The organism is Colwellia sp. KS18-150, assembly GCF_057551365.1.
Genome location: NZ_BAAJMC010000006.1, coordinates 115,344 through 173,014 on the forward strand (window position 1 = coordinate 115,344; position 57,671 = coordinate 173,014).

General features: G+C 38.4%; 48 protein-coding genes and 1 pseudogene (1 of these 49 only partly in view). 18 read left to right on the forward strand and 31 right to left on the reverse strand.

Features of this window, described 5'->3' with window-relative positions; translation table 11 throughout:
* Nucleotides 1–73: 73 nt before the first annotated feature.
* From AC27IF_RS10365 to AC27IF_RS10410, 10 genes and pseudogenes are all read right to left on the reverse strand, one after another.
* Nucleotides 74–571 (reverse strand): P-loop nucleotide/nucleoside kinase family protein, encoded by a 498-nt coding sequence (locus tag AC27IF_RS10365; protein WP_487054198.1) that lies wholly within the window; start codon nucleotides 569–571, stop codon nucleotides 74–76.
* A 27-nt stretch (nucleotides 572–598) separates the two neighbouring features.
* Entirely contained in the window at nucleotides 599–1,108 is a 510-nt protein-coding gene (locus AC27IF_RS10370) for a DUF6653 family protein (protein ID WP_487054200.1), read from the reverse strand.
* A 17-nt stretch (nucleotides 1,109–1,125) separates the two neighbouring features.
* Nucleotides 1,126–1,638: a hypothetical protein gene (locus tag AC27IF_RS10375; RefSeq protein ID WP_487054201.1), complete on the reverse strand. Its 513-nt coding sequence runs from the start codon at nucleotides 1,636–1,638 to the stop codon at nucleotides 1,126–1,128.
* Between the two features lie 27 nt (nucleotides 1,639–1,665).
* Entirely contained in the window at nucleotides 1,666–1,941 is a 276-nt protein-coding gene (locus tag AC27IF_RS10380; RefSeq protein ID WP_487054202.1) for a hypothetical protein, read from the reverse strand.
* A 152-nt stretch (nucleotides 1,942–2,093) separates the two neighbouring features.
* Nucleotides 2,094–2,252 (reverse strand): annotated as a pseudogene (locus tag AC27IF_RS10385) (DUF1272 domain-containing protein); the annotation flags it as partial.
* A gap of 47 nt (nucleotides 2,253–2,299) precedes the next feature.
* A complete protein-coding gene (locus AC27IF_RS10390; RefSeq protein ID WP_487054204.1) occupies nucleotides 2,300–2,635 on the reverse strand; it encodes a zinc ribbon domain-containing protein YjdM in 336 nt (111 codons plus the stop codon).
* A gap of 34 nt (nucleotides 2,636–2,669) precedes the next feature.
* Entirely contained in the window at nucleotides 2,670–3,029 is a 360-nt protein-coding gene (locus AC27IF_RS10395) for a nuclear transport factor 2 family protein (RefSeq protein WP_487054206.1), read from the reverse strand.
* Entirely contained in the window at nucleotides 3,026–3,526 is a 501-nt protein-coding gene (locus AC27IF_RS10400; RefSeq protein ID WP_487054207.1) for a GNAT family N-acetyltransferase, read from the reverse strand. Before AC27IF_RS10400 ends, AC27IF_RS10395 begins: the two co-directional genes overlap by 4 nt.
* 37 nt (nucleotides 3,527–3,563) lie before the next feature.
* Nucleotides 3,564–4,043: a GNAT family N-acetyltransferase gene (locus AC27IF_RS10405; protein ID WP_487054208.1), complete on the reverse strand. Its 480-nt coding sequence runs from the start codon at nucleotides 4,041–4,043 to the stop codon at nucleotides 3,564–3,566.
* Nucleotides 4,044–4,064: 21 nt separating this feature from the next.
* Nucleotides 4,065–4,472, reverse strand: a complete 408-nt coding sequence (locus AC27IF_RS10410; protein WP_487054209.1) for a GFA family protein — start codon at nucleotides 4,470–4,472, stop codon at nucleotides 4,065–4,067.
* A 299-nt stretch (nucleotides 4,473–4,771) separates the two neighbouring features.
* Here AC27IF_RS10410 and AC27IF_RS10415 point away from each other — a divergent pair, with 299 nt between their 5' ends.
* Nucleotides 4,772–5,713 carry a 2OG-Fe(II) oxygenase family protein gene (locus AC27IF_RS10415; protein WP_487054211.1) on the forward strand — a complete coding sequence of 314 codons (942 nt, stop codon included), beginning with the start codon at nucleotides 4,772–4,774 and terminating at the stop codon, nucleotides 5,711–5,713.
* 31 nt (nucleotides 5,714–5,744) lie between these two features.
* On the opposite strand, the gene AC27IF_RS10420 is transcribed toward AC27IF_RS10415, so the two are convergent.
* From AC27IF_RS10420 to AC27IF_RS10435, 4 genes are all read right to left on the reverse strand, one after another.
* On the reverse strand, nucleotides 5,745–6,251 hold the full coding sequence (locus AC27IF_RS10420) for a GNAT family N-acetyltransferase (protein WP_487054212.1): 507 nt from the start codon (nucleotides 6,249–6,251) through the stop codon (nucleotides 5,745–5,747).
* Between the two features lie 53 nt (nucleotides 6,252–6,304).
* Nucleotides 6,305–7,024, reverse strand: coding sequence for a sulfite exporter TauE/SafE family protein (locus AC27IF_RS10425; RefSeq protein WP_487054213.1), 720 nt, complete (start codon nucleotides 7,022–7,024; stop codon nucleotides 6,305–6,307).
* A gap of 87 nt (nucleotides 7,025–7,111) precedes the next feature.
* The gene (locus tag AC27IF_RS10430; protein WP_487054214.1) at nucleotides 7,112–7,984 is read right to left on the reverse strand and encodes an alpha/beta hydrolase fold domain-containing protein; all 873 of its coding nucleotides are present in this window, start codon (nucleotides 7,982–7,984) and stop codon (nucleotides 7,112–7,114) included.
* A 108-nt stretch (nucleotides 7,985–8,092) separates the two neighbouring features.
* Nucleotides 8,093–8,575: a hypothetical protein gene (locus AC27IF_RS10435; protein WP_487054215.1), complete on the reverse strand. Its 483-nt coding sequence runs from the start codon at nucleotides 8,573–8,575 to the stop codon at nucleotides 8,093–8,095.
* Nucleotides 8,576–8,921: 346 nt separating this feature from the next.
* Between AC27IF_RS10435 and AC27IF_RS10440 the strand changes: the two genes are divergently transcribed.
* Together AC27IF_RS10440 and AC27IF_RS10445 are read left to right on the forward strand one after the other, a co-directional pair.
* Complete coding sequence (locus AC27IF_RS10440) at nucleotides 8,922–9,869, forward strand: alpha/beta fold hydrolase (protein WP_487054216.1); 948 nt, start codon at nucleotides 8,922–8,924, stop codon at nucleotides 9,867–9,869.
* 31 nt (nucleotides 9,870–9,900) lie between these two features.
* The gene (locus AC27IF_RS10445) at nucleotides 9,901–10,203 is read left to right on the forward strand and encodes a hypothetical protein (protein WP_487054217.1); all 303 of its coding nucleotides are present in this window, start codon (nucleotides 9,901–9,903) and stop codon (nucleotides 10,201–10,203) included.
* Between the two features lie 258 nt (nucleotides 10,204–10,461).
* On the opposite strand, the gene AC27IF_RS10450 is transcribed toward AC27IF_RS10445, so the two are convergent.
* The 3 genes from AC27IF_RS10450 to AC27IF_RS10460 form a co-directional block, all read right to left on the reverse strand.
* The gene (locus tag AC27IF_RS10450) at nucleotides 10,462–11,133 is read right to left on the reverse strand and encodes a response regulator (protein WP_487054219.1); all 672 of its coding nucleotides are present in this window, start codon (nucleotides 11,131–11,133) and stop codon (nucleotides 10,462–10,464) included.
* Nucleotides 11,134–11,229: 96 nt separating this feature from the next.
* Complete coding sequence (locus AC27IF_RS10455) at nucleotides 11,230–13,515, reverse strand: TonB-dependent receptor (protein WP_487054220.1); 2,286 nt, start codon at nucleotides 13,513–13,515, stop codon at nucleotides 11,230–11,232.
* A gap of 169 nt (nucleotides 13,516–13,684) precedes the next feature.
* The gene (locus AC27IF_RS10460) at nucleotides 13,685–14,617 is read right to left on the reverse strand and encodes an extracellular catalytic domain type 1 short-chain-length polyhydroxyalkanoate depolymerase (RefSeq protein ID WP_487054222.1); all 933 of its coding nucleotides are present in this window, start codon (nucleotides 14,615–14,617) and stop codon (nucleotides 13,685–13,687) included.
* 271 nt (nucleotides 14,618–14,888) lie between these two features.
* Between AC27IF_RS10460 and greB the strand changes: the two genes are divergently transcribed.
* Both greB and AC27IF_RS10470 read left to right on the forward strand, forming a co-directional pair.
* Nucleotides 14,889–15,365: a transcription elongation factor GreB gene (greB, locus tag AC27IF_RS10465; RefSeq protein ID WP_487054223.1), complete on the forward strand. Its 477-nt coding sequence runs from the start codon at nucleotides 14,889–14,891 to the stop codon at nucleotides 15,363–15,365.
* A 71-nt stretch (nucleotides 15,366–15,436) separates the two neighbouring features.
* Entirely contained in the window at nucleotides 15,437–16,663 is a 1,227-nt protein-coding gene (locus AC27IF_RS10470) for an immunoglobulin-like domain-containing protein (protein ID WP_487054224.1), read from the forward strand.
* A gap of 74 nt (nucleotides 16,664–16,737) precedes the next feature.
* Here AC27IF_RS10470 and traF read toward each other — a convergent pair whose 3' ends face one another.
* Together traF and AC27IF_RS10480 are read right to left on the reverse strand one after the other, a co-directional pair.
* Complete coding sequence (gene traF, locus AC27IF_RS10475; RefSeq protein ID WP_487054226.1) at nucleotides 16,738–18,201, reverse strand: conjugal transfer protein TraF; 1,464 nt, start codon at nucleotides 18,199–18,201, stop codon at nucleotides 16,738–16,740.
* A 127-nt stretch (nucleotides 18,202–18,328) separates the two neighbouring features.
* Complete coding sequence (locus AC27IF_RS10480) at nucleotides 18,329–19,198, reverse strand: peptidylprolyl isomerase (RefSeq protein ID WP_487054228.1); 870 nt, start codon at nucleotides 19,196–19,198, stop codon at nucleotides 18,329–18,331.
* A gap of 59 nt (nucleotides 19,199–19,257) precedes the next feature.
* Between AC27IF_RS10480 and AC27IF_RS10485 the strand changes: the two genes are divergently transcribed.
* The 8 genes from AC27IF_RS10485 (at nucleotide 19,258) to recG (ending at nucleotide 28,083) form a co-directional block, all read left to right on the forward strand.
* The gene (locus tag AC27IF_RS10485; protein WP_487054229.1) at nucleotides 19,258–19,968 is read left to right on the forward strand and encodes a DUF445 domain-containing protein; all 711 of its coding nucleotides are present in this window, start codon (nucleotides 19,258–19,260) and stop codon (nucleotides 19,966–19,968) included.
* A 182-nt stretch (nucleotides 19,969–20,150) separates the two neighbouring features.
* On the forward strand, nucleotides 20,151–21,341 hold the full coding sequence (locus AC27IF_RS10490) for an amino acid aminotransferase (protein ID WP_487054230.1): 1,191 nt from the start codon (nucleotides 20,151–20,153) through the stop codon (nucleotides 21,339–21,341).
* 127 nt (nucleotides 21,342–21,468) lie between these two features.
* On the forward strand, nucleotides 21,469–22,101 hold the full coding sequence (gene gmk, locus AC27IF_RS10495) for a guanylate kinase (protein WP_487054232.1): 633 nt from the start codon (nucleotides 21,469–21,471) through the stop codon (nucleotides 22,099–22,101).
* A 108-nt stretch (nucleotides 22,102–22,209) separates the two neighbouring features.
* Nucleotides 22,210–22,497, forward strand: a complete 288-nt coding sequence (rpoZ, locus tag AC27IF_RS10500; RefSeq protein WP_487054233.1) for a DNA-directed RNA polymerase subunit omega — start codon at nucleotides 22,210–22,212, stop codon at nucleotides 22,495–22,497.
* Between the two features lie 221 nt (nucleotides 22,498–22,718).
* Nucleotides 22,719–24,827, forward strand: a complete 2,109-nt coding sequence (gene spoT / locus AC27IF_RS10505; RefSeq protein ID WP_487054235.1) for a bifunctional GTP diphosphokinase/guanosine-3',5'-bis pyrophosphate 3'-pyrophosphohydrolase — start codon at nucleotides 22,719–22,721, stop codon at nucleotides 24,825–24,827.
* 15 nt (nucleotides 24,828–24,842) lie between these two features.
* Nucleotides 24,843–25,232, forward strand: a complete 390-nt coding sequence (locus tag AC27IF_RS10510) for a RidA family protein (protein ID WP_487054236.1) — start codon at nucleotides 24,843–24,845, stop codon at nucleotides 25,230–25,232.
* 21 nt (nucleotides 25,233–25,253) lie between these two features.
* Nucleotides 25,254–25,961: a tRNA (guanosine(18)-2'-O)-methyltransferase TrmH gene (gene trmH / locus AC27IF_RS10515; protein ID WP_487054238.1), complete on the forward strand. Its 708-nt coding sequence runs from the start codon at nucleotides 25,254–25,256 to the stop codon at nucleotides 25,959–25,961.
* A gap of 34 nt (nucleotides 25,962–25,995) precedes the next feature.
* Nucleotides 25,996–28,083, forward strand: coding sequence for an ATP-dependent DNA helicase RecG (recG, locus tag AC27IF_RS10520; RefSeq protein ID WP_487054239.1), 2,088 nt, complete (start codon nucleotides 25,996–25,998; stop codon nucleotides 28,081–28,083).
* Nucleotides 28,084–28,245: 162 nt separating this feature from the next.
* Here the strand turns inward: recG and polA are convergent, their stop codons facing one another.
* Nucleotides 28,246–31,023, reverse strand: coding sequence for a DNA polymerase I (gene polA / locus AC27IF_RS10525; RefSeq protein ID WP_487054241.1), 2,778 nt, complete (start codon nucleotides 31,021–31,023; stop codon nucleotides 28,246–28,248).
* Nucleotides 31,024–31,642: 619 nt separating this feature from the next.
* Between polA and AC27IF_RS10530 the strand changes: the two genes are divergently transcribed.
* Entirely contained in the window at nucleotides 31,643–33,805 is a 2,163-nt protein-coding gene (locus tag AC27IF_RS10530) for a cation:dicarboxylate symporter family transporter (RefSeq protein WP_487054242.1), read from the forward strand.
* Between the two features lie 83 nt (nucleotides 33,806–33,888).
* On the opposite strand, the gene ggt is transcribed toward AC27IF_RS10530, so the two are convergent.
* The 7 genes from ggt to AC27IF_RS10565 all read right to left on the reverse strand — a co-directional run bounded on the left by ggt (nucleotide 33,889) and on the right by AC27IF_RS10565 (nucleotide 47,914).
* Entirely contained in the window at nucleotides 33,889–35,670 is a 1,782-nt protein-coding gene (gene ggt, locus AC27IF_RS10535; protein ID WP_487054244.1) for a gamma-glutamyltransferase, read from the reverse strand.
* Nucleotides 35,671–35,676: 6 nt separating this feature from the next.
* Nucleotides 35,677–36,525 (reverse strand): N-formylglutamate amidohydrolase, encoded by an 849-nt coding sequence (locus AC27IF_RS10540; RefSeq protein ID WP_487054245.1) that lies wholly within the window; start codon nucleotides 36,523–36,525, stop codon nucleotides 35,677–35,679.
* Between the two features lie 79 nt (nucleotides 36,526–36,604).
* Complete coding sequence (locus AC27IF_RS10545; protein ID WP_487054247.1) at nucleotides 36,605–39,763, reverse strand: efflux RND transporter permease subunit; 3,159 nt, start codon at nucleotides 39,761–39,763, stop codon at nucleotides 36,605–36,607.
* A gap of 15 nt (nucleotides 39,764–39,778) precedes the next feature.
* Nucleotides 39,779–40,999 (reverse strand): efflux RND transporter periplasmic adaptor subunit, encoded by a 1,221-nt coding sequence (locus AC27IF_RS10550; protein ID WP_487054249.1) that lies wholly within the window; start codon nucleotides 40,997–40,999, stop codon nucleotides 39,779–39,781.
* 225 nt (nucleotides 41,000–41,224) lie between these two features.
* Nucleotides 41,225–41,596 carry a hypothetical protein gene (locus tag AC27IF_RS10555; RefSeq protein WP_487054251.1) on the reverse strand — a complete coding sequence of 124 codons (372 nt, stop codon included), beginning with the start codon at nucleotides 41,594–41,596 and terminating at the stop codon, nucleotides 41,225–41,227.
* Nucleotides 41,597–41,839: 243 nt separating this feature from the next.
* Complete coding sequence (gorA, locus tag AC27IF_RS10560; protein WP_487054253.1) at nucleotides 41,840–43,195, reverse strand: glutathione-disulfide reductase; 1,356 nt, start codon at nucleotides 43,193–43,195, stop codon at nucleotides 41,840–41,842.
* Nucleotides 43,196–43,342: 147 nt separating this feature from the next.
* On the reverse strand, nucleotides 43,343–47,914 hold the full coding sequence (locus AC27IF_RS10565; protein ID WP_487054297.1) for an EAL domain-containing protein: 4,572 nt from the start codon (nucleotides 47,912–47,914) through the stop codon (nucleotides 43,343–43,345).
* Nucleotides 47,915–48,097: 183 nt separating this feature from the next.
* On the opposite strand from AC27IF_RS10565, the gene prlC reads away from it, so the two are divergent.
* The 3 genes from prlC to AC27IF_RS10580 are packed head-to-tail and all read left to right on the forward strand — an operon-like array spanning nucleotide 48,098 to nucleotide 51,661.
* Nucleotides 48,098–50,143, forward strand: coding sequence for an oligopeptidase A (prlC, locus tag AC27IF_RS10570; RefSeq protein WP_487054255.1), 2,046 nt, complete (start codon nucleotides 48,098–48,100; stop codon nucleotides 50,141–50,143).
* A gap of 7 nt (nucleotides 50,144–50,150) precedes the next feature.
* Entirely contained in the window at nucleotides 50,151–50,861 is a 711-nt protein-coding gene (locus AC27IF_RS10575) for a DNA-3-methyladenine glycosylase I (protein WP_487054257.1), read from the forward strand.
* A 5-nt stretch (nucleotides 50,862–50,866) separates the two neighbouring features.
* Nucleotides 50,867–51,661, forward strand: a complete 795-nt coding sequence (locus tag AC27IF_RS10580) for a class I SAM-dependent methyltransferase (protein ID WP_487054258.1) — start codon at nucleotides 50,867–50,869, stop codon at nucleotides 51,659–51,661.
* 248 nt (nucleotides 51,662–51,909) lie between these two features.
* On the opposite strand, the gene AC27IF_RS10585 is transcribed toward AC27IF_RS10580, so the two are convergent.
* Entirely contained in the window at nucleotides 51,910–53,499 is a 1,590-nt protein-coding gene (locus AC27IF_RS10585) for an ATP-binding protein (RefSeq protein ID WP_487054259.1), read from the reverse strand.
* Between the two features lie 21 nt (nucleotides 53,500–53,520).
* Complete coding sequence (locus tag AC27IF_RS10590; RefSeq protein ID WP_487054261.1) at nucleotides 53,521–53,880, reverse strand: group I truncated hemoglobin; 360 nt, start codon at nucleotides 53,878–53,880, stop codon at nucleotides 53,521–53,523.
* Nucleotides 53,881–54,259: 379 nt separating this feature from the next.
* Here AC27IF_RS10590 and ftnA point away from each other — a divergent pair, with 379 nt between their 5' ends.
* Nucleotides 54,260–54,793 (forward strand): non-heme ferritin, encoded by a 534-nt coding sequence (ftnA, locus tag AC27IF_RS10595; protein ID WP_487054263.1) that lies wholly within the window; start codon nucleotides 54,260–54,262, stop codon nucleotides 54,791–54,793.
* A 53-nt stretch (nucleotides 54,794–54,846) separates the two neighbouring features.
* Here the strand turns inward: ftnA and AC27IF_RS10600 are convergent, their stop codons facing one another.
* Together AC27IF_RS10600 and AC27IF_RS10605 are read right to left on the reverse strand one after the other, a co-directional pair.
* Nucleotides 54,847–55,572 carry a PEP-CTERM sorting domain-containing protein gene (locus tag AC27IF_RS10600; RefSeq protein ID WP_487054264.1) on the reverse strand — a complete coding sequence of 242 codons (726 nt, stop codon included), beginning with the start codon at nucleotides 55,570–55,572 and terminating at the stop codon, nucleotides 54,847–54,849.
* 137 nt (nucleotides 55,573–55,709) lie between these two features.
* Nucleotides 55,710–57,671, reverse strand: partial view of a winged helix-turn-helix domain-containing protein gene (locus AC27IF_RS10605; protein WP_487054266.1) — the 3' portion only. The gene runs 561 nt beyond the window's last position; only the last 1,962 of its 2,523 coding nucleotides appear in the window; the start codon falls outside the window, past its right edge; its stop codon occupies nucleotides 55,710–55,712.

The following is a 57,671-nucleotide window of genomic DNA, read 5'->3' on the forward strand; positions in this document are numbered from 1 at the left end:
TGTACTTATACCAAACGGATTCAACCTTAAGCTTTAATCTCTGTTAATTTCAAAGTAAATATTTACGAAAGGCTTATAACTTTTTAACTTCTATCAGTGTTGATACTTCACTTTCACAAGGCTCTTCAAAGAAACTCACGACTTGATTAAATATTATTTCCGTATCAAACTTTTTCCTAGCCGGTTGCTCAATGCGCCTTTTGGCTAATCGTTTTAGACATAAATCATTACTTATTTTTAAGTAGATAAGTTCACTGCTTGCACCAATCTCCTGAACTAGTTTACTGAACCATGCCCGCTGTTTGTTCGTATTCGCAGGAAAGTCCATCACAACATTGGTCTTGGTTTTTAGTATGTTTTGTACATGGCTTTTTATTAACGGTTTTAACAAGCCAGAATAATGAATGTAATCCTCAAAAGAGTTTATTTTATTTGGATAAAGCGCTGCTAACCATTCGTCTTCTGCAATCAGTACACCATTGCATCTTTCGGCGACAATATGCGCTTCTGTTGATTTTCCTGCCGCCATTTTACCGCAAAAATATATCAATCGACCGACACTATTATCCATTTAACCTCCTTGCTATACGCTTAGCTTTTATATTTTTAACCATGATTGATAGGTAGGATTGCTATCTTTCATATCCATATATAACCAAACCATACGATCAACAAACCATGCTTTAAAGGTCATAATCCAGAGGTTACCTAGTATAACAATCCAAACATCTAGAGAGTAAAGACCATAAATAAAAAACGGTAAGCCCATCGCAGATAACACTTGCAGGAGTTGGCAAGTGTTAAGGTGGTGATCGGGTATCGTTTCATTTTTACGATTTAAATATATTCGCTCACCAAACGTGCCCATTGAAGCCCAGTTATTTGTACCTTTTGGCACCTTAAATAAACGAGGATTAAGCCAAACCCAAAGCAAGGACAAAGCTATAAATATCAAATAAAAACTGTCAAACCATGTTCTCGACCAAAAAGCGAGGGTGATTAAGGGAAGTGTTGTAAAGCGAGTATAAACACTCCAAGGGTTAGCGTGTCTTTGCCATGTTTCTTCGTCCATCGACATGGTTTTTTCAGCCCACTTAAGAACATCCATTAAACCTCCTTAAGACATTAACCTTGTTGTTTATTCGCTTGTGCTAATTGTTGTTTCAATTTATTCATCATTACTTTAACTTGCCGAGTAGAAGCGAATAATACTTCTGAAGGCTCGTTTCGAATAGCTGCATTCGCTTGCAAGAAAATGGTGCCATAACCGACTTCCATCGTTGGCTCACCGTGAAGTGCTTTAAAATTTGTAATAAAGGTTTGTTTTTCTTCTTTGGGGAATAATATCCAAACAATATCGAGTTGATCATCTTGAAAAACCAATTCAACCTGTCTTTCCTTACCACCATACATGAATCCAGAGCAATTAATTTGCTGCTGAGATTGCTTTGCTAAAGGTGCAGTTATTGGCGTTATATTAATCACATTAATGGCTGAACACATAAGCGACAAGTTCAGTTTTATTTGTTCTACATTTTGACCAAAAGCAAATTGCGAAGGCATTTCAAATGCCACCTCATTCGCCTGCGACTTCCCTATAGTCAATAATAAAAATACAACGATTACTTTTATATACATAGACTTCAGCTCCTTGTGAATTTTAAATTAAGTTTCTCTATCAGATTTCTGCAATATTTTATTAATTAATTTTGAAACTAACAAAGTAACAATAAAGCCCACAACTATATATACCACCACAAGTGGCACTTCTAATCCAGTCTTAAAAACGTCCCCATTTTCAAGTAAACAAACACCTTTCTGGTAATCAAAATTACCGTTTTTCGCTATACAGGGGTCTATTAGCAAAACATCATTTATCAACCAAATAATGCAAAGACTGACAAAAACACCGATAAACTTTGGGATTATACTTTTATTCATAACTACCTATTTTCTGGTAAAACATCTTTAATTTTTGCAGTAAATTCGACAATTTCTTCCGTGTTGAGTTTAGTGTTCACGCGAGTATTCGATGCCGGTTGATGTTCTAAGCTCACACCTTTTCTATGCTCTTTCGAGGGCCTGATGGGACGGGATGAAAAACCGCCACCGCAATTTGGACAAACATTACTCAGCACTGTATCTACGCATTCTTGGCAAAACGTGCATTCGTAGCTGCATATACATGCTTCTGTCGAAGTTGGAGGAAGCTCTTTATCACACCCTTCACAATTAGGTTTTAGTACTAACATTTCCCCTCCTCTTTTTAGTAAACATCCTGATATGGTTGTATCTCAACTTAAGCTTTCTTGACAAATTTAGCCGTAACCATCATTTCGCCAACACCATCAACTTTACAATCAAGTTCGTGATCTTTTCTATCTTTAATACGCCTAATAAGTGCTTTGGTGCCAATTTTAATCACTTGCGAGCTGGCTTTAATTTTTAAATCTTTAATGACAGTGACCTTATCGCCTTCAAAAAGCAATGTGCCATTAGCATCTTTTACTTCAATAAGGTCTTCTGCTTCAACTTCTGCTGGCAGCCATTCATAGCTGCACTCAGGACATATTAAATGATCTTGATCTGGATAAACGAATTCAGATTTACACTTTGGACAAGGGGGACAAGACATACATTATCACTTCTAAAAATTAATCATTGAGACGCTATTGTAGTGGGATAGGTAAACTATGTGCACGTAAAAAACTTAATTTATCCCAATAGCCACGCTGAAGAATAATCAAGCCATCTATTATTTTAAAAAAACCGCAGCCTCTAAGGTTAAGGGGATCACGCCATTCTAAAATAACCCACTCACCATCTTCAAAGATATTCTCGATAAGACAAACCATGTCCGCATCAGCAAACTCTTTCGCAAACATGGCATGAATGGCAGCTTTTCCTTCTACAGGCTCATTTGCTACTTGATGGTTTATTGCTGAATCGGCATAAAAGCTTGCAATTTTATCGGCATCACCTTCATTAAAGGCTTGCACCCATAGTTCAATTAACTCTTTTGGTTTCATGCTAACTCTACTAATTGATATTTTGTACAACCGAGAGGTTGGTTATTTAAGGTTAGGAAACATGGCTCATAACTGAACGATTTAAAGCCTTGTTTTTCCAATACATGTTTAGATGCAGGATTATTATCGAGCACATTAGCCTCTAACGTACGGATACCTAGCGCTTGGGCCTTAGTAATTATTTCAGATAAGCAAAGGCTTGCAAAGCCTTGTGAGGTAAACTGCTGTGCCACTCTGTAGCCAACACTAGCCTTATGTGCGGTAATATCCCTTAAATTTGCTCTCGCGACTATGAGGTCATCTTTGACTAAAACACCACAAATAGATACTCCTGAAGCCATTGCTTTAATTTGCGCTTCTATGTGGCTATAAATACCATTTTTGGAATAAAAGGCCTGCCCTCTTGGTGCAATCATAGATTCAAACCAAGCTTTATTGTCGAGTTCAAAGTCAAACAATAGTTGTGCATGTTGTTGGGATAATATTTCAAATTTCATCTAAATTAACTTAATTGCTAAGTTCATGTAACAGGGGTTAGTTGGCTAAATTTATTTTCATTTCAACGAGGGATTGCTCGAACCCTACTTTTTCATAAGCCCGGATTGCCGCTTTATTTTCAGCATAAACATCTAAGTATAAATCAGAAACTCCTTGAGATTTACTCCACTCAATTAGGCTTTCCATGATCAGTTTATTTATACCTAATCCTCTGTATTCTGGTGCAACATACATAAAGCCAAGATAAGCATGCTTGTTATGTTTTAGTGATTGCTTTGAATCTCTAATTTGAGCATAGCCAGTCGCTATAATTTGCTTATTACTTTCAGCAACAATTAAGTGAGAATCACTTTGGGTAATTAAATGCTGGAGATCATAATAAACAGCATCATGTGCCTTTAATGTTAAATTAAAAGGCCGCTCAGCTTCCACAACAGCTTGCTCTAGAGTTAGTAAAGATGCTTGGTCGCTGACCAAAGCTTTTCGAATAGTTATATTTTCCAATGGCTCACTCACTTTAAATAATGTACCTAAACGTTACTTACGGTTAGGTTCAAAAGAGTCATACCTTGGTAAGTTAGCATCAAGCTCTTCCCAGTTGGCTTTTGACGAAACAAAATTATGAGATATCGGCCTTTCACTGATATCTGAATCTAAAATCCCCAGTCTTATCCTAAAACGTGCAGGGTCTTGTTCATTAGCACTGTACACGGGTGAGCCACAACCAGTACAAAAATATCGATACCGACCCGGTTTAAAAGAAAACTGACTTAACTTGTCTTTACCTGAAGTAATTTCAAAATCACTCGCATTGATGAAGCCATTCGTTGCGTAAGCTGTACCGCTGTTTTTCCGACATAGAGAACAATGACAATGGATAATATCATTAATTTCACCGGTAATTGTTACCTCTATTTGGCCACATAAGCATTTTCCAGTATACATGGTTTACTATTTCCCCTGCTCTTATGATAAATAACGACTAAATCCTTTGAGGTATTTTTTATGCTTTAATCCCCAGACAATGTAGCTTTGTTTCACAAGTTCGACAACTCTAACTTAATAATTGTATAGCGCGACATTATGTATAAATTAGCGAAAACTGAGTATTCCTCCTCATATTATATAGAAAATCTTAATACTGATTCATCATACGCCTTATTTATCTGCAAAATAATACATAATAAAATTAATTTATCGTCAAAGTTAACACCATGATTAAGTTAGTATCAGGAGAAAGTTAGATGAAAAATACACTTAAAGTAAATGAGAGTTCACTAAGCAGTCAATTACAACATGCACGAGCCTTAAAATTACCTTCAAGAGAAGACATGCTTATGCGAGCCCCATCAGTGCAAAACTTTTGGCAGAATAACAAACAATTATTAAGTGCAGCATGGCAGGAGTGGGAAAAAAACAACAAAGAACACATATTCATTCCTGATACTTCACTGCTCGATGCCAAGCTACGCAATGCTATTTTGCAAGCATGGGAGAACCCAACAACAGAGCATGCTGTTCGAGATTTATGGCAAGAGGTTTCTCCTGGTGTTTATCATTGTCAGTTTTTTGATCCTCAGCGCCTAACTGAATTTCGTGGTTACCTTGAAGAGGTAGCAAACGCTGATATTCCTCTGCGCCCGCCTTATGGTATTGCACTAAATCGTCAAGGCGCCATGCTTGATCCTCGCTCTGAAGGTTTTCTTGCGGCACCTAGCTTCCAAAAGTTCTATCGGGAAATACTGGATTTATACATGCGCCCGATAGCACGACTGTTATTCCCAGAAGTCATGGGCTACGACACACAAACGTTTGGCTTTTCAATTCAATATCAGACAGGTATGGACACTTCTCTACGTCTCCACACCGATGCATCTGCGGCGACTTTGAATATTAATTTGAATGTTCCAGGAGAAGAGTTTACCGGATCTGAAGTTGATTTTTACGACCCAAATACAGGTAAAGTAAACAGACTAAATTTCACTCCTGGCAGTGCGATGATTCACCGAGGTAGTGTTGCACATGCGGCTCAACCGATAACAAGTGGTGAACGTACTAATATAGTATTATGGCTGTATGGAGATCGCCTGCAAATACCGAGAAAGGGTGAGAAAAATATGGATATTGATGCTCATAAACGTTGGACAGTACCCTCTTCTGAACCAGACAAGATTGCCCCATTTTAACACGAGCCATATCTTGTTGTTGCTGAATTGTTTATTGAATTTTTAACAATGTATATTCATAAAATACCGTTTCACTACCCTCATAAGGTCGCTCAATAAAGCCAAGTTTATTGAGCAATTTTGTTGACGCTACATTGTCGACGCCCACGCCCGCAATAAGTTTTTTTAAGTTATTCTCACTGTTAATAAAACCAATTAAGCCTTGCAGAAGTTCAGTACCATAGCCTTTACCCCAATATAATTCGCCCAGTAGGTAACCAATATGAGCCTCACCATCATTTTCAACATAAACAAAAACAAAGCCTAATGTTGCCTTGGTCTCCGCATGTTTAACAACAAATAAACGGCTTTCAGACACCATTTTTAGATACCACTGCTGGGCTTTAGCTATCGAATTTATATTGGCAAAGTAAGACGGTAGGTTTGCTACTACTGGTGGTGTAAATAACTCAGTTATTTCACTAGAAAGTTTTGTCGTTAATGTCTCACTGGATACTTCAACTACGGACAATCTTTTGGTTTGATAGGTTAAATCCACTATTGATACTCCCGGTAAAAGACAAACAAATGCACCGTTAATTACTACGACTGTTATAACATAATTGTTGATATAATCATGTTGACAGCTAAAGCACTCAACAGAATTTTCACTAACCAAACGAGCTGTTCATTTTGTGCTGCCAGCCTTAGTTTTGTGCCAATAAAAGAGCCGAATATTGCGCCAGCTACCATTGATACAAGTAAGGTTAAATTTTCAAAAAGTGATACCCCTAACACGAGAAATACCGGGATTTTGGCAACATGGCTAATGGTCATGAACATAGAGCTGGTAGCGATTATTTCGTCTTTTGAATTTAGCTCTTTAGTGAGTACGGTAAGAGACAAAGGCCCCGTTGCACCAACAATTAAACCTAAGCCGGTTTGAAGTAAACCAATAAGATAATAGCTCTCATATTTCTTTATAAATTTAGCAAAACGTTGACTCCAGAGATTGAGAAGAATATAGCCACCAATCGCAAACGGTACATACTCAGTAGATATATTTGATAGCAAAAAGCCAAACAACATTATCCCCACTAGCGAGCCAACCAAAAACTTAGGCAACAATGACCAACGCACAAACTCTAGTGAGAACAGCATTCTGGAGGAATTACTGGCTAGTTGAGTTATACCATGAATTGGAATAATCAAATTAGGGCTTAGAAAAATAGGCAGTACTGCAATTAATAACATACCACCGCCAAAACCAATAACGCCTGCGATTACAGAAGTAAAAAATGAAATAAGCCCAAGTATATATTCTATTTGCATATTTTATCCCTTACGCTAAAACGTACTGATAAACCTGCCCACCCTATGATATTAAACATTCTTTCTCTGTATTTAGATTGGCGGCAACTATTGTGAATAAGCATGTTTTTCAAAGAAGCGCATAGAGGCACTGGAAACCTCTGATGCTTTTTCAGGGCGCGATGCATTTAAACTGTGTTTACCACCCTCCACCTCGATATATTCAAACTCATGCCCTCTCGCTTTTAATTCAACGACAAACTCTCGCGACATATCCACCGGCACTTTTTCATCAGCTGAGCCATGTGCTAAAAAGAAAGGAGGATCACTCTTATCCAAATAAGTTATTGGCGACAACGCAGCCAACGCTTTTTGCTTATCTTGAATGTCAGTACTCTTAAATCGTTCTACAATTGCAAAGTTGTGATACTTAGCAAGCGTGTAATCCGCTATAGCGGGAGATTGTGAGATCACGGCTCGAACAGAGGAATCGAAGTCAGGATAAAGACCATTATCAGAAAACCTATCATCATTACCTGTAACTCCCACCATCACTGCCAAATACGCGCCAGCTGAAGCACCGTTAACGATAATACGTTCTGGATCAAGATTAAATGTTTCAGCATTTGCTTTTAAAAAACGAACGGCAGCTTTAACATCTTCAATGGCTGCTGGGTAACGATTTTTTGGTGCTAGTCGATACATGACACTCGCGGCAACAATACCTCGCTTCGCTAACGCCGAAATATGTTTATTGAAGCGGCTCTTATCACCTTTGATTAACCCTCCGCCGTGAATATATACCATCGCAGGTTGAGGTTGAGCACCCTTTTGTTCAGGTAACGCGATATTAATACTTAAGGTAGTTCCATCAACATCACCGATGGGAATATCAGTCTTTAAACCGGAAAAAGATTGGATCGGACTTGCCGCCAAAGAGCCTGTAGCAACAAATATGAAGAATAAAATGATAAAACGCATAGATTTCCTTAAGAGATAACGCGAAGTTGGTATCTATAAAATAATAAAAAGGAGTTTGTTTAACGCGGAGCAACAAAATTATAAACCTCCGCTATTGTAAGTAATAGCTTACTTGACGATATTATTACTCACGAGTTGGTCTTGCGTGATGATCACTTTAATTTCACCTTTTACGATTCCATAAGTCGTTTTATTAATTGAGACATCTTCCATTTTCATACCCATCATTTCAACAATCGCAGTAGTTTTTTCTTCGATTGTCGCTTGATTATTTTCTTTATCTATTGAAATTGACAATAACTCATCATGAATAACGGCATCCTTCATCATCTCAAGGCTCATCTTTAATATTTTCATATAGTCATCATATGGAATTTCTTTTTCTCCGCTATTATTGGCAGGATCCATGTCTATGATTATTTTACTACCTGGATATAAGTATTTTTCGAATACAGATACATCTTGGTTTTTAACCGCTTCCCTAAACTCTTCTCCAATAGCCATGACTTTAGCTTCATCTAATACAGGCTCAGAGAATACGCTTATTGAAGTAAAAATTAACGTAAGTAATACAAGTTTTAGTTTTTTCATTTTGATTTCCATATTGTGGTGAATAAAAACATAGCGGTTCATTAATGAGATAACATCGTGGCCTAATGGCTAAACGGAGTAATAATTAAACCGTAACCGTTAAATGACATAAAAGTCTAATTTTTACTCCACAGGCAAACATTAATCTATACCAGTTTGCCATTGAGTTAAATTTATATCAAAGTGGTGTTGCTCTCTATCAGTTTCACCTTATGAAACTATTACTCCAATCCAGCCATTAATCTAAAAATGTATAATTGGCTGTTAATATAAGCGCTAGCCTTATATATTAAACTTTGATGCTGTTAACCTGACTCAAAAATAAAATGATAAAAGAGATAAATACATGATTAAAAAGGTAGGTTTTATTTTTATTAGCATCATTTTACTTTGTTCAATTCTGTATGCGATCACACCAACCTCAACATTATTTCAATACATAATTAGCGCAGAAAGAAGTATCTCAGGGCTAAAAGTACAGAGCCTTAAGACGGGTGATCTGGAAATTGAATATCTTCGGGGAGGAAGTGGAACGCCACTAGTTTTACTGCATGGTTTTGGCGCGGATAAAGATAATTGGAATAGGGTTTCTAAATACCTCACAGAGCACTTTGATGTCATCGCAATCGACTTACCCGGCTTCGGGAACAGTACCGATAATATAGAGCTTGAATATGATGTCCTTTCGCAAGTTGCTAGGTTGAAACAAATAGTAGATGCTCTCAACATTAGAGAATTCAATCTAGCGGGAAGCTCAATGGGAGGCTACATTGCTGGAAACTTTTCTTCTCAATACCCTGAGCAAGTCAAAAGCCTTTGGTTAATAAGTCCATTTGGCGTGATCGGCGCACAAAAAAGTGAAATGTTCACGGCAATACAAAATGGTCATAACCCAATGGTTTTACCAAGAACAGAGTTAGAGTTCACGCAATTACTCGATTTTTTATTTGTTGACCCTCCGTACATCCCTGCACCAATTATCAAGCATTTAGCAATGAAAGCTGAGCAAAGGGTAACTTTAAAAACAAAAATCTTTGAAGAAATTCATAGAATGAAAGACAGACAAGCATACCCAGATTCTCCACTTGATGATGTTTTAATCAAGTACAATGGGCCTGTTTTAGTTTCATGGGGCGAAAAAGATCGAGTGTTACATGTCTCTGGAGCAAGTATTCTCAAGAAAGTTATGCCACAAGCCCAAGTTAACATCATAAAAAATGTTGGACATTTACCCATGATGGAAAAGCCAAAAGTAACGGCTGATGCATTTTTAACTTTCACAACAAAACCATAACACGCTTAATTAACAACTCAAATGGACGGCTATGAAATCAATAATTGATGTAAAATATTTGCTGGTATCACTCATACTTCTTACTGGATGTAGCTCTTATAGTGAAAAAGATTATGGTGATGCAAATTCCGGTGAAAAGGAATCGCTATGTGTCAATATGGAGCCAGCTCAAGAGCTTTTGTGCAAAGAAAGAGAAGAAAGTTTAATCATCAGTTTGGGGGCTGACAAAAATTGTAACCACCCCTATGAATATGAAAAAAACAAATGTAAGAATGCCCAAATAAAACAACAAAAATTACTTGATGAGTCACTTAAAAAGCATACCAATAAATAGTACTTATCACGCAGCTTTCAAGACGAGCAAATAACTGATACCTCTTTGTCTATGCATTAGCTAACCTGAGCTCGGCTTAACACATGTTTCTCTAACGTCTATTTTTACTGACTTCTGCGTTAAATTATCTTGCAATAGGCCAGCTATTGACGCGAAATTTGCCTTGAATTAAGTCAAACTATCACGTTAGAGATTGATTGAAATATTTATCATTTTATTTCAAGGAGTTAAAAATCTCTTAAACCGAGTTCAGGTTAGCTAAGAGCTGATATCGACATTTTCTTGTGGCGCTAACATTAATTGCTGATACACCAAGCCAGCTTGGGTACGATTATAAACCCCTAATTGTAATAGAATCGCTGAAACGTGTTTTTTCACGGTATTTTCTTTGATATCTAGTATACCGGCTATTTGTTTATTCAATTGACCATCGGCGACTAAAGATAACACCGTATATTGCTGAGGGGTCAGTTGCGCCAGCTGTTGCGCTAGCTGCTTGTGCTCTTGTGCTAATTTAGCGTCACTATTCATCGGCATATTTTCAGGTAACCAGGTATCACCACCAATAACGGTGTTAATGGCTTGCCCTATAGTTGCCAAATCAACAGATTTAGGAATGAATGCCGCTGCGCCAAAGTTAATTGCCTTTTGCATAATGTCAGGGTTTTCATCTGACGACACCATAATGACAATTAAGTCCGGATGATTATTTTGTAATTGAGTCAAACCTGTAAAGCCGTCATTACCGGGCATATGCAAATCTAAAAAGATAATTTCTAATTCTGGTGATTGTGAAATAACGTTAAGTAAATCACTAAAACTGGATGCTTCTTTAATGCCTGCATCAGGCATGCATACAATGACCGCTTGCTTTAATGCCGTACGAAATAAAGGATGATCATCAGCAATAACTACTTTCGCTTGGTTCATTACAGTACCTAAACTGGTTAAGTGAAGTAAAACAATGTTTTCATTATCAAAAAAAGAGCCGGTAAAAACCAGCTCTTTTTATATTTTGTCTATCTTTTAGAAAGTATAGCCAATAGTAAATGATACGGTAGATGGGTCACCATAGTAACCAATCAAGGTTGTATCGCCCCCTAATCCAGGAGCATAACTACCATCATCACCTTGTTCACCAACGAAGGCATAATTCCCTACTAGGTATTCTTCATCGGTAATATTTTTCCAATGTAGTGATGCTGTCCAATCACCATCATTGCTATACCAATTCACGCCAAAGTTGAGTAAACCATAACCGTCTTGTGTTAATAGGTTATCTGTAGGTGTTAAGTCATAATCACTACGATAGTAATAATTACTATTGATAACAAAGCCACCTATTGATGTTTCAATGTCATAGGTAAAGCCAACATTAGCGGTAGTATCTGGTGTGTTAGTAATGGTGAAAGTATCACTGATATCAATAGGATTACCTTCAGAGTCGAATGACTTTACTTCTTCAAATGAAGCATCAATCAAACCAACACTGGCAAAAAGATTTAAGCTATCTGTTGCGGCGTATTCAATTTCAAGCTCTAAACCAGATGCTGTTGATTGACCAATGTTACCTAAACGCTGACTTAACTCGCTACCATCACCGCCTTCAATAGGTAATACGGTAACAAATTGTCTATCGGTATGATCTAAATAAAATACTGTCGCATTTACACGTAAGTTATCGTTCCACTCACTTTTTACACCCACTTCAAATGAGTCAACTACTTCAGGATCAACCGCCGGCTCTGGACCACTTGCTCTAGGGTTAAACGTACCTGATTTAAAACCTTGTGAATAACTAGCAAAAAACATCATGTCATCTGAATATTGATACTCAACACCGACACGTGGTGTAAAGCGAGACCAATCTTCACTATCGTTTAACACTTCAGGGAAGCTGACATCACCTCGTTCATAGCCCGGCACCCAGCCATCTTCTGGATAAACCGTTTCAAATGCTAAGCCGTTATTTACATTCGCGACTTTTTCCTCTTCGGTATATCTAGCACCTAAAGTTAATGAAAGCTTTTCGGTAATATTATATGAGCCTTGAGCATAAACAGCATAGCTTTCACTATTATTACAGCCGGTAACTTCACGTGTTAAACCTGGTAAACCTAATGTTGTACCTAAGTGCTCTAAAATAGCGTCAAAATGGCCACATGACTCGCCATCAAAGTAATATAAACCAGACACGAAGCTTAAATTATCTGAGTCATAGTTTAGTTGAAACTCTTGAGTGAACTGTTCGTCATCATAAATGGCCGGTACGTCAAAAATTCGCTCTGCGGTATTATCAAAATCTATATTAGTTTTAGAGTAATTCTCACGGCTTGACGTAATCGATTTAACCGACCAAGTATCGTTAATATAATACTCAGCAGTTAAACTAAAGCCTTCTGATTCAACGCTATTCCACGTTGGCATACTTGTATAAGAATCATAAACACTGTCAGGAACTGGCGCTTCAGTTACTATACTCGGCAGTAAGCGGTAACCACCTTTGGCATTAGAGTCATCTTGTGTATTGTCATAGTTAAAACGGAAAAACCAATCATCTGTTGGAGTAAACTCAATCGTAACTCGTCCAGCAAAAACGTCTTTATTGTAATTTTCAAGATCTTGATTTTCTAAATCAGACTCTAAAAACTCACCATAACCATCTCGGGTTAAACTAGCTAAAGCAAAGCCAACATATAGTTTATCGTCAACTACAGGTATTTTACCTGCTACTTTATAGTCTTGACGTGCATAGTTTCCAAAAGTTGCTTCAAGGTCAAACTCCATATCACCCGACATTTTTTTGGTTACATACTTAATGGCGCCACCAATGGTATTTTTTCCATATAAACTACCTTGTGGCCCTCTCAATACTTCAACGCGTTCAACATCTAAAATATCTAATACCGCACCTTGTGGACGAGCGATGTAAACATCATCAACATAAATACCAACACCGGGTTCATAGCCCCAAAGCGGATCATCTTGGCCGACACCACGAATAAATGCCGTTAACGTCGAGTTAGTACCTCGACTAGCCTGTAATGTTGTATTCGGTGAAAACTGCTGCACCTCGGTTAAAACACTGACACCATTTTGTGCAAGTTGCTCCGCCCCTATGGAAGTTAAAGAAACAGGGACACTTTGTAAGCTTTCTAATGTTTTACGTGCGGTAACTTCAATACGCTCTAAACCTTTATCTTCTGCTGCTGGTGATGTATCAGCAGTTTCTTCTGCAAAAGCAATGCTACTTGTCAAAGCCGTAGCTATCGCTAAAGCTAGGTAACTTTTATTTATGTTGTAATGTTTCATAGGGGAACCCTTGTTTATAATTCTTTTAATTGAAGCTTGTTTTATCTTTATTATTTAGTTGTTTCGCCAACTAATAACACTCTATCTGATAAAAACGAAAAAATATTTAGCACTATGGTGCTATGCGTATCACTTTGTTTTTTATAATTAATATCGTGAATCACTATTTTTATCGGTTTAATTTCCAAAAACTGACAACATGCTTTGCTGTACTAATGGGAGCGGCTAATAAATAATCACCCTCTTCACCACCATGTTCAATTTCAGGGTTGACCATAATGCCGTGGCCCAGTTGTGTTATTTCAACCAATTCAACTTGTGTTTGCTGCTGCGTATCTTGCCAATGTGTCACGGTATAATCCGCATTGTTTTCAATAACAGGTGTTGATTTAAGTTGGAACAAGTCTCGCCATTGTTGAGCAAAAACAATGGAATTTACTGGGTTGACTATATTGTCTTTCATACCAGTCCATATAGATAATCTTGGCCATACGGTTTGATTAGGGTTTAGTTGTTTAACTTGTGCTACTAACTCACTCACTTTTTGTGAAGGGCCATTTTTCATACAGGAAATGCCAGTAATTAAACCGTCTGCACAAGGGAAAGGAATGCCGGCAACAACTGCACCTGCAGTGAATAATTCAGGATAATTCACTAGCATGATACTAGCCATGGCGCCGCCACCAGATAATCCGATGATATATACATGCTCACTGGAAAATTTGTTCTTCGCTGCCAGAATCATATTCTTAAGGGTTAAGCTTTCACCTTTATCCTTACCAAAGTCCTCAGCTGAATACCAATTAAAGCAACCTTTAATATTATTTTTTTCACTTTGCTGAGGTACGAGCAAGGAAAAATTATGCTTTTTCGCTAACCCCAACAAGCCGCTTTGCTTAGCTAATTGCTCTCCATTTTGCACACAACCATGCAATAAAATAACAAGTGCCGATGATTGCGCTTTAGGCTGGTAATAACTGGTTGTAAGTGAGCCTGGATTTTCACCAAATGTTGTCAGCAAGGTAAAATCTTCAGAAGCGATTGCCGAAAGGCTCAATGAAAAGCCGAGAAGTGAAATGAAGACGTGTTTCAATATTCGCATAAACTATTTATCCAATTATAATTTTATCTGCATAATGACTGACTTTGCTTATTTTTAACAATGGCACTTTAGTGTAAGCACCAATAAACCTATAAAATCATTTACTATATTTTTACTCAGTTGATTTAGAGAGGTTAAACCTAACATTGCCTTGTCATTGAACATGACTCTGAGTTAGGAAGAACTTAATCAATTTGCTATTACTTCTCTACTCTCGCAAATAATGAATAAAGCCTATAAACTTCAACTTTTAATTGAATTGGGAGTCTTTGTGAAAACAAAACTTATCACCAGAGAAGGGTATGAAAAACTCCAGCAAGAGCATAACCATTTATGGAAAGAAAAGCGCCCAGAAATAACTAAAATAGTCTCGTGGGCTGCAAGTTTGGGCGACCGTTCAGAAAATGCCGATTATCATTTTAACAAACGTGTATTGCGTCAAATCGATAGCAGAGTCAGGTTTTTAAGAAAGTTATTACCTGAACTAAAAATAGTCGACTACTCACCACAACAAGAAGGCAAAGTTTTTTTTGGTGCTTGGGTAGAAATTGAAAATGATGCAGGGGAAATAAAAAAATTTAGAATTGTTGGTCCTGAAGAAATATATGGTATAAATAAGAGTTATATATCCATTGATTCACCAATGGCACGTGCACTGATCAAAAAAGAAGTTGATGATGATTTTTTTGTACCCACACCCGATGGAGACAAAGAATGGTGGATAAAATCGATTAGCTATGAAAGCTAAAGATGTTATCCCTAATAGCTTTTAGTTGGCAGTCTACATAAAATAAATAATAAAAAGCATAAGGGATTCATATGACATTTCACCCTCGATATATTTTCGCTCCATCACTAAAAATATTCGCCTTACTTTTCTCCATTGTATTACTAAGTGGCTGTAACGGCTCGAGCGACGTACCTCCTTGCAGTCGCTCTGAAGATGCCTGTGTCGTTAATATAGCACCGCCTGAAATATGGTGGGATGTACCAAGTGCAGACTTTTCGGAAAATGCAGATAGACCAACAATCAGCTTACTCGGTAACAAAACAGAGTTACTTTCAGTAGGTGATGATTACCTTGAGTCTGGCGCAACCGCGCTAGATGAACAAGACGGAGATATATCTGCGCAAATTACTATTAGCGGTCAAGTTAATACAAGTGTTATCGGTGATTATGCCATCAGATATTCAGTCACCGACAGTAACAACCTCACCGCGCTGGAAAAAACCCGTATTGTGAGAGTCACCGGCAGCTCTGCTGAAAATTTTTCTAGGCGCCCATTAGGGACTAGCATTGCTAATTTCGGTTATTTAGAGCATTTACCGACAAATTACGGACAGAGCCTAACTGAAAAGCCACCGCTACTCATTTATTTACACGGCTCAGGCGGGAACGCACAATTTTCTAATTCAACCGATCCCACCTTGGCACTAGACTCAATTATTAGAAATCATGGCTTACCTAAACTTATTGAAGAAGATGAGTGGGATAACTCATTGCCTTTTGTTGTCTTAGCACCACATTTAGGCATAGTGGATAGTGCGGGTTATATGGAAAGAATTGATGCGTTCGTTGAATATGCCAAACTGACATACGAGATTGATACCTCAAGAATTTATCTGGTTGGTTGGAGCAACGGCGGTTTTCTTAGTTTTGAGTATGCTGTTAATTTCCCCGACAAAATAGCCGCTGTAGCGCCGATGTCATCGGGTTTACCCTACGAAAACATCGCAATACCGAGCTTTTTTTGTAATATTGAGAAAGTACCAATGTGGCTATTTCATGGCACTAAAGATGAAGTGATCAAGTTCTCAAACACCATTGCAGGATACGATAAAATTATTGATAGGTGCCAACCAAGCATTTTGCCAAGGGTCACCCTTATTGTTGATTCTGTACACTCAGCGCATAATGAAATTTTTGATCTGAGCGCCATGGTTGGCGGTAGCAGAGGCGCTACCTACGACACTAGGTTTGAACCTTATGACATCAGTATTTATCAGTGGTTACTTACTCATAGCTTAGAAGATAGGCAACAATAACAACTATTAATTAGCCTTTAACCAAGCTCTTTAAGACATTGAGCTTGGTGCTATTTCATTAACTTATTTCAATATTAATAAGCAAACTGAACACCAAGACGGATATTAACACCGCGCATAAAATCATCACCATCTAATTGGACAGTATCTAACGTTGAAGCTACATCAAGGTTGACGAACTTCATCATGGTAATACCTGCATTTAAATAGGCTAATTTTGAACCGGCTAAGTTACGGCTAAAACCGACACGAACACTGGGTAACCACCAACTATCTGCGGCATAATCGGCAGTGACAGATAACCACTGATATCTATCTCGCATTGGATCAACAACAGGATTGGCATCTAACTCCATGTGTAAACTCCACTGGCTATCCTGTGTATAAATGCCTGCGCCCAATTTAAGTTGACGTTGCATAGTAAATTCTTCGTGATAATCGAGTTCTTTATTAATTTGCTCGGAGGTATAACGTCGTCTATCTATTTCAGGAAACTCATATGTATGCTCAAAAAGGCTAGTCAGCGACATACCTATCTGATAGTTTTTTGCTGCCCATACCAAGCCTAAATCAAGATCAAAACCATTCTCATAGATAAAGTCAGCATTTTTGATATCATCAAATAATGCTTCAGAATCAGTAATATCTCCAATTCTTGCTGTTACATTTGTCATACCAACACGATAATAGCTAGGTTTTATCCCCCAGTATAACTTACCACTTTCATGAGCAAGTAACTCTCGGCTATAAGCAATGGAGGTTTGACTAATTTTAGTAGCCTTCACTAATAGTAAACTATCGTTATCTATAGTTAGCTTGATTTGATTATCTGCAGGGTTATAAAAAAGAGTAATTCCGCCACTTAAATCTAGCTCTTGGATAGGATCTGACTCATTAAAATCAGGGATTGTTTCTAATTGTGCTCTTGCCTGATCACTGTCAAAATTAATCGCTTCCATTATTCCCACAGCTTTAGCATTCCCTTTAAATGAACTACCAAAAATCAATGTACCGCCATATAAATCTTCGTTTAACACAAAAGTTGCGTTAGCATTCGCTTCTGCTTTGGCATAACCTTCAACTCTGATCAAGGCAAATAATGCTGCTGTTTCCACTACTTGATCTGTTATTTCATCAACCCTATCTTCTAATTCGGGATACATGTCAAATAAATCATCCCATGTATAGTCACGGATGGGGTGCTCTGGTGAAGGAGGCAAGTCTGATGGATTATCATCTGAAGGGGGAGTAAAATCTTCCCTTAACCGATCAATTGTTTCAAACAATTCATCTAAATCTCCATATTCAATGCCACCTCCTAGCTCGATTAAGCCTCCTCTCATTACGTGTGAATCATTTCGTTCAACGATCAAAGCCGCTGCAGCAGGATTTCCTGCATTAGATAATGCTTTTTGTGAATAATTTAAACTAGTGCCAAGTGGCTGAATATCAGCTAAAGCGAAAGTTGTTGGTAAAATAAGCAGTGTTACTAAAGCAACTCTGAATCTTTTTGATGTGAATATATTGGCTAATGACATTTGAGTTATATGCGTTTAATAAATATAAAAATAATACGTTTAATACTGTAATTTTATGTGAATATTCTAACACGACTGTTTATTGTCAGTACAAAAAAACATCGCTTCATTACAAAGCTATAACACTTTATGTTTTTTCATTTTTTACAAGCCTACTTCGAATTGGCACTTGGCAAACATCTAATACTGGTGGTGGTTTTTGATAAAAGAACTCATTTTCACGAGCACGACGTTTGTCTAATCGTTGTGAAAATTGTGCCGATTCAGTGTTTTCAACTTCAATAATAATGCGCTCTTTCTCCGGCACATCGCTCATTAATCGCATGCTAACAATCGCAGTGAATTCACGGCTATCAATTGCATGTTCACCTTCGATTACACTTGTACGCTGTATGGCTTGAATATGCTCCATACCATAAACAACTCGACCAAAAATGGTCATGATTTTATCTAGGTAACGCGGTGCTTGACCAATTACAAAATAAAAATGACTCGAAGCAGAGTCGGCTTCATTGCCACGTGCCATTGCTAAAGTGCCTGGACAGTGAGTTAACCATGCGCTTTCTTGATTATCACTTGCTAGTGCAAATCCATGCTTGAAACCAGTATTTTTAGCGAACAAGTCATTATGTTGCACGGAGGTGAATGCCCATTGTGCGTCAGTTTTAAATTCCCCTTCTATCGACAACAAAGAGACAGACTTATCTTGTTTACTACCATCTTTTGGACCCGCTTGAGCGACAAAACCATCAATAACACGATAAAATTTATTACCATCGTAAAAACTTTGCTTTACTAGCGTTGAAAATTGTTCAACATGTTTCGGTGAGAATTGCGGCGCTAATTCAATCACCACTTTTCCATGTGGCAAAGTTAACATTACCGTTTTATCTAAATCCAAAACTCGCCAAGGTGGGTCCATAACATTGTCGGCACCGCAAGCCGCGACAAACCAAAAGGCACAAATGACTATGGTCACTTTTAAAGATTTTTTCATGCTGATTACTTAGGTATAATAAATAAAAATTAACTATATCATTATTCTGGAGTTTTTCAGTGAACAAAAGTCTAGTCACTAATTTCCTTGCTTTAGCCTTTACTTTATCTGGCTTTGTTTTAGAAAATCACATTTTATACACCTTGGGCTTATTTGCTTTATCAGGTGCTGTGACTAACTGGCTAGCAGTCCATATGTTATTTGAAAAAGTTCCTCTTCTTTATGGCTCAGGAGTCATTCCTGCTCGCTTTGAAGAGTTTAAATTAGCTATTCGCCAACTTATGATGGAGCAATTTTTCACTAAAGAGAATATCGACCGTTTTTTATCTACCGGCTCAGGCGCTGCTAGCAGCATTGATTTAACTCCAGTGATTGAAAAAGTCGATTTAACCCTTGCCTTTAATAATTTAGTTACTGTCATTGAGAACTCTTCTTTTGGGCCTATGCTCGCGATGGTAGGCGGTAGCGAAGCTATACAGCCGATGAAAGAACCCTTTATTGAAAAAATGAAAGTATCAATAAAGGAAATTAGCCAAAGTGATCAGTTCAATAACTTGTTACGAGAAGAATTAGAGCAACCGGATATGATTGCCAACATGCAAGAAAAAGTCAGTGACATAATCGAAAAGCGCTTAAATGAATTAACACCACAACTAGTGAAGGAAATCATTCAAGCGATGATTAAAAAACACTTAGGTTGGTTAGTCGTTTGGGGTGGCGTTTTTGGTGGCGTTATCGGCTTAATTGCCGCCTTAACTAATAATTTTTAAAGTGAAAATACACTTTAGCCAGCTGTGCAAATAAATAGTTTAAAATTGCCATCAATTATCCTTAATTTTGCTGAACTTTTAAGCTATGCTTGCCACTCACTCTTTTGATTAATCCTATTGGTATAAATTAAGAGTGTTTAATTCATTTAATTTAACACTTACACATAAGGTACATTCCAGTCATGTTTGCTAGCTTAAAAGCTTTGCCTTCCGATCCTATTTTAGGACTATTAGCTAAATACCGAGAAGATTCTAACCCTAACAAAATCGATTTAGGTGTTGGCGTTTATAAAAATGAAGCCGGTGATACCACAGTACTTAATTGTGTTAAAAAAGCTGAGCAGCACCGTACCGATACCGAAAATAGTAAAGTGTATATTGGCCCAACAGGCTCAAGTCTTTTCAATGATGAAATGACCAAGCTTATTTTTGGCGCACAGCATAAAGTATTAATTGAGAACCGCACTCGCACAGTTTCTACCCCAGGTGGTACAGGAGCGTTACGAGTAGCGGCTGAATTTATAAAGTCATGCAAAGCCGGTGCTACCATTTGGGTAAGTAACCCTACTTGGGCAAATCATACCGGTTTATTTGAAGCGGCAGGTTTAACGGTAAAAACTTACCCGTATTATGACTACGAAAATAAAAACCTAGACTTTGACGGCATGCTAGCAGCATTGAAACAAGTCGCTAGTGATGATGCTGTACTTTTACATGCTTGTTGTCATAACCCAAGCGGTATGGATTTAAATCAAGAGCAGTGGCAACAAGTCGCTGAAGTCGCAAAATCGGTTGGTTTTACGCCAATTATCGATATGGCTTACCAAGGTTTTGGTCAAGGCTTAGACGAAGATGCATATGGTTTACGTTTAATGGCAGAATCTGTAAACGAAATGGTTGTTTGTAGTTCATGTTCAAAGAATTTTGGTTTATATCGAGAGCGCATTGGTGCTTGCACTATTATTGGTGAGAGCAGCTTACAAGTGGATATCGCCAACTCAGTATTGTTATCTGTTGTTCGTGTTATTTATTCTATGCCACCAGCCCACGGTGCAGCATTAGTTGAAACAATTCTTTCTTCTGATGAGTTACGTAATGAGTGGTACCAAGAGTTAGCTGAAATGCGTAACCGCATCAATGGCAACCGCCAATTAATTGTTGATAAATTGATTGAAAATGGTGTAACCCGTGACTTTAGTTTTATCACTCAACAAGCAGGTATGTTCTCTTTCTTAGGTATTACCCCTGAGCAAGTACAACAGCTGCAAGATGAATATAGTATCTACATGGTAGGTTCAAGTCGTATGAGTATTGCCGGAATCGCTAATAGTAATGTTGATTACTTAGCCAAATCAATTGCCAAGGTGCTTTAAATTAGCAGCGACTTGTAACAAGCTTTGTTACTTATTTCATATCAGGGCTAGGCATTTTTTATCTTAATAAGGTAAAATATTGCTTAGCCTTTTTTTATTAATTTTTAAACCTTTCAAGGAAAATCACGTGACTGTTCCTGGTAATCTTTTTATTCTTTCTGCGCCAAGTGGTGCCGGTAAATCCAGTTTAATCAAAGCATTGCTTGAGCAAAGTGTCGAAGCATCTTCAAGGCCTATGCAGGTTTCAGTTTCCCATACCACTCGTGATCCTCGTCCCGGTGAAAATAATGGCGAGCACTATCATTTTGTCTCTGTAGAAAGCTTCAAAAAACAAATTAAAAATAATGCTTTTTACGAATATGCTGAAGTATTTGGCAATTATTACGGTACTTCAGAAGCAGCCATTGACGCGCAGCTTGCACAAGGCATTGACGTATTTCTTGATATTGACTGGCAAGGCGCCCAGCAAGTACGCATGAAAAAACCGACGGTAACCACCATTTTTATTACACCTCCTTCACGAGAAGAATTGGAAAAGCGTCTACGAGGTCGAGGTCAGGACAGTGAGGAAGTAATTGCTCAGCGCATGGCGCAAGCACAAGGCGAATGTTCTCACTATCAAGAATTTGATTACATTGTTATTAACGATAACTTTGAACAAGCATTAGCGGATTTAACTACTATAGTGAATAATCAACGTTTAAAACGTAATCAACAAATTGCTCAACATCAAGCATTGCTAAACGAACTGATTAACTAAAATCATTCGAATAAAACTATTTAACCTCAATAACGCCTTTTACTTGCTAAATGCCTTAGCTGTCAGTAAAATGCACCGCTATTTTATAATTTAAGTTGGAGTGCCCAAATGGCTCGCGTAACTGTTGAAGATGCCGTAGAAAAAATCGGTAATCGTTTTGATTTGGTGCTAGTTGCATCACGTCGTGCTCGTCAAATTGCCACGGGCGGTAAAGATCCTTTGGTTGAAGTTGAAAATGACAAGCCAACCGTATTAGCTTTACGTGAAATTGAAGCTGACTTAATCAGTACAGCATCAATGGATACCTCAGATCGTCAAGAGCAAATTCAGCAAGATACTGCTGAATTAGATGCTGTTGCAGCTATCGTTGGTGACCAACCACAAGAACTAGGTTAATTAGCGGCAATAACTGCCCCAATTACCCTAAAGGCGCGTAACTTTTCTCTATTATTATAGAAAATAAGTTACGCGTTTTTTATTGCGCTTTGTATGGCATAGCCATCAAAGACAATTTCCTTTGCATTTAACGCAAAGCCACGTATTCTAAGTATATATCCTCAAGCCACCTTGAAGATGTTCAGATTTCTATTTCTTTTTTCGTCAATTTGGAGTGATAGGTGTATCTATTCGAACCATTAAAAGAATTAAGCGCAACTTACCTTTCAAAAGTACAGCTTGATCTACTTAAACATGCCTATATTGTTGCCCGTGATGCCCATGACGGTCAAATGCGCTCTAGTGGTGATCCCTACATAACCCACCCGGTTGCAGTAGCACTTAATCTGGCTAAAATGCATCTTGATCATGAAACCTTAATGGCTGCTTTACTTCATGATGTCATCGAAGATACCGAAGTCACCAAAGATGAACTTGCCGAGCTATTCGGACACACTGTCGCTGAGTTGGTTGAGGGCGTCAGTAAACTTGATAAACTAAAGTTTGATAACAAAGAAGAAATGCAAGCGGAAAACTTCCGTAAAATGGTTTTGGCCATGGTGCAAGATATACGCGTTATCTTAATCAAACTTGCCGACAGAACCCACAATATGCGCACCTTAGGTTCATTGCGCCCCGATAAACGCCGACGTATTGCCCGAGAAACTCTAGAAATTTATGCCCCAATAGCTAACCGCTTAGGTATACATGATATAAAGAATGAATTGGAACTATTAGGATTTCAAGCACTTTACCCTATGCGCTCTAGAGCGTTAAAGTCTGCGGTAAAAAGTGCTCGTGGTAATCGTAAAGCCATTGTAGATAACATCCAAGAAGAAGTCTTAGCCCGCTTAGCTGAAAGTAATATTGATGCTCAGGTGATAGGCCGAGAAAAACACCTATATTCTATATATCGTAAAATGTTGAACAAAGAATTAATGTTCAACGAAGTTATGGATATTTACGCTTTTCGCGTTATTGTTGGCGATAAAATGGATGATTGTTACCGCGCCTTAGGTGCCATGCATAATTTATTTAAGCCGATTGAAGGCCGTTTTAAAGACTATATTGCTATCCCTAAAACCAATGGCTACCGCTCTTTGCATACCTCGCTAATTGGCCCTCATGGTATTCCGGTTGAAATTCAAATCCGAACCCAAGACATGGACCAAATGGCTGATAAAGGCGTTGCCGCCCATTGGCTTTATAAAGAAGGTGGCGGTAATACCGACACTACAGCGCAAATGAAAGCGCGTCGCTGGATGCAAAGCTTACTCGAGTTACAGCAAAGTGCGGGTAGCTCTTTTGAATTTATCGAAAATGTTAAATCAGATTTATTCCCTGAAGAAATTTACGTTTTCACCCCAGAAGGTCGCATCATCGAATTACCTATGGGCGCTACGGCAGTTGATTTTGCTTACGCAGTACATACCGATGTCGGTAACTCTTGTGTCGGCGTTAAAGTTGACAGAAAACCCTACCCAATGAGTCAAGCTCTGGATTCGGGTCAAACAATTGAAGTAGTGACTTCTGCAGCAGCAAGACCTAATGCGACTTGGTTAAATTTTGTTGTGACCGCTAAAGCACGTTTACAAATTAGAACTTATCTAAGAAGCCGTGAACAAGCTGAGTCTAAACAACTTGGCCAACGATTATTAAGTCACGCTTTAGGTAAAGTGAAACTCGAAGATATTAGCGAAGAGAAAGTTGCCGAAGTCGTTGAACAAAGTGGCAACGAATCATTTGATGAGCTACTCACAAATATTGGTTTAGGTAATGCCTTAAGTATAGGTATTGCACGACGCTTAACCGATGAATTTACTGAAGATAGCGACTTAACGCCTAGTAATAGTAAAACCAAAATGCCCATTAAAGGCACTGAAGGTATGCTAGTCAGTTATGGTAAATGCTGTCGCCCTATCCCAGGAGATACAATTTTAGCTTATCTCAGCCCAGGTAAAGGGTTAATGGTGCACCAACAGGGCTGTCGTAATATTAAAGGCCATGAGCAAGGCGGTTTATTCCCAGTAAAATGGGATAAAGATATCGACAGAGAATTTATTGCTAAACTAAGAGTAGAAATCATCAATCACCAAGGTGCGCTCGCTTTACTTACCAATGTCGTTGCCAAATGTGGCTCTAATGTCCATAGTTTAAATTCAGGCGAGAAAGATGCTGGCCTTTACGTAATTGACATGGAAATAACTTGTCTAGATCGAATACATTTAGCCGATATAATCCGTAAAATTAAAGTAATGGTTGATGTACAACGCGTTATTCGAAATAAGTAACAATTAGGAACTAATATGAAAAGTATCATTAATACTGACCAAGCACCTAGTGCAATCGGTACATATAGCCAAGCTGTAAAAGTAAATAATACCGTTTATTTATCAGGACAAATTCCACTAGTACCAAGCACTATGGAAGTAGTCGAAGGCGGTTTTGCCGAACAAACTGAGCAAGTGTTTAAGAACTTATCAGCAGTATGTGAAGCAGCAGGTGGTACCATCAATGATATGGTGAAAGTTAACATCTTTATGACCGATCTTAATAATTTCGCCACAGTAAATGAAATTATGGCTAAATACTTTCAACAGCCTTACCCTGCTCGTGCTGCGATTCAAATTTCAAAATTGCCTAAAGCAGTAGATATTGAAATTGATGGCGTCATGGAACTGCCAAACTTAAGTTAATAAATAACAAAGATACTAAAAATGACACCAGAAAGACTACAGCGTATTAACACCATGCTGGATAAACGCCAACCTGACCTCACAGTGTGTATGGAAGGGGTTCATAAAACCCATAATTTAGCTGCCGTAGTACGAACCTGTGATGCCATTGGTGTCAGTGATGTACATGCCGTATGGAAGAGTGAAGAAGCTGAAGTGCGTGGCGGTAGTGCTGCGGGCAGCCAAAACTGGATTGACGTTCATAATTATCACAGTACCGAAGACGCTATTAACACCTTAAAAGCTCAAGGAATGCAGGTGTTAGTTACTAACCTTTCTGATACTGCGGTAGATTTTCGTGAAGTAGACTACACCAAACCAACTGCAATTATTTTAGGGCAAGAAAAATTTGGCGCTTCAAAAGCCGCTCTAGCATTAGCAGATCAAGATATCGTTATTCCTATGGTTGGCATGGTGCAATCATTAAACGTTTCCGTCGCTTGTTCCGTGGTGTTATATGAAGCGCAGCGTCAACGTCAGCTGGCAGGCATGTATAATAAAGCAAGCCTTAGCCATGAGCGCAGACAACGCACTTTATTTGAAGGTGGCCACCCTATCTTCGCCGAAGCTTGTCAGCGCAAAGGATTACCATACCCTGCTATTGATGAAGAAGGTCAAATTGTCGCTGATGAGTTATGGTGGCAAAAAATGCAGATGGATAAAAGTGCCTGGCAACATATTGATGATTAACTGGCTTAGCCAACTATAACCAGGTAATTACTTTATGGAAGCCTTAACCAAGTTATCACAAGTTGCCCTAACTACTTTTAAAGGTGTAGGGCCGAGTATGGCGGCAAGGCTTGAAAAATTAGGCCTTATATCAGCTCAGGATTTATTATTTCACTTACCGCTTCGCTACGAAGATAGAACCCGTGTAACTTGCGTTCGAGATTGTCTGGCTGGCACTCATACCAATATTATTGGCGAAATCACCAACAATCAAATTACCCACGGTAAACGACGCATGTTGGTGGTTGATTTACATGATGGTACCGGCAGTGTTCAACTGTGCTTTTTTAGTTTTTCCGCTAGTCAAAAAAATAGCTTACGTGTCGGTCAAACTATTCGCTGCTATGGTGAAATAAAACGAGGGCCACGCGGTTTCCAAATCGTCCACCCAGAATACAAAGCGCTTGATGATGACCGGGAACTAACTCCCGTTGAAGAAACACTTACTCCTGTTTACCCAACCACGGATGGTTTAAAACAGCTTTCTCTACGTAATTTAACCGAGCAAGCGTTAACTCGTCTGCAACGGGGGCAAGTTGAAGAATTACTGCCAGCGAGTCTTTTTGATGAAAGCTACTCTCTCGCCCAAGCGTTAGCTGTTATTCATAGACCGCCACCAGAAACTTCTACTAGCGACCTTGAAACCGGAAAGCATCCCGCGCAGCAACGGCTCATTAAAGAAGAATTACTTGCCCATAACCTCAGCATGTTAAACGTTAGGCAAAGTAGCGATATTCATCCTGCCATTTCACTGAGCATTGATAATGCCGTTGAAAATGACTTTTTAGCGACACTACCTTTCTCCCCCACCAATGCGCAAGCACGTGTTGTTAAAGAAATTAAAGCGGACTTAATTAAAGATCATCCCATGATGCGCCTGGTTCAAGGAGATGTTGGCTCAGGTAAAACCTTAGTCGCAGCGCTTGCGGCGCTAACAGCGATTAGTCAAGGCTATCAAGTAGCGTTAATGGCGCCAACAGAAATTTTAGCTGAGCAGCATGCGATAAACTTTCAGCAATGGTTCGAACCTTTAAATATTCAAGTGGGTTGGCTCGCCGGAAAAACCAAAGCTAAAGCGCGTCGTGAAGCATTAGCTAATATTGCCAGTGGTGAGATGCAAATGGTGATTGGCACGCACGCTTTATTTCAAGCGGACGTCGCTTTTAAAAACTTAGTATTGATCATTATTGATGAGCAGCATAAGTTTGGCGTACAGCAGCGACTTTCCTTGCGAGAAAAAGGCGAGTTTAACGGTAACTATCCACACCAGTTAATTATGACCGCGACGCCAATTCCTCGAACACTTGCCATGACGGCTTATGCCGACTTAGATACTTCAGTAATTGATGAGTTGCCACCTGGGCGCACGCCGATAAATACGATTGCTTTACCTGACTCTCGACGCGATGATGTCATTGAACGTATTCGTCAGGGGTGCACTCGTGATAATCGCCAAGCGTATTGGGTATGTACTCTGATTGAAGAATCAGAAGTATTACAATGCCAAGCTGCTGAAGATACCGCGGTGATGCTAAAAGAGCAATTACCTGAGCTCAATGTTGGCTTGGTGCACGGACGAATGAAAGCCGATGAAAAGCAAGAAATTATGGATGCTTTTAAAGCGGGTGATCTTCATTTACTTATTGCCACCACAGTGATTGAAGTAGGTGTTGATGTGCCTAACTCCAGTTTAATGGTTATTGAAAATCCAGAGCGTTTGGGTTTAGCTCAGCTACATCAATTGCGTGGCCGGGTTGGTCGTGGCTCTGTCGCCTCACATTGTGTACTTATGTATAAAGCACCACTTTCAAAAACCGCCACTAAGCGCATGGCAGTGTTGAGAGAAAGTAATGATGGTTTTGTTATTGCCGAAAAAGATCTCGAAATCCGAGGGCCAGGTGAGCTGTTAGGTACCAGACAAACGGGACTAGCCATGCTAAAAATTGCTGACTTAGTGCGTGATGGTTATTTAATTCCTGAAATACAACAAAAGGCCTACTTGTTATCTCGTCAACACCCAGAATGCGCACAAGCACTTATTCAGCGTTGGTTAGGTAATAAGGAGCGCTTTTCTAAAGCTTAACGTTTTTCTTATCACCAAAAAAAACTGCCAAACTGTAATCAGCTTGGCAGTTAAAAAGCATGAAACACACAATGAATTAGGGTACGAGCATTGTGTAATTAATATGAACAGCTATTTAGCTAAAAAATTTCAATTAATCGCTTATCTGCTCATTAATTAAATTTAATGGGCTTCATCCCAGTTATCACCTACACCAAATTCTGCAATTAATGGCACGCTGAGTTCTACAGCATTATTCATCAACTCAACCAACTTGGCTGTGGTTTCTTCAAGGATATCTTGATGAATTTCAAAAATTAATTCATCGTGTACTTGCATAGTCATTTTGATGCGATCATCATTCTTCTCTGTTAACCACTGTGACACGGCTAACATAGCTTTTTTGATAATATCGGCTGCTGTGCCTTGCATAGGTGCGTTGATCGCAGCACGTTCAGCAGCTTTTTTACGCATACCGTTTTTAGCGTTAATATCAGGCAAAAATAAACGGCGACCATATAAAGTTTCCACATAACCTTGCTCGCTCGCTGTTTGACGTGTGTCTTCCATATAGGTTAATACGCCAGGGTAGCGCTGAAAGTACTTATCTTGATATTCCTGTGCTTGATGGCGGCCAATATTTAATTGCTTTGCTAAACCAAATGCTGACATACCATATATCAAACCAAAATTAATGGCTTTAGCACTACGTCGTTGATCACTAGTTACCTCATCTAATTCAACAGCAAAAATTTCAGCGGCAGTAGCGCGATGGATATCTTTGCCTTCACTAAAGGCTGTAACTAGACCTTTATCGTTCGATAAGTGCGCCATAATACGTAATTCAATTTGAGAGTAATCGATGGCAACAATTTTATGATCTTTCGGGGCAATAAAAGCTTGGCGTATTTTTCGCCCTTGCTCGCTACGAATTGGAATATTTTGTAAATTTGGATCCGTTGATGATAAACGCCCTGTCGCTGTGACGGCTTGGTGATATGAAGTATGTACTCGACCGCTTTTATTACTCACCATTAGTGGCAGCTTGTCTGTATAGGTTGATTTTAATTTGCTCAGACCACGATTTTCTAAGATGATTTTCGGCAAAGGATAGTCTAACGCTAACTCTTGCAGTACTTCTTCTGCAGTAGATGGCGCACCTTTAGGTGTTTTTTTGATGACCGGGATTTTCAGCTCTTCAAATAAAATCTGCTGTAATTGCTTTGGTGAACCAAGATTAAAGCTTTTACCGGCTAAATTATGCGCTTCAATTTCTAGTTCATCTAATCGTTGGCCAATTGTTTGGCTTTGCTGATCGAGTATATGACTATCGATTAATACCCCTGTTTGCTCCATCTTAGCCAGCACAGGCATTAACGGCATCTCGATATCCCTATACACACTTAATTGCTCTGGGAGTTGCTCAAGTGCTGGAAAAATTGCTTGGTGCAAACGTAAAGTAATGTCCGCATCTTCGGCAGCATAATGGCCAGCTTTGTCGATATCAATTTGATTAAAAGTTAATTGTTTCGCACCTTTACCGGCAATATCTTCAAAATGTACGGTTTTATAATCAAGGTATTTTAACGCTAACGCATCCATATTATGACGAGTAGCAACGCTGTTATAACAATAGGATTCAATCATGGTATCAAAGTCTACACCTTGTAATTGGATATCGTAATGACTAAGCACATTGGCATCATACTTGAGGTTTTGACCTATCTTTTTAATGCTGTCACTTTCTAATAATGGTTTTAATTGCGCTAATACCCAATCTAGATCTAATTGCTCTGGCGCGCCTTCATAATCATGCGCCAATGGCACATAAGCCGCTTTTCCTGCTTCAACAGCAAAAGACAAGCCAACCAATTCAGCTTTCATATAGTCAATACTGGTGGTTTCAGTATCAAAGGCAAATGCTTTACTATTATTTAATGTTGCTAACCAGTTTTCAAAACTGCTTTTATCGAGAATGATATCGTAGTCGCTGTTTTCCACATCCACAGTGGTAACCTCAACCGCAGCAGAATTACTCGAGGCCGTTTTACTTGCCGATTGTTGACTGTTAGTGTCACCTTCACCTTTGGTAATGTCAGCGAGTAAACGTTTTAACTCCAAATCTTTATAAAGGTCAGTTAAAGTTGCAACATCAGCTTCAACAGGCGCTAATTGTTCAGCTGTTTGTTCAAGCTCAACATCACATTTAATGGTGGCTAACTGATAAGATAGCGGTAATTGCTCAAGCGCATCACGTAAGTTCTCCCCAATCTTACCTTTAACTTTATCGGCATTGGCTATCACTTCATCTAGTGTGCCGTGTTCAGTCAACCATTTAACCGCAGTTTTAGGACCACACTTAACTACACCCGGAATATTGTCGACTTTATCTCCCATTAACGCTAAATAATCGATAATTTGATCGGGACGCACACCAAATTTCTCAACAACGCCCGCTTCATCCATTTCAACATCAGTCATGGTATTAATCAGTCGAACATGCGGTGTTACCAACTGCGCCATATCTTTATCGCCAGTAGAGATAACGGTTTCTATACCTTGTTCACTTGCTTGTTTTGCCAGTGTACCGATAACATCATCGGCCTCAACGCCTGGGATCACTAATAAAGGTAAACCCATGGCCGCAATTATTTCATGCAATGGAGCAATTTGACTGCGCAAATCATCCGGCATAGGTGGACGGTTTGCTTTATATTCAGGATACATATCATTGCGGAATGTTTTGCCTTTGGCATCGAATATCACCACCACATTACCATTGGGGTAATCTTTTTTCAGGCTGCGGATCATATTTAATACCCCAGTGATCGCCCCTGTCGGACGACCATCGGCAGTCGATAATGCTTGTAGATAAGGAACATGATATGCACGGAATAAGTAAGATGAACCGTCGACTAAAATAAGTGGGGATAATGCAGAATTTGCAGCTAAAGTTGTCATAAAAAAGCACACTAAGATTGAGTATGCGCTAAGCATGCCACAAAGCAGCCATTTGCTCTACTGTCGAGTGACTATTATCACCTTACTTTTGTGGATAACTTTGTTGACAAGCGCAGAAAAACGCCAGAACAGGAAACATCGCTATTCTGGTGATTTCATTTATTTGTATGATTTTATTGAAAAAAGGTAAGAACAAAATCCTTCTAGCACACAATATTTTTTATTTTTGTTTTTGTGGATAAATATATTTATCTCCGTTACTTTTTCTTTTTATATTTTTGTACAAAAATACAAGCAGTAAAAATAACGTGCTAAGAGATTATCAGATTTTCAACGCATTACTAGTCAAATATTAAACTTTTTTTAAAGACTTTTGACGCCTGCAAAGAACAAAAAAACATAAGCCATAATTGGCGCGACCTAACAACTGTTCAACCAGTCAGTTTGACTAAAAGTTATTTTTAAAATTTCATATTTCTGTAATCTGTTTCAGTTTAGGGTGGTTATAAAATGGTAAACATTTTACACTGTAATAAATTAGTTATGCTCATGTTAATAACATGGGTATTCTTATTCAAACTACTGCTAAAAATATCTTATCTAATTAATGGAGTGTTAGATGCCGGTAATAAAAATATACAAAAAACTAAGCGCCTTTCAACGCGTCATCATTGCTCTGATATTAGGAATTAGTACAGGTATTTTTGTTGGTGAGCCAGCAGGTGATCTTGAAGTGATTGGTAATGTCTATATTAGATTATTACAAATGACGGTTTTACCTTATGTTTTAGTCTCAATTATTGGCGGCTTAGGGCGATTAGACAGTGACATGGCTGGCCGAATTGGTATGCGTGCTGTGAAAGTCATATTAATTATGTGGCTGTCAGTGATGCTGACACTCTTACTCCTGCCATTGGCTTATCCTAATTGGCAAACAAGTGGGTTCTTTAGTACTAGCATGGTAGCCGAGCCTGCCACCTTTAACTTTATTAAACTTTATATTCCTAGCAATATATTTGCTTCACTGTCTGAAACAGTTGTTCCCGCAGTCGTGCTTTTCTCCCTCTTGATGGGGGTAGCATTAATTCAAGTTAAAAATAAAGAGACCTTATTAAATCTAACCACTAATGTTGGTGATAGTTTAATGAAGGTTGCTTCTTATGTGGCTAAATTAGCCCCACTAGGGATTTTTGCTATTTCCGCTTCAGCCGCCGGCACCTTAGAAGTTGAAGAGTTAGGAAGGTTACAGGTATTTTTATGGGTGTATATCACTGCTGCAGCGCTGTTAGCTTTTGTTTTTTTACCGTTATTAATTCATTGGGCAACACCATTTTCTTACCGTGAAATTTTATCCACAGCGGGTGAAGCAGCTATTACCGCGTTAGCTACTGGAACCGTATTGGTAGTACTGCCGATGATAATCGAGCGCAGTAAAGAGCTATTAGCGAAACATAATATGGAGTGTGAAGAAACCGACTCCACTGTCGATGTCATGGTGCCAACCGCATACAGTTTTCCTAGCACAGGAACTTTATTAGGCCTTGGTTTTATTTTATTTTCAGCCTGGTATGTTGGTACTCCGCTTGGTCTAGATCAATACATTTCCTTTGTTATTATGGGAGCACTCACCGCCTTTGGTAGTATGGCGGTCGCCATCCCATTTTTACTTAATTACTTTGATTTACCCGCCGACCAATTCCAACTATATCTTTTAGGCAGTGTCGTAACCGCTAGATTTGCAACAGGTTTAGCAGCATTACATGGCTTTGTAGCAACCTTATTAGTTGCCTCTGCAGTTTTAAAAAAGATGAAATGGCATAAATTAATGCAAGCCATTGGCGTGCATTTGGGTATTACCTTTGCTGTTATGATTGGAGCTGGCTTTACTTTGAAAGCGTTAATTCCTTATAAATATGAAGGTGTACAAACGTTTGAGTCAATGCAGGCAATGAATACCCCTGTTAAGGTCGATTCGTATAAAGAACTCACACCGCTCTCTATTGATGAGCAGCAACAACCCAGATTAGATATAATTACTGCCAGAAAAAGTATTCGTGTTGGTTATTATAAGGCCAGTCTACCATTCGCATTTCGTAATAATAATAATAGTCTCGTGGGCTATGACATTGAACTATTGAATGAACTAGCGAAAGACCTTAATTTAAAAATTGCCTTTATTTATTTAAAAGACTACGGAAAAGAGGCTGAGCTACTCGCGAATGGTAGTGTTGATGTAACTATTGGTGGTCGTCCTATTACCCCGAGAAAAGCCTTATCAGTCTCCTTTTCAGAGCCTTATACCTACCATACAGCAGGTTTATTATTAAGCGATTCAAAACGTGATGCTTTTGCTAATTTATATGATATTCGCGCCATGAAAGAAGTAACGATAGGCGTTGGTAGGAGTACTTACTATCAGCACTGGGCAAAAGAACATTTTCCTAATGCGACTATTGTTGAAATTGATGATATTAGATCGTTTTTAAAAGGAAGAACTCCTAATGTAGACGCGGTTTTATTTTCCACTGAAGTAGGCTCAGCGTGGTCAATGCTTTACCCTGAGTTTTCTGCCATTATTCCTAAAGGTCTAAAACTCAGAGCTCCTGTTGGCTTAGTTTTACCAAAAGGACAAGCTGACTATGTGCAATTTATTGATACCTGGTTGCAGCTCAAAGAAGATAATGGCTTCCAACAAAAAGTCTATGATTATTGGATTCTAGGGCAGAACCCTAAAGCGAAAAAACCTCGATGGTCAGTTATGCATGATGTGCTTGGTTGGTAATCTTTTACTTAATTTCAGTTATAAACTAGATGTCAGCCTCAAAGCGTTCACTCTTTGAGGCTGACAATTGCTTAAAGAAAAAGCTAATCTACTGCCACAGCCTTGGCGTTAGGTCGACGAGGATCTGCAGCGCCAAAATAAAGCCCCTCTTTAATCAAAATACTTTGCAAGCTGCCTAACGAAGTAGATATTTGAACGTCATAGCCTTTTTGTTGTAACAAGGCTATCGAATCTGCCGAAATACCTTGCTCTACATACAAAATATCTGGTTGCCATTGGTGGTGAATACGTGGCGCATTTGTGGCCTGAGATATTGACATATCAAACCATAATACATTCACTATTTGTTGGAAAACTGAAGTAATTATTTTACTACCTCCCGGTGTCCCTGTGGCTAAATAAGGTTGGCCATCTTTTAGCACGATCGTTGGTGTCATAGAGCTTAATGGCCTTTTTTGCGCTTCAATAGCATTAGCTTGCCCGCCAACTAAACCATAACTATTAGGGCTACCGGGCTTAGCCGAAAAATCATCCATGGTATTATTCATTAATAACCCAGTCCCAGGAATAGTAACGCCACTACCATAATAGTGATTAAGGGTGTAAGTATTACTCACGACATTCCCATCTTTATCAACGACAGAAAAATGTGTGGTATCTGGACTTTCATACTGGCTAGGCTTGCCTGAATGTACCTGCGTGGAAGGAGTCACTTTACTTAGGCTTATTTTCTGGCTTAGCGCTTTAGCATAAGCCTTGCTAGTAATCCCCTTATCCGGTACTTCAACAAAGTCTGGATCACCTAAGTGTTGGCTTCGATCGGCATAAGCGCGTTTAAAGATTTCAGTTTGGTAATGCATCATGGCAGCGCTGCCTTGCGCGATACCTTCTAATGGTAACTGCTCTAACATATTCAGCATTTGAACTAGATGAACGCCCCCTGAACTTGGCGGCGGCATAGTAAAAATGTCATAGCCATTAAAACTACCTTTAATCGGTGTAATTTCTTTTACTTGATAATTACGCAAATCTTCTAAGGTGATATAGCCTTGCCCTTGCTCCATTGCTGAAACTATTTGACTCGCGATATCACCTTGATAAAAACCTGAAGCTCCTTCCTCGCTCAAGTATTGCAGAGTACCCGCTAAGTCAGGTTGCTTAAATAATTCTCCCGCTCGATATAATTGACAATTTTCTTTAAAAAATACTCGGCAAGTCTCCGAGTCTTCTTGCATACGCTTATGCTCTCGGCCAATAATTCTCACCATATCATCACTAACGATAAAGCCTTGTTGAGCAATTTTCAGTGCTGGCTCTATTAGCTCTGCAAACTCCATGGTGCCATAATGACGTAAAGCATACTCAAAGCCGGCTACAGTACCTGGAACACCTGAGGCGGCGAGTGACTCAAGCACTTTATGGTTGTCAACATTCCCCTCGCTATCAAGAAACATGTCAGCTTTTGCGGCTAAAGGTGCTGTTTCTCTATAATCGATAGCAATAGTTTTTTTAAGGTCTTGCAGATAGACCAACATAAAGCCGCCACCCGTTAAATTGCCAGCTCTTGGCAACACCACAGCTAACGCAAAACCTACTGCTACAGCAGCATCAACCGCATTGCCACCACGACGTAATATTTCAGCGCCAATATTGCTTGCTAATTCGCTTTGGCTTACCACCATTCCCTTGCGACCAATAACGGGATGGTGAATATCGTAATAATTAACAATCTTATTAAAATCGGTTACTGGAGGCGGTGTAATATTAGTTGTCGGTACTGTTTTCTCACATCCTGCTAACAGTAAAATTGATGAAGAGCATAACGCAACTGCTGATATGAGAGCACGAAAAGATGGTTGATTCACTAGTCATTACTTCCCGTGGTATTCATTAATATAAGCTTGACTATGCTGACTGATACTCGCATTGTAGGCTTTTTGTAATGACGGTAAAACCACTTCATCTGCTTCGCCGGTTAGCTCATCCATAAAGACTTTTTTAGCTTCAGTAGCAAGCACCAGAACATTGTCATATTTGCTATGACAAAAAGCCGCAAGAAAGCCTTTACCGTAAAAAATATCATTTTCTGCCGCGGTTAAATCAACACCATCGACTTTCATGTTTTGTAGGCAAGCTAACCAAGAGTCTATTACCGGACGCCACTTATCACTTTTTACCGAGGTTGTACCTAGATTAATTACCGGTAAATCTTGTCTTTCATGACGCTTAAAATTATATGAATGATTGTCATAAACGATACATTGACCAAAATCAGCCTGTAAGGCTTCAACAATCGCAGCAACAATACGATAAAACTGTGCATGTTTAGCCTGACTTTGAGCAATAGTTTCAATACTTAGTGGCTCTTTCCATACATCAACACCCCAAGCGGTTTCATAAACACATTCATCGGTATTACGATTTAAGTCATATTCATATCGAGAGTCATGGGCGATTAAGGTAATAGCTTGTTCACTAATAAAGCTGCCGGTGTAGGGATCTTCTTCATAATAACGCTGCGCTTTAGTTAATAAGCAGTTTTGTAAAAGCTCAGCCCTTAATTGGTCGCCATTATGAATCGCGGCTGACATGGCTGGTAAGTATTCTTCTATTTTAACGGTAAAAGCGCCACTGGTAATGGTTGCACTAAAGCACTCTCGTTTATTAATTTTACTGATAATTTCTTGCTCAGATAAGGTTTCCAAAACTAAAGATTCCATGTTATTCCCCTAATTAATATCTAAATATAGTAGCAATAATTCAACCATATCAAGATATTAATCAAGGGTATATAAGTTGTTAATTAAGATTTGTTATCTGAGCTCTAGAGAAGCTTTGATATAGTACTGGCACAACAAACAAAGTCAGCAAGGTTGCACTGACTAATCCACCAACAATAACTGTCGCTAAAGGTTTTTGAATTTCGGCGCCAACCCCTGTGGCCAATAGCATCGGCAACAAACCTAATAAGGACGTCAAGGCTGTCATCAATACCGGTCTCAATCTAGTACTGGCCCCTCTAAATATAGCCTCCTCAATTGCTGTACCGTTTGCTGAGATTTTTCTCACTTCATTATTAATGCTTTCAACCATCACGACACCATTTAATACCGCGACCCCAAACAGAGTTATAAAGCCCACCGAGCCGGGTACTGAGAGGTATTGTTCAGAAAAATATAAAGCCACTATGCCACCAATAATTGCCAATGGTACATTCACCAAAATAAGCAAAGCTTGCCCCAAAGAGTTAAAGGCAAAATACAATAGCAGCGCAATTAATAGCAACGACAAAGGCACAACAAGCATAAGTCTCTGCTGTGCCCGTTGTTGTGATTCAAATTGACCGCCAATCTGTATGCTATAGCCACTAGGCAATACAACTTTCTCAGCAATATTTTCAGTGATATCCCTAACAACGCTGCCCATATCTCGCCCTTGTACATTGACTTGAATGACAACCCGCCTTTGCACATCATCACGCCTTACTTGTGGTGGACCCGAGGTTATATTGATATCGGCAATATCCGCTAACCGTAGCCAAGCACCTGACTTTGATCGTAAGCGTAGCTCTTTAATGGCACTTATATCTTGTCGATATTCCGGTGCTAAACGCACGTAAATATCATAGCGCTCATTGCCGTCGATAATTTGTCCTGCACTACTGCCACCTAGGCCATCTCGTACCAAGGACATCACTTCAGCAACCGAAACACCATAACGTGATAACTGCCGACGTTTTGGCGTGATCACTAATTGGGCTTCACCAGTAATTTGCTCCATGGCAACATCTTTAGCACCATCAATTTCACCAACCACTTGAGCTATTTGTTGACCTTTTTGCGCCAGTACCTGCAGATCTTTACCAAACAGCTTTATCGCCAACTGTGCTTTAACACCCGATAACAATTCATCGACACGGGTAGCAATGGGCTGGGAAAAAGTAAATAACAAACCCGGAAACTGCTCAAGCTTCGTGAGCATTTTTGTTTGCAACTCAGCACGAGTTTCTCCACTTTGCCACTCATGTATTGGTGCTAAGCCGATATAAATTTCAATGTTATTAACTGGCTCAGGATCCCCTCCTACTTCAGGACGCCCTACTCGACTTAACGCATATGTCACTTGAGGAAAATCCAGCAGCATCTCTTCTAATTTCGGAGCCACACTAAGCGCTGTATCTAAACTCGCTGAAGGGGATAAGGTAACTCTAAGGTTTATCGTTCCTTCCTCTAATTCAGGCACAAATTCAGTACCCAAATGTGGTAATAAAACTAAACTAGCCACCAACAGTGAAAATGCGCCTGCAACAACAACCTTCTTTTGCTTTAAGGCGATTGTTAATATCTTTTTGTATAAATTTTCCAAGTTAGAAAGTATCGGGTTATGCCTTACTTTCAGCCCGGACTTAAATAAAATACTCGCTAAAGCTGGTACTATAACTAAAGAAACAAATAAAGCCGCCACCATAGCAAGCATTATACTGACCGCCATAGGCTGAAATAATTTAGCCTCAACCCCTTCAAAGCTAAACAATGGCAGGAATACTACCAAGATAATGGCACTGGCAAAAAATATCGGCCTTGCCACAGATTGAGCTGCTTGCCTCACCACCTCTTTGATTTGTTTTTTGTCTAGTGAGTTATGTTCACTTTGAGCCTTATTTAAATACTTGAAGATATTTTCCACCATAACAACAGCGCCATCTACCAGCATGCCAATAGCAACCGCTAAACCACCTAATGACATCAAGTTTGCCGATATGCCAAGCCAAGCCATAATCATCAATGCCAACCCAATAGATACAGGGATTGATAATAAAACCAAGAAGGTCGCAGATAAATTAAGTAAAAATAGCGCTAAGACAATAATGATAAAAACAAAAGCTATCAACAGTGCTGTAACGACGGTTTCAATTGCGTTTTCGATCAAACTTGATTGATCATAGAGCACTTCAAACTCGACACCTGTAGGTAGAGCTTGATTGATGATGTTGGATTTTTCTTTAATACCATCAATAGTACTTTTGGTATTCGCACCTAAACGCTTTAATACTATGCCGGTTACTACTTCACCAAGGGCTTCCACTTGACCCTGTTCATTTCTTCGCGACATAGTGACGGCACCTTGGCGAATTTCACTGCCCATTTTCACTTCTGCAACATCCCCTACAGTTACCACAACGCCAGAAAGGGTTTTAATCGGTATTTGCTCTATTTGCTGTAAAGCTGATGTGCCAGATTCAAGCCAACCTAAGCCACGAATCACCAATTGCTCTTGCCCTCGATTTAAGTACCAGGCACCAACATTTTGATTATTGTCCTCAATAGCAGCCATTACTTGTTGCTGATTTAATTCATAAGCAAGTAGACGAGATGGATTCAGCTGCACTTGGTACTGTTTCACATCACCGCCAAAAGACAGCACTTCGGTTACTCCATCTACCGGCATTAAAAGCAATTTTACTAAGTAATCATTTAAGCTTCTCAGTGCCATGGTATCTATACCTGAATCGGCATCAGCAGTTAGTAAATACTGGTAAACCTGTCCTAACCCTGAGGTATTCGGCCCAATTTCTGGGTTAGCCATACCTTCAGGTATTAATTCTTTAGCAGCCTGCAGTCGTTCAAATACTAGCTGTCTGGCAAAGTAAATATCTGTGCCTTCCTTAAACACTATTGTGATACCTGACAAACCAGTTTTAGAGATTGAGCGAACTTGCTCAACATCCGGTAAAGCATACATTACTGCTTCAATCGGAAACGTGATCAGCTGCTCGACTTCTTCTGCAGCCAACCCAGGTGCCTCAGTATTAACAGCAACCTGCACGTTTGTTACATCAGGAAAAGCATCTAAATTTAATTTGGGAATAATAACCATGCTGCTTAGCATTAATCCCACTAATGCCATGATCACCAATAAAGCATTATTTATCGACCAATTAATTACTGATTTCAACATCATTGACTCCAAAAATTAATGGTTATGGGTATCAAAACCAGCTTTCGCTGATTGTGAGGCAATGAAAAAAGCACCCGTCATCACAACTTGGCTATCACTAGCTAAACCTTTAACTTCTTGCCAAGTCTGCCATGTTTTGCCTTCTTCAACCCAAACGCGATATTCACCTCCTAATTCAACCTCTTGTGGCCTAAAAGATATACTCTCATCATGGTCACTCATTTCTAGGGCATTATGTTCATGCTCTTCATTCGTTGATTGTACATACAGTATCCAGTCACCATCTTCACCTAATATTAATGCCGATTGAGGAACAGCCATAACTGTAGTTTGTGGTGTAATAGAAAAATATACATCAACAAATATACCTGGATGCAAACTATGATCAGGGTTGCTAACTTTTAAGCGAATAACACGTGTGCGTGTTTCGACTTCAATAGTGTGGCCTTGCTGTATAACTTCTGCAGTAAATAACTGCTCTTCATTACCTACACCAAAAACAATTTCCGCCCGATTACCCTCTTTAAGGTCAATTTGATTATTTGCCGCTAAACGGGCTTCAATCCACAACTCTGTTTCATCACTTAATTCCATAATGGTATCGCCAGCAGACACTCTTTGTCCTTGTTGAAAGTCATCAGACAATACGGAGCCACCACGTTCAGCTACTAAGGTATATTCACCTAATGCTGAATCTTTATTAGTCCCAACAGCTTCAATCGCCATTTTACTTAAGCCATAGGCTCTCAACCGCGAAAATGTGGCAATATAATTAGTTTTCGCATTCAAGAGTTCGCTATCACTAATAATATTTTTTCCGACATTTTCTGCTCGTTTCCAATCAGCATAAGCGATACGGTAATTTGCTTGTGCTTCTGCAACAGCCTCACTAAATAGTGACACCAACGCCTGACCTTGCTTTACATGCTCTCCTAAAATAGCGTGTCGACGTAAAATGACCGACTCCACTCTAGGTGAAACTAAATAGCTAGTGTAGCCATTGGCTTTAACTTCACCCGGAGCATAAAGGCGCTGCTTCCTATATTTTGACGTGACTTTCGCTACACTAATATTGGCTAACTCTACTTGTGCTTGAGAAAAAGATATCGCTTGCTCATCCTCTTCATGACTATTTTTCGCTGTGGTAGAAAAAGCATTACTGCTAATAAATAAAAGTGAGATAACTGCGAGCATAAATGGCACAGCTAATAAGTATTTTTGGATCGTAGAATTCATAATTAACTCGTAAAAATTTAAATTTGTTAAAAACGCTATCTACAACAGAAGATCAAACTAAAGCACACTTATTTTGGTGTCGACATCGCGCGAAAGTGCAATCGGACTCTTACGAGAGCCTGATAGTATTAACAAGTAGATAGCGTTAAGTTGGCCATTCTCATAAAGCAAAACGCTATCAAGCGAAACTTTGAACTGATTAATGGCTATAAATAGAAAAACGAATTAAAAAATGGGTGGGCGTAAATCAGGACTAACAAGATTAGAGCTAAAAAAGTTTTTAGATGTGATTAATTGATGCACTTTTTGCTTGGCAAAAGCCTGCAAAGACTCTAATTCAACAAAAACTATTGAGCTATGATGACAGTGATGTTGATGGCAGTCTGGATGTTCTTCCGAATCAAGATGTTTGCTATGATTATCATCAATGCCAACAAGTTGATTCGCTGAGCTGTGAAGCTTAGTACTATAATCATGAGCACTTTCTTGGTGACTCAATTCATGTGAATATTGATGCGTAGTAGTTAAATCTGGGATCGAAAATACCGACTGCACAGCAATCAGCATTACTACCAAAAAAGAAATATATACACGCATGAAAACAGTCTAACCGTAAATATCAACAGTTAGACTTTACCAGAACCGCACCAAATTAGCACTAGGCTATATTGTAACTAAAATATTAACCTTTGCTTTCAGTTGTTAGTACTTTTGCTAAGGCTGGATTGACAGTTTGCTGACACTTTTCATCGTAAAGAGAAGCTGCATAAGTATGTAAAACTGCTATAACCAGCTCATACACCAAACATTACCAATATATTGATTTAATTAACTTTAACACTAACTCATCGTAACAAATTCTTCTGCTGAAGTTGGATGTATTGCAATGGTATTATCAAAATCTGCTTTCGTAGCGCCCATTTTCATGGCCACAGCAAAACCTTGTAATAACTCATCACTACCAAAGCCGATACTATGCAAGCCTACTATTTTCTCGTCTTTGCCTGCACAAATTAGTTTCATGCGAGTAGGATCTCGATATTCTTCAGTGATAGCTTGATATAGCGCGGTGAATTGTGAATTATAAACGCAGATATTATCTTCACCATATTCAGCAACGGCTTCAGCTTCGGTTAAACCTACAGTACCAATTACAGGGTGACTAAAAACTACAGTCGCGATACCAGAGTAATCTAGGTGCTCTTCTGGTTTATTATTAAATAAACGTTCACATAAACGACGTCCCGCAGCGACAGCAACTGGCGTTAACTGTGCTCGACCTGTGTTATCACCTACCGCATAAATACCATTTACATTGGTGTTTTGATATTTATCCGTTTCAATAAAACCTCGCTCGTTGAGGTGTACGCCAGCGAGATCTAAATTAATATTATCTGTCGCAGGCTCTCTACCAATCGCCCATACTAGTTTTTCAACAGGACCTATTGATTGACCATTAGTTAAGTGCACCACTAAGTTGTCATCAGACAATTTCTCTATACGTTCAGGTGTACTGTGGTTGTGGAGAGTTGGCCCATGCTTAGCCATTTGTTCCACTAGGGTGTTACTGAGCATATCATCAAAGCTACGCAATGGTTTTTCATTACGAACCAGTAAATGTGTTTGTGTTCCTAAACCGTGAAACACACCAGCAAGTTCAACGGCGATATAACCTGCCCCTACAACGGCAACTGATTTTGGCTGCTCTGTTAAGGCAAAAAAGCCATCTGAGTCAATACCGTATTCTGCCCCTTCAATATCAGGAATAGAAGGTCGACCACCTGTAGCAATAGTTATATGATCTGCGGTGTATAAAGTGCCATCGACTTCAACGGTATTTTTATCTACAAACTTAGCAAAACCATTAATGACAGTCACTTCATTGGCATCAAAACCTCGTTGATAAGCAGCATGAATGCGCTCTATATAAGCTTCACGGTTTTTAACCAGTAATGACCAATCAAAACCTTGATCTTCAACTTTGAAACCATAATCACGAGCATATTTTAATGCATCACTAATTTGTCCGGCGTACCACATCGCTTTTTTAGGCACACAACCCACATTAACACAGGTGCCGCCAATGTATTTTGCTTCAATAACTGCGGCTTTCTTGCCTAGTTTTGCTGCTCTATTTGCCGAAGCAATTCCGCCACTACCGCCGCCGATAGATATATAGTCAAAATGTTGTGTCATAATAATTTCCAAAGCATTGTTTTGAGTGGATCAGGCAAAACTACAATATTTGAAGCTGCCGATAGTGCACCACAAGTTTCAAGTGTAAATATAAGTAATATAGATATGGGCATTAAAGAAAATTATTCAATCTACATATAAAATCTATTAACCCTTATTAGATGTTAATTCTATTTTATTAGCAGATAAATATTCACCAATCGTTTTTTCATCAACAGGCTTACAGTACAAATACCCCTGTATGAAGTGGCATTGCCGCTGTGTTAAATAATTTAGTTGCTCCAATGTTTCAACACCTTCGGCAATACAATGCATATTTAACCGTTTTGCTAAAACAAGGGTAGTATCAACAATGGCTTCATCAGCTTTTTCTTGACCAATACCTGCAACAAAACTTCGATCTATCTTGATAATATCCAGTGGTAATTGCTTTAAATAGGATAATGATGAAAAGCCAGTACCAAAATCATCCAAAGCAAGCACTACGCCCAACTCAGCTAATCGTTTCATCGTTCTTATTGATTGCTCAGGCTCTGATATCAACGCACTTTCTGTCACTTCAATTTTTAATTGTTTGGCTGGTAAATCATGCTTTTTTAATAGCGCAATAATATAGTTAACCAAACATTCCTTAGCGAAATGCTGCGGAGAAATGTTCACCGATAAATATAAACCTTCTCGCACGCTATGCCATTTTTTTAAATCGACTAAACCTCGCTCTAAAGCTGACTCAGTCATAGGGATGATCAAACCCAATTCTTCTGCAATATCAATGAAGCCCGCAGGAGCGATTAATCCTTCGCTACTCTGCCAACGCATTAATAACTCAAAACCAACCGCCTTGCCTGTATGCGCATCGATGATAGGCTGATAATGATTAAAAAACTCATCATTATTGTAGGCCAATTTTACACTCGACTCTTTCGATAACCTCTGATTTGCTTCTAAGTTCATTCGCGAAGTGAAAAACTGAAATGTATTACGCCCTAGTTGTTTTGCATGATACATAGCAACATCTGCATGCCTTAATAATGCATTACAGTCTTTTGCATCGTCAGGATATAAAGCGATACCAATACTAGCTCCGACAATGACTTTATTCTCTTGTAATGTTACAGGTTTCCCTACAGTAGTTATTATACGCTGCGCTATTTGCCCTAACTTATTAACCCCTTGAAAAGACTCTATTAACACAACAAATTCATCACCACCAATACGTGCAACTGTATCGTCGCCTCGCAATAACTCAGATAATCGACGCGTTACTTCAACAAGTAATAGGTCTCCATTGTCATGACCCAAAGAATCATTAACTTGTTTAAATTTATCTAAATCAATAAAAAATAGCGCAATAGATGTTTTATTTTGTTTCGATATTTCAATCGCATGCTTAATGCGCTCTAATAATAAGCTTCGGTTAGGCAAATCAGTTAAATAATCATAATTAGCTAAGTAACGAAGTTCTTTTTCCGCCGCTTTTTGTGCGCTTATATCAGTAAATACACAGACAAAGTAAAGTCTTTTAGTTGCGTCATCCATCCCAACGTTAATATTTACAATAACATGAAACTCTTCGCCAAAGTCTGTGGTTACCAACTCCTCGCCACGCCAATGTTCCCCTTCTTTTAGTGAAGGTAATAATTGTTTATAAAATTGCCAACGAGGCTTGGTTAACCCAAGTAATTTACTATTAAATTGAAAGTTTTCATCCGGCCAATCAAATGCACTTCGTAATGACTGGTTGGCGGTAACTTGAGTAAAACTATCATTAACAATAAGTACCCAATCATTAGTTTGCTTAAAAGCATCACCATAATATTGACTACGAACTTCCTCAGCTCGGGTTTGGGTAATATTTGTATAAGATCCTGTGATGCGGCTTACCTGCTGCTCATCGTCTAGGCTAACTATTTTCCCTAAATCTTTATACCAAAGCCAATGACCATCGGCGTGTTTCAATCGGTATGTGCATGAAAAAGTATCTTCTGAATTATTAGCTGTTATAAATGCTTGCCAACGTGATAAAAACTTCTCCTTATCATCAAAATGAATGAGTGCTACATGCTCATCAAAACTATGCGCTGTTGCTAAATCAACATAACCTAACTCTTGGGAGATACGTTTGCCAAACATTAAATTATTGTTGGCCTGCCAATCCCATACCTCACTGTTACTACCTACTAATGCTAACTGTAGACGGTTCTCCCTGAATTTAATTTCTTCATGATCAGCCAGTAGTTGTTGTCGTTGTTTCAGCCGTCTATATAACCAAAGCCCTGAAATTAACAAAAGAATCCCAGCATAAACAGCATAAGCAAAAGGCGATTGTAGTGGTGCATAACTTACGTTAATCGCAATTTGTTTGCTTGGAGAATATTCGCCGGTAAAAGGAGAGATAGCACGCACAGATAAAATATGCTTTCCAGAAGGAAGATTTGGAAACGTGATTTTATTTTCAATCGTTGCCGGATAGGTGACTGGGCTGTTTCCTATAAGTTGATACTCAAAAATTACATCTTGTTTGTCAGCATTGGAGAGTGTCGAAAAATCGAACCGAATGCCTACATCGTCATACTTCAGCTGTACTGTTTCTTGTTGACTAATTAACACGGGTAGATCTAAAGATCGTGATATTACATCAATACCAGTATTATAAACTTGAATATCGTTTTCTACGTGTTTATTTTTTAAATGCAAAGGGTCAAAAATGCTAACTCCTTCCATTGAACCGTAAATCAGCTGCCCTTCCTTAAGCTTTAACTTAGCACCAAAATTAAATTCCATTGCTGATAAGCCATCATCAATAGTAAATTGACGAATATGCTGTTCATTACTATAGAGTAAAAAGAGTCCTTTATGCGTTGAAAACCATAAATCTCCATCGTTATCAGTAAGTAAACTGTAAACGTTGTTGTCTATTATAGAATTATTCCTATGATAGAAATATTTTTTTTCAAAGGAAGGATAGTCTAAACCTATTAAACCAACTGTCGGATAACTTAACCAAAACACATTGTTTTTATCAATAACCCAGCTATCAAAGGAGCCAAGTTTATTGTCAGAAATACCTTCATGTTTATAAAGTAGCCTTACCGTTTTGCTCTCTAACTCATATCCCCATAAACTATCTTTAGTACTAAATAACATGGTGCGAGTGTCAGGGAGGAGCCCATAAAAACTATATATTTCATTAATTGCAACTTCGGAAGTAATGCTCAAAAAATCATCAACACTACCTGATTGCAAATCAACCATCACCGCATTGTCTTCATATACCAGCCATAGGTACCTTTGTTCCTGTAGATATACCGCATAGTGTTCTTTGGATAAAATTTCTGATACTTCATCACTAAAGTCCGGATCAATGATTTGTTTTGTCTGAGGGTCGTATATCAAAATCCCCTTTGCAGTCGATAACATTAAACTGTCATTAAGGTAATTGTAAATTTGATAAATATGGTTTTCTGTAAATTGGTTTTTGCTATTTTCCGTTAAAAAATATTGCTCGATATTTTCTTCTTTATCATTGACTAAATTAAACCCTCGGCTCGTGCCCACCCAAAAATGATTGGCATCATGCTTGTGCTTTTCAATTGTCCAAACAGCATTATGGCTGAGGTTTTTATCTACATTTTTACCATAACGGTAATTGCGAATTATAGATCGGTTTGGATCCCATGAATAAACTCCTGATGTTTCAGATCCGAGCCAAAAGGTACCGCTTTTATCGCTTGCTAATGAGATAATGGTATTGTTGGAAACATTTTCATAATAATCGCTAAAACCAAAGAGAAAGTTTGCTTGTTGCGTCAACATTTCAATTTGATGTAAGCCTTTATTACTCGCAACATAAAGTTGCTTATTGGTGTATAAAAGCTGCCAAATAGAAGCGTCTTTTAACACTTGGTTATAAGTTACATAAGAGTGGTCACTGTGAAGGTAACTCTCAACTTCTTGGATATTTACACTGAAGACTCCGTCGTTAGTGCCAATAAATAACGTGTCGTTATTGATAATAGCTAACGTATAACTTTTACTGGCTTCAAATAGATTGTAATCATTCGATTTATTAGCTTCTGACAAACCATCAATCTTTCGAAGCTCCCCTGTACTAATAATATAGCCATATACTCCGATACGTGTGGCGATATACAATATTTTATTATGATGTTTAACTTGATAAATAATATCTTTATTTCGCAGCTTTGCAGATAAATCAATGGTTGTTCCGAATTGGTTCTCTTCAGGGGAGAAAAAACTAACAGCTTTAGAGGTAGCTACCCAATAACCATTAATGTCGGCATTATCCTTACCTTCGACAACATCGATTGCGTATTGTTTTCTAGTTGCATTAAATACAAGCTGGTATTTATTGGTTTTGGGATCAAAGCGATATAACCCTTCATCGGTATTAATCCAAATCCAGCCCAAACTGTCTTGTTTAACAGTATATATACTCGCATTTATAAATTGATTATTTGGGCCAGGTAATTGCTTAATTGTATAACCATCATAAATGTTCAAACCACTATCTGTTGCTAGCCAGAGAAAGCCACTTTCACTGGCTAAAATAGAATTAACTGTTCCTTGAGATAGCCCTTCCTTAATAGAAAACTGCTCTAATAATAAGTTTTTTACTTTACTCTCTTCACTTGCAAGAGCATTAACTTTCAAAAAAAGAGATATAATAATTAATAATATAGCTTGCCAAGTATGCATCTTTTTCACGCCATGAAAGCCTTATTTTTAGAGTAACTACAATTACACAGTTGTAGGAAGATAAAATAAGTATAGCAACAATAAAATTATCGATTAAATAATGTAATTAGCAAGTAGCTTCCCTTGAATATATGCTAAATAGGCATTACATCTACATTATTATTTACTTATTTGAGCTTAACTATGACTAACCCTTTACAACAAGATAGCAAGCTTCCTGCTTTTTCAAAAATCAAACCCGAACATGTTAAACCTGCTGTAGAGCAAGCTATTAATGATTGTAAGAAAGTGATAGCTGATGTACTCGATAAAAATGAGCAATTTACTTGGCAAAATTTAGTTGAGCCTATTGATGCCATAGATGACGTTCTATCAAAATTATTCTCACCGGTTTCTCATATGAATTCTGTGGTCAGCAGTGAAGAATTACGCGAAGCGTATGAATCATGTCTACCATTATTATCTGAATACGGTACTTTCGTCGGTCAACATCAAGGGCTATTTGAAGCGTATCAAAGCCTAAAAGACAGCGGCGAATTCTCTACCTTAACTACTGCACAACAAAAAGTGATCACCAATGCTTTACGTGATTTCACCTTGTCGGGTATCGCACTAAAGAATGATGATAAAAAACGTTACGGTGAAATAGTTACTCGATTATCTGAACTCAGCTCGACCTTTAGCAATAATGTTTTAGATGCTACTCATGCTTTTAGCATCAATATTGACAGTAAAGACAAATTAGCAGGTTTACCTGATAGCGCATTGGCCGCAGCCCAAGCTTTAGCACAGAGTAAAGAGCAACAAGGTTATTTATTTACCTTAGACATTCCAAGTTACTTACCTGTAATGATGTACTGTGACAACAGAGAGTTAAGAGAAAAACTGTATCGTGCCTTTGTGACCCGTGCTTCTGATCAAGGCCCTAACGCAAACGAATTTGATAACAGTAGCATCATGAATGAGCTTTTATCATTACGTCATGAACTAGCTCAGTTACTCGATTTTGATAACTATGCCCAACACTCATTAGCAACAAAAATGGCTAACAGTACGGATGAGGTAATGGGCTTTTTAGAAAACCTTGCCGTTAAGTCTAAACATCAAGGTCAAGTAGACTTCCAAGAATTAACTGAGTTTGCCAACGCTGAGTATTCACAAAATGATTTACAAGCTTGGGACCTTGCCTATTACAGTGAAAAATTAAAACAAAGTCGTTACGCTATTTCAGATGAGCAATTACGCCCTTATTTCCCTGAAAGCAAGGTAGTGAGTGGCTTATTTGAAGTTGTACATCGCCTGTTTGGTTTGAAAATTAAACAAAGAGAGAGTGTCGACGTTTGGCATAAAGACGTTAAATTTTATGATGTTTATGCCAGCGATGGTGAATTACGCGGTAGTTTTTATCTAGATTTATACGCGCGTGAGAAAAAACGTGGTGGTGCTTGGATGGATGACTGTGTTGGCCGTCGCGTATTAACCGATGGTAGTATTCAACATCCTGTTGCCTATCTCACCTGTAACTTTAATGGCCCTGTGGGTGATAAACCTGCGCTATTCACTCATGATGAAGTCGTCACTTTATTCCATGAGTTTGGACACGGTATTCACCACATGCTTACTCAAGTTGATGCTAGCTCAGTAGCAGGCATCAATGGTGTCCCTTGGGATGCTGTCGAATTACCAAGCCAGTTTCTCGAGAACTGGTGCTGGCAAGAAGAAGCATTAGCCTTTATATCTGGCCATTATGAAACGGGTGAATCTCTACCTAAGGCCTTGTTGGATAAAATGTTAGCGGCGAAAAATTTCCAATCAGCGATGCAAATGTTACGACAATTAGAGTTTAGTATTTTTGATTTTACAATGCACGCAAACTACAGCAGCCAAGCAACTACCGAGCATATACAGCAAACTCTTGATCAGGTTCGCAAGCAATACGCTGTAGTTACCGCACCTGATTTTAATCGCTTTCAACATGGTTTTAGTCATATTTTTGGTGGTGGCTACTCAGCAGGTTATTACAGCTATAAATGGGCGGAAGTATTATCTGCCGATGCTTTTGGATTGTTTGAAGAGCAAGGAGTGTTTGATCAAAAAACCGGACAAGCTTTCCTTACTAATATTCTAGAAAAAGGCGGTAGTGAAGAACCAAGCGAGTTATTTGCTGCATTTAGAGGCAGAGCTCCTGAAATTGATGCCCTACTTCGTCACTCTGGTATTGAGGCATAGCACTAACATGGTTGAAAAGTTTGAACAGTTATATCAACGTGCAGTTGAACGAAAAGGCGGCGAGCAAGCATTAGCCATATTGTTAGATATGAATTATGACAATATGCAAGATGCCTCAGCGTTGTCACAACTTACTGATGATAGAATACTCAGCGCCTTTACCAAACAAGTATTCAAGTCTGGCTTTGTTTGGCGTGTGGTTGAAAATAAGTGGCCTGATTTTGAAGAAACATTTTTTGATTTTAATATTGAAAAAATATTAATGATGCCTGAAGAAATGTTAGAGCGAAAAGCCTCAGATCCTAAAATCATTCGTAATTACAATAAAGTAAAAACCATTAAAGCAAATGCGCAAATGATGTTCGATCATCAATTAGATAAGGGTACTAGTTTTGCGCAGTTAATTGCACAATGGCCGTCTTCAGATATTATCGGTTTATGGGCTTATTTGAAAAAACACGGTCAACGCTTAGGCGGTAATACAGGCCCTTATGCCCTAAGAATATTAGGCAAAGATACATTTTTATTAAGCCGTGATGTAGAAGCGTATCTGCGAGCACAAAAAGTGATTGATGGCGGCTTACAAAGTAAAAAAAGTTTAACCGCTATTCAGCAATTTTTTAACGAATTGCAAAGCAAAACAGGTTATAGCTTAATGCAACTTAGTCGGCTAATTTCATTTGCCGTCGGCGATAATAATGTTCAGTTAGAGTCATAATAATCATGACAGCATTTAACCACATTGCCGTTGCATACGTAGATAAAATCGACAGTGATGCAGCCAAAAAAGTTGCGCAAAAATGGCAGTTTAACTACCTTGGTGACGCTGCTTCAGTCAGTAAAAATCCAGAAATAAAATTTTTACTGCAGTTCAACCAGCAGTGTTTAGAGCTAGTTAAGTTAGATGAGCCAAAGCTTGGTGGTATAAAAGTTGATTTCATTGAAGGTGCCAGTGCCCATAGGCGAAAATTTGGTGGTGGCCGAGGTCAAGATATCGCAAAAGCAATAGGTTTAAAACACGGTTTTAAACCTCATGTGCTTGATGCTACGGCTGGTTTAGGTCGAGATGCTTTTGTTTTGGCTAGCCTAGGTTGCCAAGTTACCTTAATGGAGCGTATGCCGGTTGTTGCGGCACTACTCGAAGACGGTTTAGCACGAGCACAGCTCAATAATGAAGTGAGCGACATAGTTCAAAACATGCAGTTATTACACGCTTCTTCAATAGAAGATATGAGCTTAGCTAAGCAAGTGGATGTTGTTTACCTAGATCCTATGTATCCACATAGAGAAAAAACAGCCGCAGTGAAAAAAGAAATGCGAGTTTTTCAATCACTCGTTGGTGAAGATCTTGATGCCGACAACTTGCTTGCTCCAGCACTTGAATTAGCTCAATATCGCATCGTCGTCAAACGTCCTAGTTATGCTGAGCCTTTAAACAATAAAAAGCCAAGTACCAGCATAAAAATGAAAAAAAATCGTTTCGATGTTTATGTAAATCAAGGTATTCCTAAAATTTAGCGCTACAGTTAATGTAGGTAAGTAAATTTTTGAGGCAAACTCATGGCTAAATCTTTATGTAAATGGAAAAAAAAGGACATAGAAAAAAACGTTCATGAGTTAATGCACATTGTGAGTAAACCTAGGTATTTTTGTAAGGACTGTGCACGGGCAGCTCACGATAAAGGTTTTTTATGTAAGCCAATGAAAATTAACTAAGGCAGCAAAACTCAAAAGTATTCGCCGTGATGATGCTAAATCAATTAAAATTACAATTTATGCTTGGTCGTTAACGCTTGTTGTAACCTTGCGAGTAGTTCATCGAATTGAAAAGGTTTTAGAATAATATCGTCCATTCCTGACGCTTTACATTGCGAGGCAATCTCTTCAGAGGCGCTTGCTGTAACAGCAAAGATCAGTGTATGTTTAGTTCCCAACTCTAATGCCCTTATATCCCGAGTTGCTTCAAAACCATCCTTTACCGGCATTAAACAATCCATTAATATCAAATCTACCTGATTGGCTTTAAATGCTTCTACTGCTTGTAGACCATTTTCTGCCACTATGACCTCAGCGCCCGTTTTCTTTAAGACCAGTGACATAATGGTTATATTAGTTTTAACGTCATCAACGACTAATATCTTCTTATCAGACAGGTATTCTTTACTAAATTCAGCAGGTGGTAAAGTTTCAGCTTTTTGCGCTTCATTATTAACCGCTAATTTCAGGATAAAGCTAAACTCACTACCCTTATCCAATTCACTCTGTACATCTATTTCCCCCCCCATCAAACCAACCATTTTGCTACTGATAGTTAACCCTAGACCAGCACCACCAAAACTTCTTGTGGTCGAAGAATCATTTTGCGCAAAAGACTCAAAAAGATGTTCTGTTTTATCGGGATGAATCCCTATACCTGTGTCAATAACAGCAAACCTTAGTTGGCAACTTGTTTTATCGCTTTTTAATAACACCAGTTGCAACTTTATTAGCCCTTGTTGTGTGAATTTCATAGCATTATTAACTAAGTTTATTAACACTTGTTTTAAGCGCACAACATCAACAAGTACCAAAGGCAATGTTTGCTTAGGCACTTCACTAATAAGGCTTAAGGATTTATCTGCGGTACTAGCAGAGCAAAGCATAACAACATCATTTATCAATTTTTTTATATCAATAGCTTCAGGGTGTAATTGAATTTTACTGTCTTCTATATTTGATAAATCGAGTACTTGATTAATCGTAGCTAATAATTGGTTTCCGGATTGCTGAATCGTTGTCAGATACTCGGTTTGTTCTTCAGTAAGAGAACTGGTAAACATTTGTTGAGCCATACCTAAAATGCCGTTTAAAGGCGTTCTTAATTCATGGCTCATGGCCGCTAAAAACATGCTTTTAGCGTGATTTGCAGACTCAGCTTTGACTACTGCTTGCTCTAACATTTCTTTGCTTTTTTCATTCAGATCACTATGGTCTTTAACCATTTTAATCATTTGCTGTTCATTATTATTTTGAATGACTTGAACCACTAAGTAGTGCTGACCATTTCCCAAAGTAATAACTTTTACATTCAGATCTAGGTGCTGATCGCGTCTGTTTATCGTAGCAACATGTTTGAAACGGTATATTCTTTTTTTAGCAATGGCATTATAAATTCGCTTTACTGTGTCATCAGAAAAAATATCATTTAAGCTACTTGTGCTGTTATCTAGAATAAACCAAGCTGCAAACGATTTATTAGATTCAATTAAGGTTAAATTTTCAATATCACACAGGGCAATCCCCTGATCAAGGCTATCGACAAGTTCACTCAATAAGTGATTAGCTTGTTGGTTAGGAGTGCTTTCAGAGCTACTCATCAGTTATATCACTGCTGATAATTATTGAGTTGATACGATTTGCTCCATTAAGCCGGAGATCAATTTCATGATTGTCTCTACATCATGATCTTCAACGCCAGCTTCTTCCAATGATTCAGCGAGTAACTCACCAACCTCTTGAAAATGCGGCACGGTAATTTTATAGGGTGCATGCACTTTTCTTAAATCTTTGCCCTGATACGTGTCTGGCCCCCCTAATGCAGTAGCAATAAATGTTGTTTGATGGGACATTAACCTTTCCATGTCAATATTATCAAAGTAGGGTGCGAGTTCGTCGCTATCCAAAACCTTTTGATAAAAACTAGCTACTACAGCACTAAAAACATCAAAACCACCGTATTTTTCAAACAAGCTTGTCATCACAATACTTAATCCATTAATCAAGAAGGTTGTTTTCAAAGTATAGTCAGGGTTATTACTTAATCCACTGGATTGCAAAGTAATATTCTTGATTACAAATAATTAACTAATGCTAAAACCAATAATTAATTTCAAAATAACGAAGTCGGTGTCCAATATTCTGTCTTAGTAATGCTAAAAATATCTCCTTGCACTGTGATAATTTCTTTTCTTCATTATCAACAATTAACTTTTAGAACCCATTGATTAATAACGATAATAATTCTTATTGGTGTTCTATCGTTATTCTGAGTTATTTTGGATATATTTAACTATTTTGGTTGAATAATTACCCGGTAAGAGGCAAGATCCCGACCATATAAATTAAAGAGGATGTCGTATGTTGAAGTCGGAAATGGTAAAACAGTTAAATCAACAAATTAACTTAGAGTTTTACTCATCAAATTTGTACTTACAAATGAGTGCTTGGTGTGAAGATCGTAGTTTTGATGGCGCGGCATTATTTTTACGTAAGCACGCCAATGAAGAAATGGATCACATGAAACGTTTATTCACTTATGTTTCTGAAACAGGTGGCTTACCTACTATCGGCGCGATTGATGCTCCACCGCACCAATTCAAATCATTACGCGACGTATTTGAACAGATTCTTGAGCATGAATGCTTAATTACCACTAAAATTAACGAATTAGCTCATCATGCATTTTCTTCTCTAGATTACTCAACGTTCAACTTCCTACAATGGTATGTTGCTGAGCAGCACGAAGAAGAAAAATTGTTTAAAGGTATTATCGATAAATTAAACCTGATTGGCGAAGATGGCCCAGCCATGTACATGTTCGATAAAGATTTTGCTAGCTTAGCTGAAGAAGCGGTAGGTAGTATAATGGAAGCAGGTTCAGTTGTAGAATAAAGCCTGTAAGTAGAGCAGTTACTGACTGCTCTACTTAAGCCTTGTTATCAATACTAATATTGAACTCGGTATTGACGACTCACTAGTAAACCAAACACTCCCACCATAAACATTGCAATACTCGTTGGCTCCGGCACTGCTGCCGAAACTATGCCTTTGCTAGTAATTTGAAAGCTATCCATTTCAACACGTAACCCGACCGGCGAAGCACAACAAAAAGGTGCATTACCAGCTTCATTATTACCCCACACAAATTCAATTTCATTCATACCAGCTACGAGTGACGACATAGTGGAAGATATTTGAAAAATATTACCTTCATGAGCAGATGGTTGATGTCTGTGTCTTCCGGTATTAGTCTGCCCCGTCGAAATACCATTAACAAGAATGTCTAAGCCTTGATTGTCAGATAACCAATACCCCAAAAGGGAAAAGTCATTATTTATTAAATCTATCCCGGTAAGATCTAGTGAAGTAACAGCACTTAAAGTCAAACTACCTACATGCGTATTGCCAATATGAGAAATCCACTGACTTGTATTAGTATTGCCCGCAAGCCAAGATGCTGAAGTCGTTCTCATTTCGGCGCTAAGAGGAGAGCCATTATAGGTATTTAACACATAACTATTATCTACGTTTCCATTAAGATTAACGCCAGTGCTATACATTAAAGCGGTATTGTCATGTGTCAAAACATCCATTAACGTGGCCATTGAGGTATTCGAATATAATGTCATGGTGACGATGAGCAATTGGATATAGGTGCGGATAGTTTTCATTTTTATTCCTTTAAAATTGTTTCAATATTGTTAACTGATAAAATCCTATTATTTAACATTGAAAAAATCCTAAAAAAACCTAAAAAAAATCTAAAAGTTTTATCCTTATATTTTTCAACAACATAAATATGCTGTTTTTATTGTTGCAACCAAATATCCATTTCTATTTGGGCCAGTTTATCTTTAACTACATTTCGAAGGGCTATTTTTTGCTTACTGCCTACTGTAGTTTGAGTGATTTTACCTGTCGATATTGGCGATTTATCGGCATCACTCTTCGTATCAATTTTTAGTGGCGAAATAACTGGGTGATTACTGTTAATTGCTTTTTGATAATACTCAGCTTGCCTCACTACTTTCTGATGATTTGTTGGCGAAGGGGTAATTTGTGCCAAACTAGCCAAAATAGTTAAATATGAGGATTGCAGTTCGTTATTTTGAACTTCCATAGCTAAGGCGTTATTTACAGCCTGCTCAACAAGTATTAACTTAGATTTATCTTGCTTAATGGCGAAAAGCATTAAGTAACTTTTAGCCTGAAGAATGTAAGCAGATGCTAGGTTTTCATTAATTCTCAGTGCCGAGTTGATTAACTGAAGTTGCATGCTGACACTCTCTTTTACTTTTTTATTCTTCCGCTCTTTGAGTAAATATACGCTATGAAAATACTCACATTGGGCAGCTGTAACATAGGCATCGGCAATATTAGGTCTACGCGCCAATGCCTTTTCATTACTCTTTTTACAAGATTGATAAGCTCTTACATTAAAGTTTTGCTGACTCAGCTGAAAACGCGTTTGCAAAAAGTGTAAATAGCCTTGATTGAAAAGAGGCCAATCATAATCCGGCTTAATCGTCATTGCTTGTTCACTCGCCTGTAAACCAGCATTGATATATTGATAAAAAGTCTCGGTATCTACTGCACCAAAATTAGCTAAACCCGCATAAAGATCGGATAGGTTATTATAAACTAGGTGGTTTTTTTCAGTCTCAGTTAATACTTCTTGATATACTTTTTCTGTAAACTGTAATGACTCTTTATAATCATGTTCGTGTTTAGCTAGCCACTTGGTTAAAGTAGAGTAAGCATTCGCTAAATTATTCTTCACTGATGAAGCCTTGTCCTCCAACTGCAAAGAAAGCTGATATAACTCTATGGCTTTATATAAATACTTTCTAGGATCAAGCTGCTGTTTAATTGCATGCTCCGCCTGAGTTTTCATTAAGCGTGCGTAACTTCCTAAAATAACATAATTCTCTGAGTCAATTGCTAGTGCTCGACTAAACGCCTGCTCAGCTTGTAGAAAATATTGACTGGGATCTTGTCCATATCGAAGCGCAAAAACAGCACCGTAACGTAAACTTATACCGTAAGAGTTATAAATGGCGAGCTTATTTTCCACGCTAATTGATTGCATTTCTATTGAATTAACGAGTTGTATATTGGTATTAATAATCTCAGTGATTTGTTCAATATTTCTTTTAGCCGCGATCAATTTCAACAAACTCTCATTAAGGTGCTGGCGAATATATAGCACGCGATCTAATGACTGCAACTGTAAGCTGTATTTTTCACTTAATGCTAAATAACTCTGTTTTCTCTCTTCATCTCTTATGTATGCTTTTGCCAGTGACAAATACCACTCCGCCAAGCTATACATAACTTCTGCATTATTTGGGGATGCTAACACTGCGGCATGACAAGCTTGCTCACCTGCCCTAACAATTTTGTCTACATTCACCAAAACTAGATCAACATACAGATATGCCAGTTCTATATAGTTTTCACAACGCTGCTTAGCAATTTGAGGATCAACACTAGTAAGCGATTGCTTGAGTTCATCCTGTAGTGTGTAGCCTATATTGGCGCTAATTATTTGTGAAATACGCTCCGCATCACTTACCAGTTGCTTTACTTTACCTTCAAACTTTTGTGAAAAAATAACCTTACCTTGTTCTACTAACTGCAAAGTGATAATAAAATTATCTTCAAGCTGCTCAATGTGCCCTTCTAGCCAATAATTAGCCTGTAAGTTATCTGCAATATTCGGTACAGGTAGATTGCTTTGGATATGGCTTGCCAATGTTGATTGAGGTAT

What these genes read in the sequence shown, in the direction of transcription:
- AC27IF_RS10545 (WP_487054247.1), bottom strand. Translation starts at nt 39,763, where the DNA reads ATGTTGAAATCAGTAATTAATTGGTCGATAAATAATGCTTTATTGGTG.
- AC27IF_RS10530 (WP_487054242.1), top strand. Translation starts at nt 31,643, where the DNA reads ATGCCGGTAATAAAAATATACAAAAAACTAAGCGCCTTTCAACGCGTC.
- AC27IF_RS10410 (WP_487054209.1), bottom strand. Translation starts at nt 4,472, where the DNA reads ATGTATACTGGAAAATGCTTATGTGGCCAAATAGAGGTAACAATTACC.
- AC27IF_RS10430 (WP_487054214.1), bottom strand. Translation starts at nt 7,984, where the DNA reads ATGCGTTTTATCATTTTATTCTTCATATTTGTTGCTACAGGCTCTTTG.
- recG (WP_487054239.1), top strand. Translation starts at nt 25,996, where the DNA reads ATGGAAGCCTTAACCAAGTTATCACAAGTTGCCCTAACTACTTTTAAA.
- AC27IF_RS10575 (WP_487054257.1), top strand. Translation starts at nt 50,151, where the DNA reads ATGGTTGAAAAGTTTGAACAGTTATATCAACGTGCAGTTGAACGAAAA.
- AC27IF_RS10470 (WP_487054224.1), top strand. Translation starts at nt 15,437, where the DNA reads ATGACATTTCACCCTCGATATATTTTCGCTCCATCACTAAAAATATTC.
- trmH (WP_487054238.1), top strand. Translation starts at nt 25,254, where the DNA reads ATGACACCAGAAAGACTACAGCGTATTAACACCATGCTGGATAAACGC.
- AC27IF_RS10440 (WP_487054216.1), top strand. Translation starts at nt 8,922, where the DNA reads ATGATTAAAAAGGTAGGTTTTATTTTTATTAGCATCATTTTACTTTGT.
- AC27IF_RS10375 (WP_487054201.1), bottom strand. Translation starts at nt 1,638, where the DNA reads ATGTATATAAAAGTAATCGTTGTATTTTTATTATTGACTATAGGGAAG.
- AC27IF_RS10600 (WP_487054264.1), bottom strand. Translation starts at nt 55,572, where the DNA reads ATGAAAACTATCCGCACCTATATCCAATTGCTCATCGTCACCATGACA.
- AC27IF_RS10425 (WP_487054213.1), bottom strand. Translation starts at nt 7,024, where the DNA reads ATGCAAATAGAATATATACTTGGGCTTATTTCATTTTTTACTTCTGTA.
- AC27IF_RS10510 (WP_487054236.1), top strand. Translation starts at nt 24,843, where the DNA reads ATGAAAAGTATCATTAATACTGACCAAGCACCTAGTGCAATCGGTACA.
- AC27IF_RS10555 (WP_487054251.1), bottom strand. Translation starts at nt 41,596, where the DNA reads ATGCGTGTATATATTTCTTTTTTGGTAGTAATGCTGATTGCTGTGCAG.
- AC27IF_RS10435 (WP_487054215.1), bottom strand. Translation starts at nt 8,575, where the DNA reads ATGAAAAAACTAAAACTTGTATTACTTACGTTAATTTTTACTTCAATA.
- AC27IF_RS10580 (WP_487054258.1), top strand. Translation starts at nt 50,867, where the DNA reads ATGACAGCATTTAACCACATTGCCGTTGCATACGTAGATAAAATCGAC.
- ftnA (WP_487054263.1), top strand. Translation starts at nt 54,260, where the DNA reads ATGTTGAAGTCGGAAATGGTAAAACAGTTAAATCAACAAATTAACTTA.
- AC27IF_RS10550 (WP_487054249.1), bottom strand. Translation starts at nt 40,999, where the DNA reads ATGAATTCTACGATCCAAAAATACTTATTAGCTGTGCCATTTATGCTC.
- AC27IF_RS10460 (WP_487054222.1), bottom strand. Translation starts at nt 14,617, where the DNA reads ATGCGAATATTGAAACACGTCTTCATTTCACTTCTCGGCTTTTCATTG.
- AC27IF_RS10480 (WP_487054228.1), bottom strand. Translation starts at nt 19,198, where the DNA reads ATGAAAAAATCTTTAAAAGTGACCATAGTCATTTGTGCCTTTTGGTTT.
- AC27IF_RS10455 (WP_487054220.1), bottom strand. Translation starts at nt 13,515, where the DNA reads ATGAAACATTACAACATAAATAAAAGTTACCTAGCTTTAGCGATAGCT.
- AC27IF_RS10585 (WP_487054259.1), bottom strand. Translation starts at nt 53,499, where the DNA reads ATGAGTAGCTCTGAAAGCACTCCTAACCAACAAGCTAATCACTTATTG.
- AC27IF_RS10590 (WP_487054261.1), bottom strand. Translation starts at nt 53,880, where the DNA reads ATGACAAGCTTGTTTGAAAAATACGGTGGTTTTGATGTTTTTAGTGCT.
- AC27IF_RS10450 (WP_487054219.1), bottom strand. Translation starts at nt 11,133, where the DNA reads ATGAACCAAGCGAAAGTAGTTATTGCTGATGATCATCCTTTATTTCGT.
- AC27IF_RS10540 (WP_487054245.1), bottom strand. Translation starts at nt 36,525, where the DNA reads ATGGAATCTTTAGTTTTGGAAACCTTATCTGAGCAAGAAATTATCAGT.
- gorA (WP_487054253.1), bottom strand. Translation starts at nt 43,195, where the DNA reads ATGACACAACATTTTGACTATATATCTATCGGCGGCGGTAGTGGCGGA.
- prlC (WP_487054255.1), top strand. Translation starts at nt 48,098, where the DNA reads ATGACTAACCCTTTACAACAAGATAGCAAGCTTCCTGCTTTTTCAAAA.
- traF (WP_487054226.1), bottom strand. Translation starts at nt 18,201, where the DNA reads ATGTCATTAGCCAATATATTCACATCAAAAAGATTCAGAGTTGCTTTA.
- AC27IF_RS10380 (WP_487054202.1), bottom strand. Translation starts at nt 1,941, where the DNA reads ATGAATAAAAGTATAATCCCAAAGTTTATCGGTGTTTTTGTCAGTCTT.
- AC27IF_RS10445 (WP_487054217.1), top strand. Translation starts at nt 9,901, where the DNA reads ATGAAATCAATAATTGATGTAAAATATTTGCTGGTATCACTCATACTT.
- AC27IF_RS10395 (WP_487054206.1), bottom strand. Translation starts at nt 3,029, where the DNA reads ATGAAACCAAAAGAGTTAATTGAACTATGGGTGCAAGCCTTTAATGAA.
- AC27IF_RS10365 (WP_487054198.1), bottom strand. Translation starts at nt 571, where the DNA reads ATGGATAATAGTGTCGGTCGATTGATATATTTTTGCGGTAAAATGGCG.
- AC27IF_RS10565 (WP_487054297.1), bottom strand. Translation starts at nt 47,914, where the DNA reads ATGCATACTTGGCAAGCTATATTATTAATTATTATATCTCTTTTTTTG.
- rpoZ (WP_487054233.1), top strand. Translation starts at nt 22,210, where the DNA reads ATGGCTCGCGTAACTGTTGAAGATGCCGTAGAAAAAATCGGTAATCGT.
- polA (WP_487054241.1), bottom strand. Translation starts at nt 31,023, where the DNA reads ATGACAACTTTAGCTGCAAATTCTGCATTATCCCCACTTATTTTAGTC.
- AC27IF_RS10400 (WP_487054207.1), bottom strand. Translation starts at nt 3,526, where the DNA reads ATGAAATTTGAAATATTATCCCAACAACATGCACAACTATTGTTTGAC.
- AC27IF_RS10370 (WP_487054200.1), bottom strand. Translation starts at nt 1,108, where the DNA reads ATGGATGTTCTTAAGTGGGCTGAAAAAACCATGTCGATGGACGAAGAA.
- AC27IF_RS10490 (WP_487054230.1), top strand. Translation starts at nt 20,151, where the DNA reads ATGTTTGCTAGCTTAAAAGCTTTGCCTTCCGATCCTATTTTAGGACTA.
- AC27IF_RS10390 (WP_487054204.1), bottom strand. Translation starts at nt 2,635, where the DNA reads ATGTCTTGTCCCCCTTGTCCAAAGTGTAAATCTGAATTCGTTTATCCA.
- AC27IF_RS10415 (WP_487054211.1), top strand. Translation starts at nt 4,772, where the DNA reads ATGAAAAATACACTTAAAGTAAATGAGAGTTCACTAAGCAGTCAATTA.